The following is a 56,298-nucleotide window of genomic DNA, read 5'->3' as shown; positions in this document are numbered from 1 at the left end:
AGCACCTTGTCCTTGCTGGTGCCGTTCGGGAGCGTGGGCGCGGCGTACGCGGGGCCGGCGGCCGCGAGGGGGCCTACGGCGGCGGCCGTGGCCGCGGCTGCGGTGGTGGCGAGCACGGAGCGTCGGGAGACGGGCGAGGAGAGGGGCGCCGACAGGGACCGGGTCACGTGATCCTCCAGGGAGAGGGCGGGCCGAACGGGGATGGGACGTGAACTGCCTTATGGACCAGACCCGTTACCTTGGCGAGATATACGGGCCGGGTCCAGACCTTCGCAGGAATCCGTGGCGGAAAGGTGGCCGGTCAGCTTCCGGTGGCCGACTTCCAGGCGTCGATGTACGTGTCGAGGTTGGCGCCGATGTCCGCCCAGTCGGGCTCGAAGATCTCCACGCCCTCCATCAGCCCGGCCAGTTCGACGGCGTTGGCGTCGGTGGCCTTGACGTCCTTGCGCGCGGCGAACCCTCCGCCGACCGCGCTGACGTCGCGCTGGGCCTGCTCGGAGAGCATGAAGTCGAGCAGCTTCTTGCCGTTCTCGCTGTGCGGGGCCTTCGCGACGAGCCCGGCCGCGTACGGGAGAGCGAAGCTGGTGGGCTTCCCGTCGCCCTTGGCGGGGAACCAGATGGAGAGGTTGGGCATGTCCTTGGACTGCGCGAAGTTCATCTGGACGTCCCCGTTGGCGACGAGGAGTTCGCCCTTGTCGACCTTGGGGGCGAGCTTGCCGGTGGAGGCGGAGGGTCCGACGTTGTTGGTCTGGAGCTTCTTCAGGTACGCCATGGCCGGCTCCTGGCCGCCGAAGTCGTGCATCGCCTTGATGAGGACGGCGGTCCCGTCGCCCGCGACACCGGGCGTCGAATACTGGACCTTCTCCTTGTACGCGGGGTCGAGCAGCTCCTCCCAGGTGCGCGGCGGGGTCTTCAGCTCCTTCTTGTTGTGGATGAAGCCGAAGTAGTTGTTCACGACGGAGGTCCACTTGCCATCGGCCGCCCGGTCGGCGCCGTCGACCTGGTCGACGCCCTTCGGCTCGTACGCGGTCAACAGGCCCTTCTTGTCGGCCTGCTGGATGAAGGGCGGCAGGGTGACGAGGACGTCGGCCTGGGTGTTGGACTTCTCGCGGGTGGCGCGCTGCACCATCTCGCCGGAGCCGCCCTCGACGTAGTTCACCTCGATGCCGGTCTTCTTCTCGAAGTCCTTGAACACCTTGTCGTACCAGCCGTCGCCGTTCTCGCCCTTGAGGCCGTCGGCGCTGTAGACGGTGACGGACTTCTCGTCGGAGGCGGCGGAGGAGCCGCCACAGGCGGTGAGGGTGAGGGCGGTGAGGCCGGCCAGGGGGAGGGCGAGGGTGCGGGCGGGGATGCGGGCAGGGTTACGCATGGGATTTCTCCGGAAGGTCATGGTGGGGATCAGCGGTAGGAGGCGCGGGTCCGGATGCGGGAGACGGCGGCCAGGACGAGGAGCGTCGACGTCATCAGGACCACGGCGAGGGCGGCGCCGGTGAAGAGCGAGCCCCGGTCGGTGGCGGCGAAGATCTGCACCGGCAGCGGGGTCCAGTCCGGTGGGTAGAGCATCATCGTGGCGCTCAACTCCCCCATGGACAGGGCGAAGCAGAGCCCGACCGCTGACGTGAGCGAGGGCAGCAGGAGCGGCAGTTTCACCCGCCACAGAACGCGGGCGGGGCTCGCGCCGAGGCCGGCGGCGGCCTGTTCGTACATCGGGTCCAGGCGGCGTACGGCGGCGGCGACCGACTGGTAGGCGAACGCGGTGACCAGGACGGTGTGGGCGAGGATCACGATCCACCGCGTCCCGTTGAGCAGCACGGGCGGCTGACTGTAGGCGACCAGCACCGCGAGCCCGATGACCACCGAGGGCACGGCGACCGGCAGGATGAACAGGGCGTCCAGGAGCCGTTTTCCGCGCGTACGGAGAGAGGCGGCGGCCAGCGCCGCCCAGCCGCCGAGGGTGAGGGCCAGCACGCTCGCGGCGAGAGCGGTGGCGAGGCTTGTGGTGAGCGCCTGGAGGGAGTCGCCGCTGGTCGCGGCGGCGTAGCGCTCGACGGTGGGGCCGGAGGGGAAGGCCCCGGACCAGTTGGTGGCGAGGGACGCGGCGAGGATGACAAGCAGGGGCACCGCGAACAGCGGGACGAAGAGGAGGAGGAAGACGGCCCAGGTGGCCCACTTCCCGGCCCGGCTATGCACCAGCACGACGGCTCACCACCCGGTAGAGGCTGTAAAGGCCCACGGAGATCGCGATGTTGACGACGGCGACGACGCAGGCGGCCGGGTAGTCCGACTCCAGGATCACCTTGCTGTAGACGAGCATCGGCAGCGTGGTGACGTCCTTCGCCCCGGTGAAGAGGACGATCCCGAACTCGTTGAGGCACATCACCAGCACGAGGCTGCCGCCCGCCGCGAGCGCGGGGAGCGCCTCGGGCAGGATCACCTGCCGGATGATCCGGACGGGCCCGGCCCCGAGCGAGGAGGCCACTTCCAGCTGGCCGGTGTCGAGTTGGGAGAACGCGGCGAGCAGCGGACGCATCACGAACGGGGTGAAGTAGGTGATCTCGGCGAGCAGGACACCCCAGGGGGTGGTCAGGAAGTGGAAGGGCCCGTCGGCCGACCCGGTGACGTCGGTCCAGAGCCCGTTGGCCATCCCGACCGAGCCGTAGATGAACAGCAGCGCGAGCGTGATGAGGAAGGACGGGAAGGAGAGGAAGACGTCGACGAACCGGGCGACCGCCTTCCCGCCGGGGAACGGGACGAACGCGATGACCAGCGCGAGGACGAAGCCGAGGACCAGGCAGCCCACGGTCGACCCGACCGCCAGCCACACGGTGGTGGAGAGCGCGTCGCGGAAGACCTCGGAGGCGAAGACGTCGGCGTACGGGTCGAGCGAGACGCCGCCGCCGTCGTCCGGGGTGACGGACTGCTGGACGACGAGGGCCAGCGGGTAGAGGAACGCGAGCGCGAGGACGGCGACGGGCGGAAGCGCCCAGACCCAGGCGGGGACGGTACGGGACCGGGCGGGGCCGGGGGCGTGGGCGGGTGCTGCGGGGGCCGGTTCGCCGGGAGTGCGGGGTACGGAGGCGGTGGTGGCAGCGGTGGCGGAGGAGGTCATGGGCCGACCCCCGCCGTATCGCCCGCCCCCGCCGTGTCTCCGGCCCCCGCCGTGTCTCCGGCCCCCGCGGGGAGCAGCACCGCGTCCTCGGCCGCGAAGTGCAGGGTGACGGGGTCGCCGATGGCCGGGGGCTCGCGCAGTTCGCGGAGGTCGGCCATGACGCGGTGGCCGTCGACGTCGGCGTGGACGCGGTGGGTGGAGCCGCGCCACTGGACCTCCGTGACGCTGCCGGTGAGCGCGTTGGGCCCGTCGCCGAGGCCGACCAGGTGCGGCCGGACGCAGAGGGTGGCGGTGGCGCCGGGGGCGGCGGTCTCGGTGGGGACGGCGAGGGGGCGGTCACCGAGTTCGACGGCCCCTTCACCGGTCACGACGACCGGGAGGAGGTTGGCGTTGCCGACGAACGAGGCGGTGAACTCCGTACGGGGCCGGCGGTAGAGCTCCTCGGGGGTGCCGCAGTCCTGGAGCCGGGAGCGGTCCATGACGGCGATCCGGTCCGCGAGGGTGAGGGCCTCGACCTGGTCATGGGTGACGTACAGGATGGAGACGTCCGGCAACTCGCGGTGCAGCCGGGCCAGTTCGGCGAGCATGCCGGAGCGGAGCCGGGCGTCGAGGGCGGAGAGCGGCTCGTCCAGGAGCAGGACGCCGGGCCGGATGGCGAGGGCGCGGGCGATGGCGACGCGCTGCTGCTGTCCGCCGGAGAGTTCGCGGGGGTGCCGGTCGGCGTACGCGGCCATGCCGACGAGTTCGAGGGCCTCGGTGACCCGGCCGGGTATCTCGGCCTTGGGGGTGCGGTGGGCCTTGAGCCCGAAGGCCACGTTGTCCTTGACCTTGAGGTGCGGGAAGAGGGCGTAACTCTGGACGACCATGCCGATGCCGCGCCGGTGCGGGGGCAGGCCGGTGACGTCCCGGCCGCCGAGGAACACCCGCCCGGCGGCGGGCCGGACGAACCCGGCGACGGCGCGCAGGGCGGTGGTCTTGCCCGAGCCGGAGGGCCCGAGGAGGGCCATCACCTCGCCAGGTTCGACGGTGAGGTCGAGCCGGTCGAGGACGACGGTGCCGCCGTAGGCGACGGTGACGCCGTCGAAGCGGATGCCGCTGGGGGCGGCGGGGGCGGACCGGTCGGGGCGGGGCGCGGTGGACGTGGCGGGGGCCGGGGCGGGGGCCGGGGCGGGGGCGCTCATGCCTCGGCCCGGGCAGCGGCGGCGGGCAGCCCGGCTGCCTCGGCACGCGCGATGAGGTCGGGCAGTTCGGCGACGGACCCGAGGACGTGGGTCGCGCCGTGCCGGGCCAGCTGGTCCTTGTCGTGAGCGCCGGTGAGGACCCCGGCGACGATCCCGGCGCCCGAGCGTACGCCGCTGAGCATGTCGTACGAGGTGTCGCCGGCCACCACGATCCGGCGGACGTCGTCCACCGCGCCCGTGCGCAGGAAGGCGGCCAGCACCATGTCCGGGAAGGGCCGGCCCCGGCCGCCCGCGTCGGCGGGACAGAGGGTGAGCGGGACGAGGTCCTGCCAGCCGAGGGCGGTGAGGATGGCGTGCTGGGTGGTGCGGGCGAACCCGGTGGTCAGGACGACGGTGCGGCCTTCGGCGGCGAGGCGTTCGACGGCCTCGCGGGCACCGGGGAGCGGGGCGATGCGGCCGCCGTCGACGAGTTCCCCGTACGCCTCCTCGAAGGCGGTGTTGGCGTACTGCGCCCGGTCCTCGTCACCGAACAGGTGCCGGAATACGGAGATCTTGGACTCGCCCATGGTGGCGCGTACGTAAGCGAGTTGGCGGGCGTGCTCGACGGATTGGGGTTGTGCGCCGAGGCGTTGGGCGGCGGCGGAGAAGGCCTGTTCGACGAGGCCGCCGTCGGCGACGGTGGTGCCGGCCATGTCGAGGACGACGAGGTTGTAGGGGTCACGCGGGATGTCGGTGATGCCGGTCGGGGAAGTCATGTGGTTCACCAGCCCAGTTGGTCGGCGGTCGTTTCGGCGATGGCGGGCGAGCACGTCATGCCGCGCCCGCCGGGTCCGGTGACGAGCCAGACCCCGTCGCGCACCTGCTGGCGGTGGACGACGCGTGCGGTGTCGGTGCACTGGGCGTAGACGCCTGCCCAGCGGTGGCGGATACGCGGCAGTGGGCGACCGAGGAAGTCCTCGACGACCCGGGTGAGGTGCTCGTACGGCTCCTCGACGGTGTCGAAGGCGAAGGGGTGCTCGTACTCGTGGGTGTCGCCGATGGTCAGCCCGCCGTCGCGGCGCTGGACCATGAGGAGCTGCATGCGGTGCTCGGCGGCGACGGGGTCCTGGGCCTGTCCGGCGTTGAGGGCGTCCAGCGCCTCGCCCCGGTAGGCGGGGTAGTAGCGGAAGCTGTCGGCGTCGGCGACGGAGGTGGTGAGGGGCTCGCCGAGCGGGTCGGTCTGCATCATCTGGAGGCGGACGCGGCGTACGGGCAGCTCGGGCCCGGCGAGTTCGCGGACGAGCCCGCCGAGCCAGGCACCGGTAGCGAGGATGACGGCGGCGCCGGTGTGGACGTCGCCGTGATCGTCGCGCACCGATGCGGTCCCGACGACCTCGCGGACCTCGCGGCCGCCGAGGTAGGTGTACCGCCCGGAGGCCAGCAGCTCCTGCTTGAGGGCGAGTTGGGCGGCGCGGGGCTCGACGGCCGCGTCCCGCTCGCACCACAGGGCGGCGGTGAACGCGCCGCGCAGGGCCGGGTTGACCGCCCGGGCCTCGTCGGCGGTGAGCAGCTTGTAGCCGCGCGCCGCCGCGTCGGGCCGGACGGCGGCCGCCTCGGCGACGGCGACCTCGCGGGCGGTCCGCAGGGGGGTGAGCGAACCGCAGGCCCGGAAGCCGAGCCCGGGCACCCGCGCCCCGATCTCCTCCCACAGCTCACGGGCGCGCAGGGCGGTTTCCAGCTCCTCGCCACCGGCCCGGCCACTGATCCATATCTGTCCGAAATTGCGGAGCGATGCCCCGCGCGCCTCGCTCTCGCGCTCGATCTGTACGACCTCGTGGCCGCGGCTGACTGCGTGCCAGGCGTGCATGGTTCCCACCACGCCGGCTCCTACGACGATGACTCTCACGACGGCCACGCTCCTCGGGACGGGTGTCCCGCACGCGTCGGGTCGCCGACGGGACGGTGAACGGCCCCCCAAGCTTGGACCAGACCTGTTATCGGTTTGTGATCAGAACTCCGTGTCCGCCGCTCCCCCGCTTACCGTTTGCCCTGCCGCCCCTCTCCGCTCTCAGCCTTCTCCGCTCAGATGCGCGGAGAAGGAGAACCGGTCGCCCCGGAACAGCGTTCGCACCCGCTCCAGCGGCCGGCCGGCGGTGTCCCGGGAGAGGCGGTGGATCAGGAGCATCGGCAGGGCGGGCGGGGTGCCGATGAGCAGGGCCTCGCGAGGGGTCGCGAGCACGGTCTCGATGCGCTCGTCGGCGTCGCCGAAGGCGATCTGGAGGCGGTCGCGGAGGTAGGCGTAGAAGGAGGAGTCCGGGTCGAACTCCGTGTCCAGGTCCGGGACGCGGGCGACGCCGACGTACGTGCTCTCCAGGCCCACGCGTTCGTCGTCGGCGAGCAGCACCCGCTCCAGGTGCCAGACCGGCTCGCCCCGCTCGACCGCGATCTCGGCGGCGAGCGCCTCGGGGCAGGGAAAGCGGTCCAGGCCGATGAGGTGACGGCCGGGCCGCCGGCCCTGGCGGCGGACGCCTTCGGTGTAGCTGGCCAGCGAGAGCGGCTGCTCCAGCTTGGGCCCGGCGACGACGGTGCCGCGCCCCTGCCGGCGCAGCCGCCCCTCCAGGAGGAGTTCGCGCAGGGCCTGGCGGACGGTCTCGCGCGAGACCTCGTGCAGCTGGGCGAGCTCCCGCTCGGTGGGCAGGAGTCCGCCCTCGCCCAGCTCGTCCAGCAGGACCGCGATGCGGGCCTTGACGGCGTAATACTTCGGGATACGGCCGTGCTCGGGAATGCCGGAGCGGATGGGTGCGCCAGGTGCCTGGTCGTTCGGGTAGTCCACCGCCCGATGGTGGCAGACGCGGGTGAACGGCCGGTACGGGGCCGCGGCCCCGTACCGTCAGGCGTTCCGGCGGGCCGCCGCCCCGAGGCCCTCCGGCTCAGTCCCCGGCGCGGCGGGCCCGGTGGGCGTACCGCAGCAGGGCGGCCCCGGCCAGCAGGAGCGCGCCGGCGGCGGCCCCGGTCCAGGCCGTCGACGCCGGTCCGGTGCGGGCGAGTTCGGGGAGCGGGCGGCCCAGTCCGTCGCGGGCCGGCAGCCCGGGACTCTCCTCGCCGCGGTCACCCCCGCCCCCTTCCCCGGCTTCCGGGCGGGTCGGCGGGCGGGGGCTGGAGTCGCCGTCCGGGGCCGGGTCCTGGCCCGTCCCGGCGTCCTCACGGGGGCCGTCGGGATCGCCGGGCCGTTCGGTGCGGGTGCCGGTGTCGGGGGCGGTGCGCTCCGGATCGGGACGTTCCGGCCGGGGGCTTTCCGGCTGCGGGCGCTCGGGCCGTGGGTGTTCCGGCTCGCGGATGCCGCCCGTGGCGCCGTCGACGATCACGAAGGGGTACTCCTCCGACTCACCCACCCATTCGCCGTCCTCGCGCCCGCCGCCCTTCGCCTTGTCCTGGTGGCGGCGCTGCACGACGGCGGCGTGGGCGGTGACCGGGCCGGGGGCGGTGTCGGAGGTGAAGGCCATCCGGACGCGTACGGAGACGGTCTTTCCGGCGGGGACGGTGAACCCGGGGAACGGTTCGCCGAAGACGCCGATCTGCTCGTCGCGGTCGGTGCTCTCCCACACAACCCGGTGTTCGATCCCGGGGCGGCCGGGCTCGGAGAACTCCAGCTGGATCTGGTCCGACGTCAGCCTGCGGTCGCGGTCGGCGAGCACGAGGACCGGGTGCAGGGCCTGGCAGGACGTGTCGGTGGTGTTGGTGAGGTCCAGGAACCAGGTGCCGTAGCCGCCACCGGAGGCGTACCGGTCCGGGGCCTCCTGGATCCGGGCCTCGATAGGGAAGTCCTTGGCGTCCGGGTCACCGCACACGGGCTGCTCGTCGTCCGCCTTCGCGGCTGCGGCTAAGGAGGCGGAGACCACCGGGGCGGGCTGGGCGGTCGCCTGCGGTCCGCCCAGGATCGCGGCGGGCACCGCGATCCCGGCGGCCAGCCCGAGGGCGGCGAGCGTACGGCCGTCACGTGGCCGTGCACCGGAGGTAGGGGGCATGGGGGAACACCCTTCGCTGCTCGCGGACGACCGGGGGCTCCCAGGGAGGGCGGCGGGCCACCGGTGATGGCCTCCGACGGAATCACGCGCGCGCGGACTCAGAGAGTCGACATGCCGACTCGATTAATAGGATCACCCGACTGCACTCCGCCCCTTCGCCCCTCCGCCCCTCCGCCACAGGAAAGGTCTCTACCTCCGCCGCCCCTCCCCCGCCCGCCCGAACACCGGCGCGAGCACCAGTTGCGCCGCGCCCTCCGCGACCGGTCGGTCGCCGCCCCCGGCGACCGTGACGGTCACGCCCGCGCCAGCGCCGCCCCGGGCGGCCCGCTCCTCGATCACGGCCCGGACGCCCCGTACGTACGCGTCCTCGTCGGCGGCCACCGTCCGGCCGCCCAGGACCACCCGGTCGATGTCGAGCAGGCCGACCAGGTTCGCCGCGCCCGTGCCCAGGACCCGGGCCGCCTCGCCCCGGTCCCCGCGCGCCTCGGCCGCCAGGCACAGGGCCTCGATGCAGCCGCGCCCGCCGCACCCGCACGGGGGGCCGTCCAGCTGGAGGGTCTGGTGCCCGAACTCACCTGCCCCCGTCCGCGCCCCCCGGTGCACCTCGCCGCCGAGGACGAGGCCGGCGCCCAGCCCCGTACCGAGGTGGAGGTAGGCGAAGTCACCGCCGCCCGTATTGCCCAGGGCGAGAGCGAGGGCGGCGGCGTTGGTGTCCTTGTCCAGGGCGACGGGCAGCCCGGTCCGTTCGGCCAGGGCGGCGCGCAGCGGGTAGCCGTCCCACTGCGGGAAGCCGGTGACCCGGTGCAGGACGCCGTCCCGGTGGTCGAGCGGGCCGGGCACCGCGACGCCGAGACCCAGCACCGGCTTGTGCGGTTCGGCCGCGCTCAGGTCCCGTACGGCGTCGGCCGCGTCCGCGAGGACCTGCTCCGCCGGGGCGCCGAGGTCGAGCGGGGCGGTGGTGACCGCGACCGGCCGGCCCGCGAGGTCGACCAGGACGGCGGTGAGCCCGTCGCGGTCCAGGTGCAGGCCCACGGCGAACTGGGCGTCGGGGACCAGCCGCAGCACCGTGCGCGGCTTGCCGCCGGTGGAGGGGCGCAGGCCCGCGCCGACGGCGAGCCCGTCCTCCCGCAGCCGGGCGGTGATCTTGCTGACGGCCTGCGGGGTGAGACCGGTGCCCTCGGCGAGCTCCAGCCGGCTGATGCCCTCCGCCCCGGCCGCCCGCAGCAGGTCCAGCACCAGCGCGGCGTTGTGGTGGCGCAGGGCCGGCAGATTCACCCCGGCCTGGGCCCTCGTCCGGCTCCCGTTCACGGCTCACTCCTCTTCACCACCCCATTGTGCCGGACGCTTGCACTTTGGCAACAGCGTTGCTTAAGTGGAGCGCATGACCTCCAACGCCCCCGACGCCCCCGATGCCCCGGAATCGCCTCTCCGCGTCGCCCTCGTCGGCTACGGCCTGGCCGGCTCCGTCTTCCACGCCCCGCTGATCTCCGCGACCGAGGGCCTGGTCCTCGACACGGTCGTCACGTCGAACGAGGAGCGCCGGGCCGACGCCCGCGCCGCATATCCGGAGGTCCGGTTCGCCGCCTCGCCGGACGAGCTGTGGGAGCGCGCCGACGAGCTGGACCTGGTCGTGATCGCCTCCCCGAACAAGACGCACGTCTCCCTCGCGACGGCCGCCCTCAAGGCCGGTCTCCCCGTCGTCGTGGACAAGCCGATCGCCGGGACCGCCGCCGAGGCGCGCGAGCTGGCCGCTCTCGCCGAGGAGCGCGGACTGCTGCTCTCGGTCTTCCAGAACCGCCGCTGGGACAACGACTTCCGCACCCTGGCCGGGCTGATCGCCGACGGCGAGCTGGGCGAGGTGCAGCGCTTCGAGTCCCGGTTCGAGCGCTGGCGGCCCCAGCCGAAGGGCGGCTGGCGCGAGTCGGGCGACCCGGAGGAGATCGGCGGTCTGCTGTACGACCTGGGCAGCCATGTCGTCGATCAGGCGCTGGTGCTGTTCGGAGCAGCGGTGCAGGTGTACGCCGAGGCCGACGTACGGCGTCCCGGCGCGGCGGCGGACGACGACACGTTCATCGCGATCACACATGCGAACGGGGTCCGCTCGCACCTGTACGTCAGTGCCACCACGGCCCAGCTCGGCCCCCGCTTCCGGGTGCTCGGCTCGGCGGCGGGCTATGTGAAGTACGGCCTGGACCCGCAGGAGGCGGCCCTGCGCGAGGGGCTGCGCCCGGTGGCCGGTGAGCCGTGGGGCGAGGAGGCGGAGGAGCTGTGGGGCCACCTCGGTTCCGGCGAGTCCCCGCTGACCGGCGGCGGTGCCCCGGTCCGTACGCTGCCCGGCGACTACCCCGCGTACTACGCCGCCGTCGCAGCGGCGGTGCGCGGCACCGGCGACAACCCGGTCACCGCGCTCCAGGCGGCCGCGGCCCTCGACGTCCTGGAGGCCGCCCGCCGCTCGGCGCGCGAAGGCGTCTCGGTCCCCCTTCTCCCCCACCACGACGAACCGCACCACGACGCAGCAGAGGAGCGGCGCGCATGACCACCACGTCCCCCACCATCTCCGAGCTGATCGCCCAGGAGCGTCGGCTCACCCTCCCGCACTTCTCCTACGACGACGCGTTCGCGCTCGGCAGCCTGCTGGTCACGCTGGCCCGGGAGCGGCACGCACCGGTCGCGATCGACATCCGGCGCGGCGCGCAGCAGCTCTTCCACGCGGCGCTGCCGGGTTCGAGTGCGGACAACGACGCGTGGATCGACCGCAAGCGCAAGGTCGTCGAGCGGTACGGTGAGAGCTCGTACCTGGTCGGCACCCGGTTCCGGGCGAAGGGCACGACGTTCGAGGAGTCCTCGCGCCTGGACCCGGACACGTACGCCGCGCACGGTGGTTCGTTCCCGATCGCGGTGGAGGGCGCGGGCGTGATCGGCACGGTCACGGTGTCCGGGCTGCCGCAGGCGGAGGACCACGCGATGGTGGTCGAGGCGCTGGAGCAGTTCACGGCGACGCCGGGGGCCTGAGGGCTGTAGGCGAAGGGGGCGCCGTCACGTACGTACACAGGGCGACGGCGCCCCCCCTACCCTCGGCCCCCCGGCTACGCGTCCTTCAGCTCCTGCCGCTGCCGGCCGAGCCCCTCCACCTCCAGCTCCACCACATCGCCCGCCTTCAGGTACGGCTTCGGCTCGGGCTGCCCCATCGCGACCCCGGCGGGCGTACCGGTGTTGATCACATCGCCCGGGTAGAGCGTCATGAAGTGGCTGAGGTAGCGGACGACCTCGCCGACCGGGAAGATCTGCTCGGCCGTCGTGCCGTTCTGCTTCAGCTCGCCGTTGACCCAGAGCCGCAGCGGCAGGGCCTGCGGGTCGGGCACCTCGTCGGCGGTGACGAGCCAGGGCCCCAGCGGGTTGAACGTCTCGCAGTTCTTGCCCTTGTCCCAGGTGCCGCCGCGCTCGATCTGGAACTCGCGCTCGGAGACGTCGTGCGCGGTGGCGTACCCGGCGATGTGCGCGAGGCCTTCCTCGGCCGTCTCCAGGTAGCGGGCGGTGCGCCCGATGACGACGGCGAGCTCGACCTCCCAGTCGGTCTTGCGGCTGCCGCGCGGTACGAGCACCGTGTCGTCGGGCCCGACGACGGTGTCGGGAGCCTTGAAGAACAGGATCGGTTCCGCCGGGATCTCCGCACCCGTCTCGGCGGCGTGGTCGTGGTAGTTCAGCCCGATGCACACGATCTTGCCGATGCGCCCGAGCGGCGGGCCGATCCGCAGTCCCGTCGCGTCCAGGGCGGGCAGCACACCGGGGGCCTCGGCGGCCGCCCGTACCCGGGCGAGCGCGGAGGCGTCGGCGAGCAGCTCGCCGTCGATGTCGGGGACGATCCCCGACAGATCACGCAGAGTCCCGTCGCGGTCGAGAAGTGCGGGGCGCTCGGCGCCCGCCGTACCGACTCGAAGCAGCTTCAACGGTCCAACTCCTCTTGGTCGAGGTGGAGAGCCCTTCGGCGGGGTGCGGCCGCCGAGGGGCTTGGCTGATCGTCCAAGAGATCGGATCACTCCGCAAGACCTCGTTCACACACTGGACCGGCGCAACGGCCGGCCCGATTACGCCGCCGTGGCCATGGCGCCACCGGCGGTCGGCATGTCGCGGTACAGCCAGGCCCGCTCCAAGGCGGTCCAGGTGGTCGTGGTGACGACGTACAGGGCGGCGGCGAGCGGCACGACGGCCACGGTGATGAGCGTGAAGAACGACATCAGCGGCATGAGCTTCGTCATCGCACCCATGCCGGGCACGGCCTGTCCGTCCGGGCCGGCGGCGGGCGTCATCGGGCTGGCGGCCATCTGCCGCTTGGTGCGTCCGTAGTTGAACGTGGCGACGGCGGCGACGATCACGAAGAGTCCCAGGTAGACCAGCCCCTGGCCACCGAACGGTCCGCCGTGCGCGAGCGCGTCGTGCCAGCGCCCGCCGAGCGGTGCGCCGAGCAGATCGTGGCTGAGCAGCGCGTTGGGCTCGCCGCCGATCGAGCCGCTGGAGAACAGGTGGTAGAGCAGGAAGAACGCGGGCATCTGGAGCAGGCTCGGCAGACAGCCGGAGAGCGGCGACACCTTCTCGGCGGCGTGCAGCTCCATGATCGCCTTCTGCATCCGCTCGGGATTCCTGCCGTGCTTCTTCCGGAGCTCGGCGATCTGCGGCTGGAGCCGGCTGCGGGCCTTCTGCCCGCGTGCGGCGGCCCGCGAGAGGGGGTGGACGGCGAGCCGGACGAGCGCGGTGAACAGGATGATCGCGGCGGCGGTGGACGCGGTCTGGAAGAGCGGCTGGAGCAGGTCGGCGAGGGAGCCGACCAGGTTCGCGAAAGCGGACATGAAGGCGGACATGGGTGAGCCCTCCGGGGGTCTCGTCGTGCCGGGAGGTACCTGCCGCAGAAGGCGACGAGGTACGGGGTGGTTGCTCGGCGGCAGGACGACCGGCGCGGGGATGCCCGTCACGAGTGCACCGTGCGCACGCGGACATGGGCGCACGTACGGCACGGAACGAGAAGACGTGCGGGGGGCGGGAATTCCCTACACGGCGGCCGTCAGGAGGGCGTGCCCGGGCGCCCGGGGCCTGGTGCGTCCCCGGGCGTCGGGGTCGCGTTGCGGGAGGAACGCGGTGCGCCGCTCCCGGTCCCTGATGGCTGTACGGACCCGGGTGCGGGGCACCGGGGGCGCGCAGCGGGCGCTGATGACGGCGCAGGCGAGGAGGGCGGAACCGGCCGCTGCGGTGGCGGCGAGCGCGACGGCGGCGGAGAGGCTGCCGCCCTCGGCGAGGAGGATCTCGGTGACGATGAGGAGGAGGAGTCCGGCGGGCCGGAGCAGCCGGGCGAAGGCGCGGCGCAGGGCGTTGGCGTCCCGCACGATGCGCACCTCCCGTTCCTCGTACCGCTGGTGTGAAGTTCCTCGTACCGCTGGTGTGAAGTCCCGTCCATCGGAGCGAACGGCACTCTCTTCGTTATACACGATGATCGGAAGGCGCCTTCGGGTTCCCGTCATCGGGGACGCATGGCGGTGAGCTTCCCCCAGACGACGAGCCGGTAGCGGGAGCTGAACTCGGGGGTGCAGGTGGTCAGGGTGAGGTAGTGGCCGGGCGCGCTGTAACCGGCGGAGGTCGTGATGTTGCTGCGCGGCACGGGCGCGATGACCCCGCTGTCGGAGGGCGCGGTCCGTGCGAGGCTCTTGTCGACGGTGTACGTGTAGACGGCGTCCCGGGTCTCGACGGTGACCCGGTCACCACGCCGCAGCCGGTCGAGCCGGCGGAAGGGCTCGCCGTGGGTGTTGCGGTGCCCGGCGAGCGCGAAGTTCCCGGCCTGCCCGGCCTGCGCGGTGCGGGTGTAGTGCCCGACGTACCCCCGGTCGAGCACCCCGCCCTTGCTGGTGCCCTCGGCGACGGGGGCGGTGAGCCCGATCCGGGGGATGCGCAGGACGGCGTACGCCTGGTCCCAGCGGGGGGCGGCACGGGGCCGGGCGGCCGGGGCGGGCGCGGCGTCGGCCCCACGACCGGAGGCCGAAGGACGCGGACCCTCGTCGAGCACGCCCTCACCATCACCCGGGCCGGGCGCGGGGGCGGGCTCGTCCCACTCCCGCTGGAGGCTCTGGACGGTGCGCCCGGCGTCGGCGCGGGCCTCCTCGTCGTCCACCAGAGCTGATGGACGACGAGGAGGAGCAGGACGACGCCGAGGGTGACGACGACTTCGGCGGACACCCAGAGCCCACGGGCAAGAAGATACGAACCGCCGCCACGGCCACGCACGCCCGACCGCGCCCCACGCCTCCCCCCAGCGCCCCGCCTCCGCATCGACGTCACCCTCCCGAACGGTAAGGACACGGAACGCACGGTCGCGCACCGCAAGACCCCGGGCGCACGGTCGCGCACCGTATGGCTCGGGACGCACGGTCGCGCACCGCAAGACCCGGGGCGCGCCGACCGCACACCGTTGAAGACTCGGGGCGCACGGTAGGGGCAAACCTCACAACTCTCCAGGCTTCTCCCGCTTCTCCTCCCCCGCCCTCTTCTCCCCGCCGTCACCGTCCGGCAGTACCGTGTGGTCCATGCGCCCCGACACGCCTGCCGACCACACCACCGAAGCCGAGCGTCTGCTCCGCACCGCGGCGCAGTACCCCGAGGACCACGAACCGCTGATCCTCCAGGCCGCGGCCCACCTGGAGCTCGCGGGCGACCGCGCCCGCGCGAGCACGCTCTACGACGACCTGCTCGCGGCCCCCGAGGCCACCGTCGACAACCCGCACCTGATCAAGGCCCTGAAAGCGGCCAACCTCTGGGAGTACGGTCACGAGGCCGAGGCCCGGGCGATCATCGACGGCATCCGCGCGGCGGGCCCGCTGAACGCCGCGCCGTGGCAGGTGGCCGCGGAGACCCTGGAGGCGCACGACGAGCTGGAGTCGGCGCACGACTTCTTCTCGACCGCCCTGACCCTGCTGCTGGCCCCCGGCGAGGAGGTCCCGTACGCCACGCAGTCGCTGCTGACCGGCCGCCACCGGGTGCGTCGGCTGATGGGCCTGGAGCACGACGCCTGGGACGAGCTGGCGGGCGAGCTGAACACGGCCCCGGTCCCCCTGGACGAACTGCACGACCCGAAGCGCCTGTGGTCGCTGGGCTCCTCGGACCCGGTCGAGCTGAAGGCCGAGATCACCCGCCTCCGCGCGGAGCTGGGCACCTACCGCACGGCGCTCTCCCGCCCGTTCCCGGTGGCCGTCCTGCACTGGCCGGCGAACGAACTGCGCGAACTGCTCACGGCGTACCCGGCGTTGACCGAGGAGTACGTGGACCACGCCACGCACCTGTCCCGCCTGGAGGCGTCCCTGCGCGACCTCCACGCGACGGGCACCCCGAACCTGGGCATCGTGACGGGCACGGTCCCCTCGTACGAGGCGTTCGCCGCCTCGGAGGCCGCCTCCCCGTCCGACCCGGGCCTCCTCCCCCAGTACGCCACCACCCTCGCCGCCCGAGGCCGCGCCATCCCGTGGCCCCCGTCGCGCACGGCTGCCTGCTGGTGCGGGTCGGGGGAGGCTTATGGGGGGTGCCACGGGGGGTGAAGCCCATGCAGGACGGCCCTGCCAGGGCTGTCCTGCGCACTCCTCGATCCCCGACGGCACCGAGACAGTTCGTAGGACACTGGAAGTAATGAGCACGGCCAAGCCTTCATCGCCGAGCGTGTCCGCCCGCATGAGCCGCCAGGCCAGGCGCGACACCGCGCCCGAGGTCGCGGTGCGCAAGCTCCTCCACGCGGCGGGCTATCGCTTCCGGGTGAACGCCCGAGTGCCGGACATGCCACGACGCACAATCGACATCGCCTTCACCCGGGCCAAGGTCGCCGTGATGATCGACGGCTGCTTCTGGCACGGCTGCCCCGAGCACGCCACGCAACCGAAGGCGAACGCCCAGTGGTGGCGGGAGAAGCTGGACCGGAACATGGCCAGAGACCGGGAGACCACCGAGCATCTGGCTGCGGCAGGCTGGACTGTACTGCGATTCTGGGAGCACGAGGCGCCCCCAACAGCCGCAAGCAGGATCACAGCCACACTGGAATCGATCGCAGCCGAGCTCAGCTGACGCGATCGGCCTGCCCCACGCCTGGCCCCTGTGGGGGTCCGCTCGATGCCGCCCTCCCAGTTACAACGCGATCCCCCTGACCAGAGCTCCCCGCAAAGGTTCCGCTTTCACTTATCAAGGCTTCACTCACCCAATAGAGTGTGGACGTCGCACAGGGACACGACCTCGGTCGTTTCCCTGCTACGCCCACGGCCGCAGGCGCGGAGCGTAGCGGCAGGTTGCCTTCAGCGGAATAGAACGGGGAACGGTCGAATCTCATGACCGATGAAATTGACGCGATGTACGACACCTTCAAGGCACTGCTGGACTCGTTCCCCCCGGCAGAGGCGGTCAAGCGGCTGGAGCAGTTCGGCGTCAGCAGAGAGATCGTGGAACAGATTCGCGACCGCCACGAACGGCAAGCCCTCCGCATCAAGGAACTCGAAGAGCCACGAGCAGTCGTGCGGGACAACCGCGTCACCTGGTACACCGGACCGCAGCCCAAGGACAAGTGTTGGCCTGCAGTGGGCGAGATTCTCCGTAAAGACGGCTGGTCCATCCCTGCGATCAGCAGCCTCGACGATTCCTCGAGTCGTGTCCTCTCACTGTTGAACCATCCGAAGGAGAAGTCGTTCTCGACGCGAGGGCTTGTCGTCGGTCACGTACAGTCCGGCAAAACAACCAACTTCACCTCGGTCATGGCCAAGTCGGCTGACCGCGGATACAAGTTGTTCATCGTCCTGGCAGGCATCCACAACGGCCTCCGCCGCCAGACGCAGGCCCGCCTCGTGCAGCAGCTCGTCGAACCGAACCCCGCCCTCTGGTCGCAGCTGACCGGCCTCGATCGCGACTTCACTCCGACGGAGAACCCGGCATCATACTTCGGAAAAAATAACAAGACGCACGTGCTGTGCGTTGTGAAGAAGAACGCTACCGTCCTTCGCAAATTGGCCAAGTGGCTCGACAAGGCGTCGGACTATCTGGCCGACTGCCCGGCACTCATCATCGACGACGAGGCCGACCAGGCGACTGTCGAAACCAAGTCGATCAACCCCCTGATCCTCAACATCATGGGAAGCCTCCCCCGGTCCGCCTACGTCGGCTACACCGCGTCGCCATTCGCGAACCTGCTGATCGACCCGAGCGCCGAAAACCTGTATCCGAAGGACTTCGTCGTCAACCTGGCCAAGCCGGAGGGCCATTTCGGCACCGAGGTGCTGTTCGGACGTTACGCTCTCGACGGCGACGACCCGGAAGACGTCGATGACGGGTCCGACATGATCCGTTCCGTTCCCGAAACGGACATCTCGGCGGTCCGCCCGGCCACACGCGCCGAGGTCGACGGCTTCGAGCCGGTCATCACCGACACGCTGCGCCGCGCCGTCCAATACTTCTGGATGGTCACCGCCGCTCGGCGGGTGCGCCAGTCCGGAAACGCCCATAACACCATGCTGATTCACACCAGTGTGAACACAACGGTGCACAACAGCTTCCGTGGGCCGCTCGAGCGCCTTCGCGCCCGCACCGCACAGTCCCTGTCGGACAGGGATTTCCGGCAGGACCTGCGCGAACTGTGGAACGAGGAGACCGCGCGCGTACTCGCCGAGGACTTCGGCGAGACCAAGGTGACTTTCGACCAGCTTGCCTCAGAACTGGCGGGAGTGGTCGACCGCTGCCAGATCATCATGGACAACTCTAGCAGCGAAGATCGTCTGGACTACGAGAACGGCCCGGTCACAGCGATCGCCGTCGGCGGCAACACCCTCTCCCGGGGATTGACGTTGGAAGGCCTCTCCGTCAGCTACTTCGTCCGTGCCGTCTCCGCCTACGACACCCTCCTACAGATGGGACGCTGGTTCGGTTTCCGCAACGGCTACGCCGATCTGCCGCGCATCTGGATGACCGACGAGTTGGCGGAGTGGTTCAGGCATTTGGCCACGGTGGAAACCGAGATGCGTCGCGACATCGACGTCTACATGACGGAGGCGGAGAGTCCGCTCACCTTCGCGGTACGCCTGCGCACGCACCCCGCCCTTCGTGTGACTGCGGCTGCCAAGATGCGTGCTGCCGTCACCGCCGCATCGTCCTACGGCGGCAAACGAGTCCAGACCCACTTCTTCCACACCGATGCGGCTTGGCTGCAGAGGAACATTGATGCCTCACGTCAACTGGTCACCTCGTCGCTCGCGACCACGCGACAGGTGGATGAGCAACTGCACCTCGGCCGCTACGTATTTCGCGATGTACCCCACGACGTAGTCACCGAATTCCTCTCGAACTACCGCTTCCACGAGCGGTCCCCGGAGAACGACGGGAAGCTGATCACCGAGTACATCAAGAAGCGCGTCGCGGCCGGTTCTCTACGTCGATGGAATGTGGCGATCGTCGGCACCCCTGGGAAGCAGGATGGGAACTTCGCATTCGCCCCCCGGGTGACCGTCGGACGCGTCAACCGTGCCCGACTGCTTCTGTCCAACCCCACCCCCGATTTCGCCGACATCAAAACCCTGATGAGCCGGCGTGATGCTGCGGTGGACCTGGCGGGCGACACCGCGAAGCTGACGGAGAAGGAGATCATGGCCGAACGTCGCAAGCAGCTACCCGACACCGGCCTGCTCGTCCTGTATCCCATCGACAAAGTGTCGGTGCCCAGTCCGACGAAGAAGCTGCGTGCTTCGCTGAACGCCGAGGAGCATGTCATCGGCGTCGGCATGGTCTTCCCCACCCCGAGAAATGGTGACAGCGAGGTCGAGGGATACATCTCCGCCGATCTGTCCAATGTCTCGATCGAGGAGGAGGACTACAGCGCCTTCGATCAGGAGGAGGCGTGAGCGACGAGGCACTCCGGAGGATCGTCGAGGAGAACTGGAACGCTCTCGAGGCCGAACAGACGACGACGGAACGAAGCCTGCGCATCGCTCCCTTGCCGGTGGATACCGAGGAGGGAACATTGGTCGCAGCCGTCGACCACGAGGGGTACCGGCATCTTCTGGTGCCGATACCCGCGAACCGGAAGATTCGAAGCAGCCTCGACGGCCCGGTCCTGCGGCTCAGCAAGCGTGCTCTCGAAGATGCGGACACGTACCAGAACTATGCCGACCTCATCCTTCTGCAGGGCGACTTCGGTGACCTGTTCACTGAGCTGTGCGTGGATGTACTGGATGCGACGCGGGGTTTGCCCCAGTCGCCGGTCAAAGCCCTGTACGGCGTACTCGATCGCTGGAAAGCACTCTTCCGGACACAAGGCCCTGTGCTCACACCCGAGCAGGCCGCGGGTCTCTTCGGTGAGTTGGTGGTTCTGAAGCGGCTGCTCGAGAAGGACCCCAGCGCGCATCGCCTGTGGCGTGGGCCGAGCGGCTACCGTCATGACTTCTGGGGCGGCGTCACCGCCGTCGAGGTGAAGACGAGTATTTCCCCCGAAGGACGACGGCCTCGAATTCATGGCCTGGACCAGTTGGAAGCCCCTGGCGGGGGAACTCTTTGGCTCGTCTGGATCCGTCTTCAGAGGGTTGTCTCGGCAGAAGTCGGCATCGGATTCACCGAGTTGATCCGACACGCACTCGATCTGTGCGACGACGAGCGAGCACTCCTCGATCTGCTGGCAGAAGCTGGGTACCGCCCGGCCGATGCCGGCCGTTACCGAGATGTTCGCTACAGCGTCGGCGAAGAACGTTGGTACCGGGTCACCCCTGACTTCCCGGGCCTCACCGGGGAAGCACTCGCCTCGGCCGGCGTGACGGTATCGGCGCTCGATGTCACTTACTCGATCGACTTGTCAGGCGACCCTCCGGTCCCACTGAGCAGCGATCAAGTCGAATCCGCGCTCGGTCGCCTGACCCAGGAGCCGGCATGACAGCGCCCCGCTGGTTCTCCCAGCCGTATCCCCCGGAGGGCGCGAGCGCCGCCGAGGGGATCCGCAACCAGCTCGGGCGACCGGAACTCGACCTGCTCACCATCCTGGTACGCGAGTCGGCCCAGAACAGCTGGGACGCTCGGATTCCGGACCATCCCGACCCCGTCGACTACCGCATCGACATGAGCACCGTCAGCCCAGCCCACGCAGGCGCCTGGCGCGAACTGCTGCTCGCCGGAGCACCCTCCCAGCAGGAGAACTTTCCGCTGCGCGAGGCCCTCAGGCGCGGATCCATCCGCATCATGGCCGTGTCCGACCGTGGCACCCGGGGGCTCGGCGGCCCCACCCGCGCGGACTCCTTCGCAACCGAGCGGGACTTCGTGTCCTTCATCCGTAACATCGGCGAACCCCGTGACACAGCGCTGGGAGGCGGCACCTACGGCTTTGGCAAGGGAATCTTTTACGTTCTGTCCAACACTGGCACGATCCTGGTGCATTCACGTTGCCGCACGGCACAAGGCGGCTTCGAGACCAGGCTCATCGGTTGCACTCTCTGGAAAAGCTACGGTGCGAAAGAGGCGGACGGACATCGCCGTTACACAGGCAGGCATTGGTGGGGGGACAACTCCGGTGGCGTCGTCGAACCGCTGACCGGACAGGAAGCGGACCGTGCGGTTCGAAGTCTCGGGCTCCGTCCTTTCGGGGTGGAGGAGTCGGGAACCACGGTCGTCATCATCGATCCGGCGCTGGACGGCCTCACGCCCGTCGAAGCCGCCGACTATCTCGCTGACACCATCGCCTGGCACCTCTGGCCGAAGATGATCTCGACGAGCGGTCGGCCCGCAAGCATGCGGTTCTCCGTCTCCTGCGACGGTGACAACCGTCCGGTGCCTGATCCCCGGCAGACCCGGCCGCTCAACATGTTCGTAGCCGCATACGAAAGAATGATCGGCTCCGACGGCGATCGCCTCTCCTGCAAATCTCCCAAACGCTTCCTCGGGCGTCTCGGGTTGGAGAAGCGCATCATGCCTCCGTTGGAACCGAGCCATGCTTCCCGCATGGTCGGCGTCGAGGACATCGTTCACCACGTATGCCTGATGCGCCCCGCGGAATTGGTGGTCACCTACCGGCCGGGCCCGAAACCGCCGAGTGTGAACCAGGGTTACGCCGGAGTCTTCCGAGCGGATGACTCCATGGACGAGGTCTACGCCAAAGCCGAGCCTCCCACACACGACGCCTGGAACCCTCAATCCCTCGAGAGACCCGAGAGCACATTCGTTCATACGACTTTCCGCCGCATCGGCGAGGCATTGGAAAGTCTGCTCTCCCTCGGTGGCACCGCACGTTCCGGATCCAGCGATGTCGCCCTGGGTGCCGCAAGTTCCTTCTTCTCCGGATTGGTGGGGGGTACATGGGGCATCGGCGGGGCCACGGCCTACTCGAAGCCCGGTTCCACCGCCCCACGCCACGGGCGAAAGGAGCGTGGCGGTGAGCCGCCGGACACGGTGCGACCGGCTTCGGACGGGAACCCAACCGGTCCGGCGAGCCCTGGTGACAGGACTGATGCGGACAGCCGGCACGATACGGACCATAGTTTCTCCGCCGACGCACCTGGAGCACAGGGGATGTCGACGCCCAGAAGGCGCCCGCGGGTCCAGTATGTCGGTGACCCCTACTACGAGGATCGTGGGGCTGTTTCGCTTCTCGTCCAGAACTTCCGGCTTCCTGCACCCGGCCTTCAACAGGTCCGCGCGGACCTTGCCGTCACTCTGCCAGGCACGGCAGGACGTGAGACGGACCCGCCCATCGGTGCTGGCATGCCCGAACTTGTCGGCTGGGAGGACGGCGATGGGCACGTACACGAGTCCGCCGAGATCCGGATCGAGGGCGGAGAGTCCCTCTGGCGCGTGCTCGTGCTTCCAGCACCCGACACGATGACAGAGATCGCGGTCAAAGTGGAGGCGGTGAAGCCCTCATGACTCGGCGAGTTCTCCCGTACCGGACGCCCTCCGAGGATGTCGTCTCCGCTGAGGACTGGCACTTGGTCACTCCGAACGGCGACGTCGTCGTGCCTGACGCGCTGCCGGACTGGGACTACCGGATGGACCTCCATCTGCGCAGGCTCGTCAGGATTGACCTGGACCGGGCACGCAAGGAGTCGGGCCTCACCGCCGACGCCCCGTTGCTGTTGTCTGCCGTGTGGACAGCCACCGGATCCGGCCTCAGCGGTCCAGCACAGCATCTGCGACTGCCGCAAGAGGGCATCGTCCCGGTGACGATCGACTGCGAACTGCGCGGTGCGGACCTGGGTGGTCTCCTTGTTCTCGACACTGCTGTCGTCCTCGCCGAACGGCTCCCCGATGCCCGCCCTTCGTCCCCCAGGCGGGCAGGCTCCATCCTCTGGAGCGATCGACGAGCCCTGCGTCTCCAGGGGGACGCTCCGCAATTCCCGATGGCCGTCATCGACTTCGGCCTCACCTCCTTCCCGGACGATGCTGCCTGGCATCTGCAAATCAGCGGCAGCTTGGAAAGCGCGACCATGGGCGCCCTCCTCCTGCTCATCAACGAACGCAACACCGTCACGGCCACCGCCTTCGAGAACGCAGGGAAACCGCGGCAGATCGATCGCCTCGTGCTCTCGGCCGTGTATGCGGATGCCGCGCGGCTCATGGTGGAGCACTCACTGAGTCATGAAGATTTCTCCGAGGAATCGGACTATCCCGAAGACTCTCTCGGCGCAACGATGCTGAGCCTTTTCGCCAGGCTCTTCCCGGACCAGCCGATCACCGACATTCGCCTGCGCCAACGCCAGTCACCGTCCTTGTTCGCCTCGGATCTGCAGGCGGCAGTCAAGATCTTCGAGGTGTTGTGATCAGCTTTCTCTACCCTCGGCTGCTTTCCGACCGCGCCGCCCCCCTCTTCGCCGAGTACCGACAGCTGTCGATCTCCGACCTGACCGAGCGCGTGGCCTTCACGCATGAATCGTCGGTGTACGTGGCCACAGGCGGCGACCGTGTGACCGCAGAGCGGCTGCGAGAGCTACGCGAAGGCGTCCTGACACTGGCCACACGTGCCGGTTTCCCGGACGACTCGGACCGTGTACGCAACGCCGCGTTCGACCTGGCCCTCGCGGCGCTTCTGCACGCCGAGACAGGTATGGTGCCTGCCGAAGCCGCCGCCCGTGACGTCTGGGCGTTTCTGGCTCTGGTCGTCCTCCCGGACGTGGCTTTCTGGCGCTACCCACACCCCCCGAAGGACCGCATTCTCGGTACGGACCTCACCAGGCACGTCCTCGGCCGTCTCTGGTGGCGAGCCCAGCTCGTACGCTCCCCCGACGCGTCGGAACCGTACGGCGCCTTGAAAATCCTCGGTGAAGCCGCCTTCGATCAGATCTACGCCCGGCGCGCCGCGCTCGGTGGCAGTCCGCACCTCGTGCGATCGATCCTTCGGGTCTGGGACGGCCTGGACCTGCAGGGCCTGAACGAACGTGAGACCCTCCGCGATTTCCTCAAGAGACTGCTCAGGCTCGCCCCGTTCGTTCTCTTCGACGCCGTCGAGGAAGAGGCACTGGACGACGAACTACGCGCAGTCGCTCAGCAGTCGATCGACGCACAGCGAGGACAACGTCCCGGAACAGCGGAGCCCACGAGATCGGAAGAGCTTCTGGCAGCCTCGCGATCGGCCACAACACGGACAGCGCCGGCGCGTGATCACCCACTGCAGTTCGTAGAAGTCTGCGCCGGGTGCGGAGCCCAAGCGCTCGGGCTCGAAAGGGCGGGCTTCGAACCCGTGCTTCTCATCGACTACAAAGCGGACGCATGCTTCACCATCGAGAAGAACCGCCCCGACTGGGAAATTCTCTGCATGGATATCGCCGATTTTCGGGTGTATGAGCGCCAAGAAGTCATCGGAATCGATCTCCTGAGCGCGGGCCTCCCTCGCGTGAAGCCGACGGCAGCGGACCCGAACGGCGACTCCGACGAACGCGGGGTTCTCAGCAAGACGGTAGAACTGGCCCTCGTCATCAGGCCGAAGGTAGTTCTCCTCGAGAATGTGCCCGACCTCGTCGAGAGCCCCGGCTTCGAGCTGGACCGGACATGGCTCGCGGAAACCCTCACACAGGCCGGTTATCAGTGCCACTGGGCCGTTCTCAACGCCTCCGACTTCGGAGTCCCGCAGAGTCGCCGCAGCGGCTTCCTCGTCGCCCTGCAGAACCCTTACAGTGACCGGTTCTCATGGCCTCAGCCGTCCGGCGCCGTGCCGCCGACCGTCGGTGCGGTGCTCGGCGCAACCATGGCCGCAGACGGCTGGCCGGGGGCGAAACGGTGGTCCGCTCGCGCGGACCGCATCGCACCGGCCCTGGTAGGGGGCTCGGACCGACGAGGCGGAGCCGATCTGGGGCCGACCGGTAGCAAGAGGGCCTGGGAATCCCTCGGCGTGAACGGCAACAGCCTCGGCGACATGCCCCCCGGTCCAGATTTTCCTTCGGACGCCCTGCCCAGGCTCACGGTCGAGCAGACAGCCCTGATCCAGTCGATTCCTGCGGACTGGCAGTTCGCGGGCGGCAAGACGTCCAGGTACCGACAGATCGGGCATGCGATGCCGCCACCGCTGGCACACGCCGTCGGTGCGGCGGTAGCAGCCGCTCTGCGAAGCTAAGATCGCCCCATGCGTACGCCCCGCCCCCTCGTCCCCGAGCCCGTGACCGTTCTTGATCTTTTTTCGGGGTGCGGGGGCTTCACCCAGGGGTTTCATGAGTTCCGCCCGGAGGGCGCGCCGAGGAACGCCGGACCGTACTTCCGCAGCGTGGCGGCCGTCGAACACGACACTTCCGCCGCTGCCACCTACGCGGTCAACTTCGGAGCCGGCCGTCGAAACAAGAGCGTCCCGGGAGCACGGGTCCACCTCGGAAACATCGAGGATTGGACACCCGCAGCAGACGAACGAGAGGCGGATGTCGTCGTCGGGGGGCCGCCCTGTCAAGGGTTCTCCGCCCTCAACCGAAACAAGAAGGGCACGGAACGCAATCGGCTCTGGGAAGAGTACGTCCGCGTGGTCGAGGAGATCAAACCGAAGATCTTCGTCATTGAGAACGTCGACAGATTCCTCAAGTCCGACGAATTTCAGAACCTCCTCAAAGAGGTAGGTACAGGAGGCCGTCTGGCCGAGTATCGCTTGGTGGACCCGCCGGGCCACGTTCCGTCCGACTCCGTGGAACGCAAGATCAAGAGGTACCTCCTGAACGCCGCCGACTATGAAGCGGTGCAGGCTCGGCGGCGTGCCATCGTCATCGGCGTACGAAGAGACGTCGAAATCGGCCGCACGATGACTTATCCCGAACCGACCCGCACCCGACCGCCCCGCCGCGCAACGTCACAGGCATTGGACGGAGTCGAGAAGGCGCTGCCCTACTGGCGTGCGGTGGATGAGGTTTTCGACGAAACCCGCCGGTGGGAACCCCTGGGCACAGAACTTCCTGAATCCAAGGCCTATGTCGAAGATGTGAACACTCGCGTCCTGGGTGTCTTCACCACGCAACAACTGCATTTCGGTCGTAATCCGGAGCCACTGTCGCGCGCCCGATACAAGGCGATCCCGCCCGGGGGAAACAGGAAGAATCTCCGCGAGAAGTGGTTCACAGCGGATGAGGCGGGAAATATTCAGATCTTCGACGAAGCGGAACCCCAGGGCGTGAAGACTTCACTCTTCTACTTGTCGACCCCGAGCTGGGACAATCACAACTCGGGCTCCGGGGATGTAATGGGTCGACTACGCTTGGGCGAACCGTCGGTCACCATCCGAACAGAATTTTTCAAGCCGGAGAAGGGGCGCTACCTCCACCCGACGGATGCGCGCCCCATCACCCACTACGAGGCGGCTCGCATTCAGGGATTCCCGCGCGACTTCAAGTGGTGCGGCTCCAAGACCGATATTGCCCGCCAAATCGGCAACGCTGTGCCGATTCCGCTGGGCAAAGCCATAGCATCCGCGATCCATGCTTTTCTGCGTGACTGACTACGAACTCCCGGGCGAGCAAAGGGTGAAGCGTGCCGGCATCGGTGTCCTCAGCGGCTACCCCTTCATCCCCGCCACCTGCCGCGACCGCTCATGAAGTTCACGCGCCGCTCGGAGCTTGCCGTACGGCGCGATGCGCTTGCGCATGGTCGCGAAGTGCTCGTCGCCGCGTGCGGAGGACAGGCCCACGTAGTCGTCGAGGAAGGTGCCCCACGTGGTGCAGGCCTCCTCGATGTGGCCGAACTCGAACTGCCGTTGGGCCATGACCGCGTTGGCGTGAAGTCGCCCCTGCCTCTCCTGTTTGAGCTGCACGCGGAGTGAGGTCTTCAAAGCTGCGATGGAACCCGGCAGGTCACGTGTCTCGTAGAGCACGTGGGCCACGTGGAACTGGTAGGCGGCCTGGTCGTAGCCGCCGATCGACTCCCGCCTCGAATCGGCTTTGGAGAGCGACACTTCGGCCTCACGCAGCCGCTCGAAGGCCCGGCGGCGATCTCCGACCATCGCGGAGGCGTGAGCCTGCTGCCCGCGGAGGAAAGCCACCAGGCGCGGGCCGGCGTCGGGTGCCGCCTCGGCCGCCGAGTCGGCGAGCTCCAGGGCCTTTTGGCCGTACCGCAGGTTGGAGGCCTGGAGGCTCATGCCGCGCAGCGTGCGGCAGTACGTCACGTGGTCGGACGCTTCCTGGGCGAGGTGCAACGCCTTCACGTAATACTGCTGACCGAGGCCGTGGGCCCGCTCGTACATGGCCATCCAGCCGGTGAGATACGTCAGGTCGGACGCGGCGGAGAGCATGTCGCGTCGCACCGGTCCGGTCGCGGAAGCGCGCAGGTACGGCGCGACGGTGTTGACAAGGAACGCGGCGGCCATGGGACGAGCGTGTCCGGCGCCGAGCTCATCGAGAATGTCCGCGATGCGGTCCGTCATCGTACGGACGGTCGCCACCTCTGCCGCACCGATGCGCCCGGTCGGCCGAACCGAACGTTCCCGTTCCTCGGCGTAGGCCTCACCTGCGAAGAGAGGAACGGCGAGGGCAGCCGAGTACAGGCCCGCTGCGACAACTCCGCGCCTTGAGGGGTCCATATCAGCCCTTCCGAGGTCCAAGAGGGATTCTGTGGTGTCTGCGGAGTCCGCTGCCGAGCCCGGCTTCGGCGAGCGCAGGCCCGCTTCGGCGTAGGTCACCGGACGGCCGAGCTTTCGTTCGAGCACTTCGACGATCACCGGCCGGACCTGTGCTCGCGGCTGCGTGCCGCTGAGCCAGTGCGAAACAGCGGACTGGTCGTACTTCAACGTCATGCCCGCTTCACCAGCCGTGCGATTCACGGCGTTCGCGAGCTGCGTCCTGGACCATCCGGCCTGTTCAAGAAGGTTCTCAAGGCCTGAGTTGCGGTTGCTCCCAGGTGCCACGGGCACACCAACTCCCCGGAAATTCATGGCTTTCACGGTTACGCCTGCCTTCAACGGTACCGGGATGAGCACGGCACGCAGTTATCTCTACACAGAACGCGATCAAAAGCGGCCATGAGCGGAGATGCCTGGTGACCGACGTAATGAAGACAAGCAGCACCTCCGGCGCGGGCCGCCCGAGTGCGGTGGCGGCCGACGGGAAGGCGGATGCGGAGCAGGAGGTGCGGCGCGTGCTCGCCTTTCGGCTCGGTACGACCACGCGCGCGGAGCTCGACAGCGCGGTGGTCTCCCTCCGAGGACGGGTGGGCCCCCTCGTCGGCCATGCGTCGGCCGGAGCGGAGGGGATGAGTGGGGCCGACCGCGGCTTCCTCCTGGAGGTCACTCACCTCCTCGACAACCCTCCCGCCCCGGAGGCGCTGTCGCACGAGGTCTACTCCCACGTCCGAGCCCTGGCCCGGGTACTGCGAAAGCTCGCCGCCCTGAACAGGGGCGGGAGTGTGGGGCCTGCGGGCTCGGCCCGGCCTCCTTTGCCCGTACGGCCGGTTCCCGGTCGAGGCGTGGGGCGATGAGCGAGCGGGCCCGGCAGATCGCGTACGTCGTCTGCCTTGCCATCATCGGCTCGTCGATCGTGGTGGCGGTGTGGTCAGGCAGGTAGCAGTAGCGCTCCTCGCCTCGCAGCGCTGCTCATCGGCACGCATGTTCAGCCCACAGACCCCCGCCCGGCTGTCTCCATGGACGGTCGGCAGCCGGGCGGGTGCAGGAGCACGACGGTGCGGAGACCGAATCTCCGCGACATCAGCACCGGAAAGGGTTTTCCCATGAACGGGAACCTCTATGCCCTGTCGGCCCCCGCGGCCGACACCTTCGCCGACTTCTGCGGAGGCAACGCGGGCGGCCCCCACGAGACCTGCGTAAGCCTCGCCGCACTCCCCGGCGCGGAGGCCTCCTTCGTGATCCGCGACAGCAAGCCCGAGGGCGCCGGCAAGGAGCTGCGCTTCACCGGGCCCGAGCTCGACGACTTCGCCGCCGGGTGGGTCAGGACCCGAGGTCTGACGCTCTAGTCTGGCTCCCTTCCTGAGCACTAAGCACCACGTAAAGGGCCGGACCGGACATGCTCCGGGCCGGCCTGTCTCCCCTAACGAAGGGCGCAGATGACCTGGTCAGGACACTGGCACGGATACGGTCCGTGGACCGGCAGCAGAGACGCGTACGGCCAGGAGGCCCTACGCCGTCCGGGTGCGGAACCGAACTCCGAACAGACCCGCGCGTTCGTCGCCTCGACGCTGCCGCCCCTCATGACCGGGCACTGGCTCCTGCGACAGAACCAGACCGCGACGGAGCGGACCTGGACCCGCGTGGTGGGCGCCGTCACGTGGCTGAAGAGCACGTACGAGGCGAATCCCCCTGGCGAACGTGACGACGGTGGTCGCGCCTACGTCACCCTCGAACACAAGATCGCGTACGCGATGGACGCCCTGCCCCGAGGGGTAGACGTCTGCTGGGTGCACTACACGAAGTCCCAGAGCCTGATCTCGTTCTCGGTGGTGTGCTGTCTCAACCACCATCTCCCCGGCCTTCCGTGCCCCCTCCCGCCTGCCTGACCTCCCTCCCCCTCCGGTGACGTGAAGCGAGGACGACATACGTGTCACTCAGTCTTTTACTGCCCGACGCGGGCGTGACCGACCTACTGACGGCGTCGCGTGTGACCGGCGGGGGCAGGGGTATGCAGATTTCTCAAAGGGAGGATTCTAAAAGGGAGTTCGGAGAGGGCCCTGAGGGGAAGCCCCCGAACAGTCCGCGCGAAGCGGCTCGAAGCCTGCGGCCCGCTTCCTTCAGGAAACGTCGCTCCGTCGTTCGCCGCCAACACCGCCAGCGCCGCGACCACCGGCAGCGGTCTCGTGGTCACCGGTGGACGGCGCGTAACTCATCGACTCCCTTCCCCAAGCACAGCACGGGCCCTGCTCATGTGCGGTCCGTCACCGACCAGCGGAAGACCAGAAGACCAGTGGAAGCGAGTCTCCATGACCGACGATGAGCCGCCGACTCCGGCACCGACCCCGGAAGACGCATTGTGGGACGTCTCGATCCTCGTGCAGAACCCCGACGACGGAAGCCAGATCTCCACGGCCGAACAGCTCACCGACCGGCTGCTCCATCGGCTGGAGGACGTGCGCCAGGGCATCCGTGCCGGTACGACGGCCGCACTGGCTAGCATCCGCGATCTGCCGAGCGCGTCCGGGTGGTCGGCGCAAGAGGTCGAAGTCGAGTTCTCGCTGACGCTGCAGGCGGAGGCAGGGGTCGCCATCTCGGGGACGTAGTGCTTGACGACGTGGGCCGCGGTGACGGCCCTGCGCTGCGCGATGACCACTCCGCTGCCCCGGGCCGCACCGCGACCGTCCCGGGTGATGACGACTCTTCCCTGCACTCAGGCCTCCTGCTGTTCCCCGGCCGACCGGGCGAACCGCGCGGTGACGCCCAGCGCGGCCTCTCCACCGACCTTGACATCGTGCTGCGCCTTGAGGGCGGCGCGGGAGACGTCGGCGTGGTCCAGGTCGAGTCGGACCAGGAACTCGACATCGCGATCCTGCACCTGGCCGCGGACACGCCGGCCGTCTCGCCCGTCACCACGCTCGCCGACGGGGAGCGCTGGCGGGTATCCCTCCCCGTCACTTCCACCGATCCTCAGCTCACGGGGCGGGTCACCTCGGCCGGCCGTCCGTATCGCACCCGTAGCGGCGCCGGAAACATCTTCGCGATGCAGCTCCACGTCAACGAGACGATCAAGGACTACAACTCGTATTCGGGCAGCGCGGTCCTGCTCGACGGCGGGCACGGGCGGGTCGCGGGAATCCTCGTCGAGCAGCAGTTGATCCGCTATCGGGGCAGCGGGGCGGGCCGGCCCGCGGCCAACGTCCTCTACGCCGTCCCCATGGTGGCCGTACTGCTGCGTTTCGGCATCCTGGTCCCGACCGGGCGGGTACCGGAACCGGGTGGGGCCTCGACCGAGTACGACGTTCTGGACCAGGCGACCGACCTCTTCCGGCAGGCCGCCGAAGCCGTGGACATGCCCGCGCTGCCGCCCCGGGAGGCCATCGTCCAGGCCGCGGTGGCCCTCCAGGACGCCGAGGCCTTCATGCGCGGCCAGAACTGGGATCCGCGCATTCTCCTGGTGCCGCATCTGACCTCAGCGCAGTGGTACGAGGTGCTCAGGAGCTACCAGGGCGCCAAGTGGGCCGCACTGTCCCCCACCCTCGCCGCAGTGAAATCACTGGTGCGGGACGGCCAGGAGGACGGCAAAGCCCGTTGGCGCATGTGGATCGTCTCCGGGCGGGAGACCAACCCCTTCACCGGGTTGGTCATCTCCGGAACTCGCGGCTACAACCAGCGACTCGCGAACGCCCTGACCCGCTGCCAGCGCATTCCCGGCGTGACCAACAAGCGTACGGAACAGGGAGCAATCGCACGCGGCGTGAGTCCCACCGTGGGCGCGTATCTGACCCTCCAATGGGCACGTCTGCATTACGGGGAGGGGCCGGTGGACTTCGGCTCCCCGACGCTGCTCAAAATCGAGCCCCGGCACACATTCTTGTTCGGCCTCCGGCATGTGTTGGCCAAGTTCGACACGGGAGAGCGGTCCTACAGCGTCGGCGAGGGCGACTTCCTGGAGCGTACGTACTACACCGACGCCAGAGTGACCATCTTCGAATCGACCCCGGGCTACCGGCGCTTCGGTATCCGTCCCGCCGTTCCCGGTATGGCATTGGAGCCGGCACCGCGGCCCGACCAAAGCCGCTGACCGGGAGCACCGACAGCGCTGACACAGCTGACGCCGCCGACCCGGTCAGGCCACCGGTGCTGGTCGGAAACTGATCCCTCCGTCCACTCGTCCTCTTGGGCAGGGCGAGTGGACGGACAGGCATGGTGGAATGGTCAGACAGCGGTGCGGCCTCAGTCACGGGGCAGGGGGTTCCCGGCGCGCGGGGCAACCAGCGGGGGCGGGTGCTCGCCGGGTGCGCGGTGGTTGTGGGCGGGGTGCTGGCGTTCCATCTGGGCGTGCCCAACTGGCCCGTGAGAGTGGGGAGTCTGCTGGAGTCCTTCCTGCCCTGGGTCGGCGTCGTCGTTGTCGCGTTGCTGATCGTGGCCCTCGTGCGGCGGTCCGCCGTTGCCCTCGTCGCTCTGCTGCTGCCCGTGGGCATGTGGGTGGACACCTTCAGCGGGTTGCTCCTGCCCGGCGAGGAGAGCGGTGGCGGGCGGGAGCTTGTCGTCGTGCAGCACAACGTCAGCGACGAGAATCGTGATCCTGCTGGGACCGCCCGGGCGTTGATCGATGCCGGGGCCGACCTCGTCGCGCTGGAGGAGCTGGTGCATCCGCAGTTGGCGGTGTACGAGAAGGTCCTCGCCGCCCAATATCCGCATCACGTCGTACGGGGAACTGTCGGGCTCTGGTCCAAGTACCCGGTCAGTGGTGAGCGGTTGGTGGACATCAAACCCCCGAGTGTTGCGGAGGGGTGGAGTCGTGGCTTGCGTGTTGTGGTCCGTTCTCCGTACGGGGAAGTCGCCGCGTACGTCGCCCATCTGCCCTCCGTCCGGGTGGGCGTGGGCGGGCTCGCGTCCCAGCAGCGGGATGAGAGCGCCGCGTTGTTGGGGCGCGCCATCGCGGGCGAGAGCGTCGAGCCGGTCGTCCTGCTCGGGGATCTCAACGGGGTTGTGGAAGACCGGGGTTTGAGGCCCCTCACCTCACAGTTGGCCGTCGCCGAGAGCGGGTTCGCCTTCAGCTTCCCCGCCGCCTTCCCGGTGGCCCGGATCGACCAGGTCATGGCCCGCTCCGCCAACGTGGGGCGCATCCGCACCCTGCCCGCCACCGGCAGCGACCATCTGCCCGTCGTCGCCCGCGTCGCCCTGGGGTGAGTGTCCGGCCCGTAGCGCGTCCGCCTTCCTTACGGCCGCCACGCGTTGCCGCCAGGTCATGTCCTCGGGGAACTCGTACGTGTCCGTGTCGACCATCCAGCCCGCGTACGCCGTCGCCCTGCGGCAGTCCGCGCACTCCGGCTCGTCGCCCTGCGGGCGGAAGACATGTTCCTCCCCCGGGCCCGCGCACGCGATCAACTCCCTGACCGGGGGCGGCAGAGGCGCGGCCGGCAGCGGGGTCACCGGGATCACTGGGGTCACTGGGCATTTCCGGATCAGGCGGTGGCGCAGGAAGCCGACCGCCGAGCGCACGCCGTTCTCCGGCGGATCGGCCAGGAGCGCCTGGCGCAGGTCCCCTTCCGGCAGGCCGCCCTCCAGCCACTTCACGGCCTCCACCGCCAGCACGCGAGCCTCCCGGACGCCCAGCAGCAGATCGCGGCGCGAGTGGCGCAGGGACAGCAGCAGGCGTTCGGCCTTGGCCAGTTGGGTGGTGGGGTGCGGTGCCTGGCCGAGGCTTGGGGCCACCTCGGCCGGGGTACCCGCCGGCTCCGGGGCCGCCTCCACCGGGTCCGGATCCGGGTCCGCGTCCGGGGCCGCCGCCGCATCCGGGTCCAGGCCCGCGTCCGGAGCCGCCACCGGATCCGGGTCCGCTACCCGCTCCCGCCCCCACTCCGCTTCGGAGGGTGGGTGGGGAGTGGTCTTATCACCGTGGTCTTCCTCGGGTTGATAGCCACCGACCGACCGAGAAGTCGGTTCACCGACCGTCGGATACCGCACACCCGGCGAGCCCCCCGCGTCCTGCTCCAGCCTCGTCCAGACCACCCTCGCCTCCGCGCGCGTCAGCGGTGTGTTCGTGAACAGCTGGTCCGTCGCCCACAGCCCGTCCTCGCGCTGGCCCCGCCACTCATGGACGTAACCGTGCTCCACCAACTGCTTCTTGGCCTGCTGGTACGGGCGGCCCTTCATGTCCAGCTTCTGTGCCAGTTCGCCCAGCGGGCGGTTCGTGGCGGAGTCGGGGAGGCCCTGGACGTACAGGATGAGGATCTTCGCGTTGCTGCTCATCCGCCGGTCTCGTACGACCGTGTGCGGGGCTTTCGTCCAGCCCGAAGAGGGCGCGATAACATGACGCAGCATTTCTGGTGGCTCCTGACCACTGGGGGTGTAGGCCCTCGGGTGGTGTTCGCGCACCTCCGGGGGCCGCCCTTTGCGCGCGGGCGCGCACTGAGCGTGATGACCTCGTCACCGTATCCCACGCTTCTGACGCATCACCAGATCGAAGATCTGTTCGCCGAACCACCCCCACGTCGGCATCCGTAGCATTCCCCCATGATTGCTCTGGTCGTCACCATCGCCCTGGCCTTCGTCGGGTACGTCGCGGCCTACCTCAACGGGTTGCGGCTCGCGCAGCGCAGCGAGCGGCTCGCGCGGGTGAATCGGCAACTCAGCGACTTCTACGGGCCGTTGTTCGCCATCACCGAAGCCAACAGTCGCGCTTTCGAAGCCTTCGCCCAGCGCAACGTCCGCCCCGACGGGCGCTCCCCCTTCGACCACGAGGATCCGCCCACCGAGGAGGAGCTCGCCGAGTGGCGGCTGTGGGTGACGACCGTCTTCCTGCCGAACATCCGGACCATGCGCGACCTCGTGGTCACCCACGCCGACCTGCTGCGCGAATCCGAGATGCCGCCGATCCTGCTCAAGTTGTGTGCCCACGTGTCCGGTTACGAGATCACGGCCGCCCGGTGGGTGCAGGGGCAGTACGACCAGCACCTGTCCGTCGTGTCGTTCCCGAGTCAGGAACTCGCCGACTACGCGCGGGAGGGATTCGCCGCGTTGAAGGCGGCGCAGGGCCGGTTGCTGGGGCGGCCGCGGTCCGCCGACTGAGGCCCGCCCTTCACGTTCCGTACACGCTCTCATCACAATTCCGCTTCGCTTCCCGTATGCCTCTGATGTGCGCCCGTACGCACTGCGAGCATCGGCTGCTCCACCGCACCTAGTTCGGCCTTGGGGGCACCACATGCAAACGAGGAAGCAGTCACGGCGGCCGATGCGCGGGGCCCTCCGGAGGCGGGTGTCGGTGGGAGCGGGGGCGCTCACCCTGGTCCTCGCGGGGTGCGGGGGCGACGGCGGCGGTGCGGACGACCAGAACGGGAAGGGCGCCGTCGAACGGACGCTGGCGCTCATGGACGACCAGCAGAGCGTGGACGCGGGCGACAGCCTGGACGTGGACGTCCTCGACAACGACTCCATCACTCTGGAGAGCAACGACCGGGCGGGGCTGCTAGACGCCTACGACCCCGCCGAACTGACCCTGACCATCGACACCGAGCCCGGCCACGGTTCCGCATCGGTGTCCGGGGCGACGGTGACGTACACCGCCAGGGACGGGTACGCCGGCGAGGACGAGCTGTCGTACGAGGTGCATGTGAAGGGCACCGAGGTTCCCGCCTCGACCGCCGTCGTCCGCATCACCGTCACCGCCCCCGCTCCCTGAGCCGAGTCCCACCCCGGCCCCGCCCCCCTGCCGCTGAGTTGCAGGGGCGGTCGGCCCATCAGCGATCAAGGAGTGGAGGGGTAGGAGGCCGATCATGTGGAGAGGATGGAAGCGGATCGGTGTGGCCGTGGCGGCGGCAGTGCTGGTGAGCGCGATCGTGACGCTGTTGACCGACCGGTCCTGGGGGTGGGATTTCGCTCTGCAATGTCTGCTCTACGCGGTGCTCTACGCACTCCTGGGGCCCCTGGTAGCACGTTCCCGACGTGACGCCGAAGAGCGAGAAGCGCGACACATTCGAAAGATCCAGGAGGGGCAGGGTGATCGGCGTTGACGGTGATTCACTCCCACTCACTTGTCCGCGATCGGTGATGCCCGTCCATAGTTGCTGTCACGGGGTACCGAGAGCACGCCCAGGCACCGCGTCACGCCTGGGCCCGCCCGCGGCGAGGGGTCAGCGGTAGTCGTCCGGGTGGTCCTGCATCCAGGTGTTGATGCCGTCACGTGTGCCGACGATCTCGGAGAAGTGCTTCTCCAGATGCGCCTCGGACCGGTCGTCGCCCAGCTTGTCGAACAGGGCCTTCATGTCGGTCAGCGGCTGCTTGAAGCGCCCCGGACCCTTGGCGGCCGCCCGCATCGACTCGTCCAACTCGATGAGTTCCTGGGTGACCCGGCCGAGGAAGTAGGCGCAGTCGCCCGCGCCCGGCGTGCAGGTCTCGTTCAGCGTCGCCTGGAGCGCCGCGAAGGCGTCGCGGACCAGTGCGGGGCCTGGGGAGGGAATGGCTGTGTCCTCCGCCTCGCCCGCCTCGCCGGCCTCCTGCTCGGCCCGGTCCGCGTTCTCGACGGCGTCCGCGTTCTCGACGTTACGGGCGGCGTCCGCGGCCGCCGGATCCGCCGCCGCGTTCGGGACGTCCGCGCCGGGGCCGCCCCCGCTCGACGCCTGGGTGCAGGACACCAGTGCGGCGGCCACGACCACGGCAAGTGCGGCTGCGCGCAACCCCGTTCGCGCCGGTCGGTGACCTTCGGTACGGGCAGCGTTACGGAACAGCATGAGACCCCCCTCGTGCGAAGGGTCCAGACCTTACACCGGGTCACGGCCGGGGGTCAGGTGAGGAAGGTCCTCATCTCCCCGTACACCGCCGCCGAGTTGTCCAGATGGGCGTCGTGGCCCGCCCCCGGGATCACGGCGATCCGCGTCGCGGGGTGCCGGGCCCGCATCCGGTCCGCCTCCTCCGGCTTCATCGCGCCCCTCTCGCCGCGCAGCACCAGCACCGGGCAGCGCACCCGGTCCCAGGCGTCCCAGTAGTCGCGGTGCGCGTTCTCCTGGACCGTGGCCACCATGACGTCCCGGTCGACGCGGGGGTGCAGTCCGCCGGGGCCCGGCGCGAGTCCCGCCGCCCAGGCCCGGCCCGCCGGGCCACCCCCGAAGAACGCCTGGGCCGCCTCCGCGTCCGGGAACGGCACCGGCCAGGAGTCCAGCCAGCGGCCGATCCGATCCGGCAGCTCCGGGCTCGGGCCCGCCGGGCCCGCCTCGATCAGGACCAGCGCCCGGCACACCTCCGGATGGGCCGCCGCCGTCAGCAGCGCGGTGAGGCCGCCCATCGACTGGCCGACCAGCACCGTGTCCTCCCCGGCCAGGCCGAACCGGCGCGCCACGGCCCGTACGTCACGGACGTGCGCCGCCCGCGTCACGTCCCCGGGGCGGCGGGTGCTCGCCCCGCTGCCGCGCGCGTCGAAGGCGACCACCCGGTGCGTGGCCGCGAACCGGGCCGCCAGCGCCTCCCACTCGCCACAGTGCCCGGCCAGGCCGTGCAGCAGGAGCAGGGGCGGGCCTTCGCCGCCGTGGTCGGTGCAGAACAGGCGTACGGGGCCGGGACCGGTCCCGGCCGCGCCTCCGGCGTCCTCGTCCGGGACTGTCACCGTCACCGTGGTCGTCGTCCCCATGGCCGCTTCCATTCGGAACCCCTGCCTCCCCCGTACCGCCCGCCGGCCGCGTCGCCCCGAACGCTAGCCTCGGGCTCAGTACCGAACCACAGAAATACCGGCGGTTCACAAGACAGCTCACAGGAAGCGATGGTGGCGGCGATGGCGAAGGTTCCGGCTGCGGCGGTGGCGGCGAGCGGGCTCGTCGGGGGTTACGGCGTCGCACGGTGGACCGGGAAGCGGCCGCTCGGCGGCGTCGCGCTCGCCGCCACCGGGGCGCTGGCCGCGTACGAGTGGAACCGTGAGGCCGGGCCGCGTGCCGCCGCCGGCCTGACCGTCGCCTATGTCGCCGCCTTCGCCGGGTCGCACCCGCTCGCCAAGAAGGTCGGCGCCTGGCCCGCCGTGTTCACCGTCGCGGGCAGCGTGGCCGCCGCGTCCTGGGCCGTCACCCGGCGGGCAGCACAGAGCTGAGCACCGTCGCGCACAGCTGAGGCCGCCGGGTGCCCGGGGCCGGCTCCGAAGCCCGGGCAGGAAGAAATTCCGGGCCCGCCTGAACGCCCGCCTCCCCGCGCCCGTACTCCCCGGCAACTCCCCCGCGTAGGCCGGGTGCGTACCCGTACCGGACACGACAGGACCGTCCGGGTACGCATCCGGAGCGGCGGGCCCCAGGCCCGCCCCAGGCCCCCGCTCAGCCCCCCAGCGCGTGCGACACCGTGTAGATCGCCAGGCCCGCCAGCGCACCGACCACCGTGCCGTTGATCCGGATGAACTGCAGGTCGCGGCCGATGTGCGCCTCGATCTTCTTCGACGTCTGATCCGCGTCCCAGCCCGCGACCGTCTCGCTGATCAGCGACGTGATCTCCGCGCGGTACGTCGTCACCACGTAGACCGCCGCGTCCTCCAGCCAGCCGTCCAGCTTGCCTTGGAGCCGTTCGTCGCTCGCCAGCCTCGCTCCCAGCGACATCAGCGACGCGCGGGCCCGCAGCCGCAGTTCGCTGCGCTCGTCCTCCGCCGCCGAGAGGATCATCGTACGGACGGAGGACCAGGCCGAGGCGATGACGTCCTGGACCTCGCTGCGGCCCAGGATCTCCGACTTCAGCCGCTCCACCCGGGCCCGGGTGTCGGCGTCGCTCTGGAGGTCGGCCGCGAAGTCGGTCAGGAACGTGTCGATCGAGCCGCGCGCCGGGTGCTCCGGCATGTCCCGCATCTCCGTGACGAACCGCAGCAGTTCCTTGTAGACCCGCTCCCCCACCCGCTTGTCCACGAACCGCGGGGTCCAGCCGGGAGCCCCGCCCTGCACCGCGTTCATCACCGAGTCGCCGTGCTCCACCAGCCAGTCGTGCGCCCGTACGCAGACGAGGTCGACGACCTTGCGGTGGCCGCCGTCCGTGACGACCTTCTCCAGCATCTTGCCGAGGCCCGGGCCGACTTCCACCGCGTCCGCCCGCCGGGTGATCGCCTCGCCGACCACCGCCTGGACGTCGGAATCCCGAAGGACCGTCAGCGCACCGCGCAGGGCGGTCGCCAGCTCGGCGGTGACCCGGTCGGCGTGGGCGGGCTCCGCGAGCCACACACCGAGCCTCCGACCGACCCCGAGAGCGTGAATTCGGTCACGAATGACGTCTCCGGAGAGAAAGTTCTCGCCAACGAAGGAACCGAGGGACTGTCCTAGCTGATCCTTCTTGGTGGGGATGATGGCTGTGTGCGGAATGGGCAGGCCGAGCGGGCGCCGGAAGAGTGCCGTGACGGCGAACCAGTCCGCCAACGCGCCCACCATCCCCGCCTCGGCAGCCGCCGCGACGTAGCCCGGCCAGCCCTCCACGCCTGAGTTCTTCGCCCAGGTGGCCAGGACGTAGACGAGCGCGACGAGCAGAAGGAGGCCGGTGGCCGTGAGTTTCATGCGCCGTACGCCGCGCTGTTTCTCCTCGTCGGCGGCGGTGTACGCGAACGAGGCCAGCGGGCCCGCACCGGCACCCGCCCTCGACTCCCGTGCACCCGCCCCCGCCTGTTCCTGTTCCTGTTCCTGCTCCTGCTCCTGCGACCCTTGTGCCAGGGCCTGTGCCGACGCCTGCGACCCTTGTACCTGTGCCGGCGGCCGCGCCGCACGCCCCGACGCCGAGGCCTGCGGCACCGCCGGCTCCGACCCCTCCGGCTCCTGCGCCCCGTCCTTCTGCACCGCGTCCCCGTCCTGCCCCTGCTCGCCGGATCCGGTCCGTTCCATCCGCTCCACCCGTCCGCGTACGCCTCGCCCCCGCTACGTACGCATTGTCCCTACCTCCCCTACTCCTGGGCCGCACGTCGAGTTCCCGACGGCCTGTCGCATCATGGGACCAGCACGATCATCACAAGGAGAACCACCGCACATGCCAAGGCGCCAGGGGTATGCCCTGCTCATCGCCCTAGTGGCGGGCACCGCCGCACTCGCCGCCGCCGTCGCCTTCGCAACGACGCTGCTCTCCGGCCCCCGGTCGACACCGCTCCCGCCCACCGAGACCCAGGCGGCGGCCCGTAACCCGGTCGCCCCCGCCACCTCGGGGGGCTCGTGGGTCGCCACCTGGACCGCCGCGCCCGTCGGCGCGGAGCCGGGCACCGAGGACGGGCTCCCCGGGCGCACCATCCGTAACGTCGTGCACACCAGCATCGGCGGGGACGTCGCCCGCATCACGCTGTCGAACCTCTTCGGCACGACCCCCCTGGTCGTCGACCAGGCCACCGTCAACACCCGGCCGGTGACCTTCAAGGGCGGCGCGGCCGTCACCGTCGCCCCGGGCGGACGGGTCGTCAGCGACCCGGTCGTCGTGCCGGTGGCCCCCGACTCCGACCTCCAGGTCAGCTTCCGTACCCCGCAGGGCGGCGGGCCGGTCACCTACCACGGCTACACCCACCAGACCTCGTACCTGATCGACGAGCGCGGCACCTTCAGCACCAGCAACTGGCGCTATCTGACCGCCGTGGACGTCCGCAGCGAGCAGGCCCTCGGCGCGATCATCGCCCTCGGGGACTCCCTGACCGCGGGCAGCGGCTCCTCCACCGACGCCAACGCCCGCTGGACCGACGTCCTCGCCGACCGGCTGGGCGGCCGGTACGGGGTCGCCAACGCGGGTATCGCGGGCAACCGGGTCGTGGGCGTCGGCCGCGGCACCGGAGGCCAGTCGGGCACCGACCGGCTCGACCGTGACGTCCTGGCGGTCGCCGGAGCCCGGACGGTCGTCGTGGCGCTCGGCATCAACGACGTACAGCAGTACCCGCAGGAGCCCGACGCCCAGCGCATCGTGGACAGCCTGCGCGCCCTCACCGACCGGGCGCACGCCCGCGGACTCCGGGTCGTCGGCGCGACGCTGACCCCGTTCGAGGGCTTCGCCACCTGGACGCCCCAGCGCGACGCCGTACGCCACGCGGTCAACGAGCAGATCCGGTCGGGCACGGTCTTCGACGCGTACGTGGACTTCGACGCGGCGGTACGCGACCCCGCCGCACCGAACCGGCTCCTCGCCACCTACGACTCCGGCGACCACCTGCACCTCAATGACGACGGGTACCGCGCCCTCGGCGACCAGCTGGACCTGAAGTCCCTGGACCGGGCCCGCGCGCCCCGGTCCGACGCGCTGTGAGGGGCTGAGGAGCCGCGCCGGTCCCCGGGGCGTGCCCGGCCCCGGGGCGTGCCCGGCCCCGCGCCGGTCGGGGGCCGGTCACGGCTGCGGCTCCGGGGGGCCGGTCACGGCCGCGGCTCCCCGAGGGCCGGTCACGGCTGCGGCTCCCGGGGGCCGGTCACGTCTGCGTCTGACAGGGCCCCGCCCCCTCAGAGCTCCTTGCGGCCGCCACCCCCGCCGTCCGGGCCCTCCAGCCCGCGCCGGTGGCGCGCCTCCAGTTCGGCTTCCTTCGCCTCCTTCAGTCGGCGGCGCTCCGCCTTCGTCCGCTTGCGGTCCACGCCGACGCCGCCCATCAGGGCGAAGCCGGTGATCCGCACATGCGGGGAGTCGGCGGCGATCTCGCCGTCCTCGTTGGGGCCCTCGCCGAAGCCGCCCATGATGCCGATGCCCCGGACCTCGACGTTCAGCTCCGGCGGCGCGGTCACATGGATACCGCCCATGATCGTGATGCAGCGGATGACGATTTCGCGGTCCTCGAAGTTCGCCTCGCGCAGGTCGATCTCGCCGCCGCCCCACATCGCGAAGGCGGTGAACTTCCGGGCCACCGTCCAGCGGCCCTTCCGGTTGAAGCCGCCCCAGAGCGCGAACCCGCCCTTGGACGTCGCGGTGCCGCCGATCCGCGCGGGCCAGTTCGCGGCGGAGCCCCGCAGCGAGGCGGGCGCGGACGAACCGACCGGAGCGACCGCGGTGCCCGGTGCCGGGAGGTCCTGGACCAGCGGCTCCAACTCCCCGTGCGTACGGGCCTTGTAGGCCGTTTCGAGGCGCTGGTCGAACTCGTCCATATCCAGTCGGCCCTCGGCCACGGCCTCGCGCAGCAGTTCCGCGATCCGCTCCCGCTCGGCATCGGAGGCACGCATGTCCGGACTCTCACTCGTCATACCGCGCAGCCTATTGAACGGACCCGTTCCCGGCACAGCCCCGCAGGCCCACGACCTGCGCGTGCCGCCCGACGATGCCCCTCGGGAGAATGCTCCTCACGGCGCGGACTCGTACATCCTCGCGATCACGGCCTCGATGTCCGGCTCCCGCACCGACAGGTCGACCAACGGGTAGTCCGCGGCGATCCGCGCCACCAGCGGGGCCGCCGACGCGGCGGCGGGGAACGCCAGCCACTGACGCGGCCCCTCCACCTTGACCGCCCGCAGGGCCGACGCCTCTCCCGGACCCGCCGACTCCAGGACGATCGGGGGGAGTTCACGCTCCAGGTCCACCACGAGCATGCGTTCGCTCTCCCCCACCTCGTGGAGGCCCGCCGGCGAACCGTCGTACATCAGGCGGCCGTGGTCGATCACCATCACCCGGCTGCACAACTGCTCGATGTCGGTGAGGTCGTGCGTCGTCAGCAGGACCGTCGTCCCGCGTTCGGCGTTCAACTCCTTCAGGAACAGCCGCACCTTGGCCTTCGAGATCACGTCAAGACCGATCGTCGGCTCGTCCAGGTACAGCACCTCCGGATCGTGCAGCAGCGCCGCCGCGATGTCGCCGCGCATCCGCTGACCCAGGGAGAGTTGACGTACGGGTACGTCCAACAACTCTCCCAGGTCGAGGAGTTCGACGCATCGGTCCAGGTTCTCCCGGTAACGCCGGTCGGGGATGCGGTACATGCGGTGCATCAGCCGGTACGAGTCGCGCAGCGGCAGGTCCCACCAGAGGGTCGTCCGCTGACCGAAGACGACACCGATACGGTGCGCCAGGCGGGTGCGTTCGCGGGAGGGGTCGATGCCCGCGACGCGCAGCCGGCCGCCGCTCGGGGTGAGGATGCCCGTCAGCATCTTGATCGTCGTCGACTTGCCGGCGCCGTTCGGGCCGATGTAGCCGACCATCTCGCCGCGCGCGACCTGGAAACTGATCCCGTCCACGGCCCGCACCTCGTGGCGTTCGCGGCGCAGCAGGCCCGCCCGGCGGCGGACCTCGAAGACCTTCTCGACGCCGTCGAGGCTGATGAACCCGTCGTCCGCCATGTCCGTGCTCTCCCGCGTAGTCCCGTCCGACCCGGTCGGCTCCTGGCCCCTGTGATTCCTGTGGTTCCTGTGGTTTCCGTGGCCCCTGTGGCTCCCCTGGTTCCTCAACTGCCCGTGCTCCGGTAGGAACGCAGCCCCGCCCGCCACGCCAGGCCCGCCAGCCCGCAGCAGCCCGCCGCGACCAGCGGCGGCAGGAAGGCCACCCACTGCGGCAGGTCCACCGGGTACTCCCGCCCCAGCACGTACAGTGCCGGCAGCCAGCTGGCGAAGGCCAGCGGCACCACGAACGTCACGCCGCGCACCAGGTCCTTCGCGAAGACCGTGGGCGGGTACTGGAGCAACGTCGTGCCGCCGTACGTGAAGGAGTTCTGCACCTCCGAGGCGTCCTGCGCGACGAACTGGAACGCCGCTCCCGCGATGAAAATCGCCCCGAAGATCGCCGCCCCGCTGAGCACCGTCATCGGCAGCATCAGCATCTTCAGCGGCGTCCAGACGATGTCGAGGGTGACGAGCGCATAACCCAGCACCACCAGGCCCTGCGTGATCCGGCCCAGCCGGCGCAGCGCGAACCGGTCCGCCGCCACCTGCGCCAGCACCGGCACCGGGCGCACCAGCAGGGTGTCGAACGTCCCGTCCCGCACGCGGCCGCCGACCCGGTCCATCGACCCCAGCAGCAGGTCGCACACCCCGAACGCCGTCGCCGACAGGCCGTACAGCAGGGCGATCTCCGGCAGGGAGTAGCCGCCGAGCGCGTCGACGTGGGAGAACATCAGCAGGATCGCGACGAAGTCGAAGGCCGTCACCGCGAGGTCCCCGAACAGGGTCAGGGCGAACGAGGCCCGGTACGCCATCGTCGAGCGGACCCACATCGCCATGATCAGCCCGTACGCCCGGAGGCCTTCCAGGGGCCGGGGCCGGTTCTCGAAGGCGAAGCCGGCCGGCTCCCGCTCCTGGCCCTCCTCCTCGGTCCGTACCGCCACCGTGTCAGCCACCCTGCACCACCACTCTCCTGGTCGCCACGGTCTGCAGCAGGCGGCCCGCCCCGAGCAGCACGACCGCCCATCCGGCCTGGAACACGTACGCCTCCACCAGCCCCCACCCGGTGTGCTTGCCGAGGAACACATCGGCCGGCACCTGGAGGAGAGAGGACCACGGCAGGGCCCGCGCCACCTCGCCCAGCAGCCCGGGGAACAGGTTCAGCGGCAGCAGCATCCCGGAGAAGAACAGCCCCGCCAGCATCGCCATGCGCATCGCTCCCGCTCCGTCGAGCAGCCAGAACGCCGACATCGCGACCAGATAGCGCACCGCGAAGCTGACCACGATCCCCAGGAACACCGACAGCAGGAACGCCGGCCAGGTCCAGAACGATCCGGGGAGCGCCAGGTCGAAGGCAAGCGCCCCCAGGAACATCGGCGCCACCCCGCGCCCCAGCAGGTGGAACGCCGCCCGGCCCAGGTCCGCCGCCAGCCACCACAGCTGGAGGTCGGCGGGCCGGTACAGGTCGACGGCGATGTCGCCCGTACGGATCCGCTCGACCAGCTCGCTCTCGAAGCCTCCGCCCATCAGGGCGCCGGCCGCCAACAGGGCCTGGCCGAGCCAGACGTACGTCAGCGCCTCGGAGGTGTCGTAGCCGCCGAGCTGCGGACGTTCGGCCCACAGGGCGATGTAGGTGTACGCCACGATGAAGCCGAAGACGGTGTTGGTGAACACCCCCGCCGCCGTCGCCGTCCGGTAGGTGGCGTAGCGCCGGAATCCGCCCGCCGCGACCACTGCGTACAGCCGCACGCCGCCCCCTCTCCCCCGCCCCCACCGGCTCCCGGCACCAAAGCGCACGACCCTAGTCCACGTGCGAAGGCCGCGGCGACTCCTTTTCCACGACCGGAGGAGGGAACGAAGCAGTAATAAACGCAGATTTCCTGATGAACCGGGCACTATGGGAGAACTGACCACGTCTCAGGAGCCCCCACCGACATGAGCGACGAGCCACAGAGCTGGGCCCCCCGCGACTCCTCGGGCGCGCGAGCCTCCTCCACCGGAAACCACCCACCGACGGCGTCCGGGGAGCAGCCCGGGAAGAAGTCCGCAAAGAGGTCCGGAAAGAAGGCGCGGCCCCGGCGCACCGGCTGGCGGCGGGCCGTCCCCACCTGGCGGATGACCCTCGGCACCCTCCTCGGCCCCGCCGTCCTCCTCGGCATCGGGATCTTCGCCGCCTACCGGCTCGTCGACATCCCGGCCGCCAACGCCTCCGCCACCGCCCAGTCCAACGTCTACTTCTACCGCGACGGCAGCGTCATCGCCCGGGACGGCGACGTGAACCGGGAGAAGGTCAAGCTCACCCAGATCCCCTCGTCCGTCCGGCACGCGGTCCTGGCCGCCGAGGACCGGGACTTCTACTCCGACGACCGCGCCGTGGACGTGAAGGCGATGGTCCGGGCCGGCTGGAACACCGTCACCGGCAAGGGCAAACAGGGCGGCTCGACGATCACCCAGCAGTACGTGAAGAACTACTACCTCGGCCAGGAACGCACCCTCCTGCGCAAGGCCAAGGAAGCCATCATCGCGGTCAAGCTCAACCGCGAGGAGACCAAGGACCAGATCTTCGAGGGCTACCTCAACACCAGCTACTTCGGGCGCAACGCGTACGGCGTCCAGGCCGCCGCCCAGGCGTACTACGGCAAGAACGTCGAGGACCTCACCACCGCCGAAGGCGCGTACCTCGCCTCCCTCCTCAACGCCCCCAGCGCCTACGACGTCATCGCCCACCCCGACAACGAGCCCGCGGCCCAGCGCCGCTGGAACTACGTCCTGAACGGCATGGTCAAGGAAGGCTGGCTCGATGCGGCCGAACGGGCGACGACACGGTTCCCCACCCCCGGCGAGGCCAAACCGCCGACCGGACTCTCGGGGCAGCGCGGCTACATCGTGCAGGCCGTCGAGGACTACCTGAACCGGCGCGGCATCCTCGACGCGAAGACCCTCGCCACCGGCGGCTACCGGATCACCACCACCCTCGACAAACCCAAGCAGGACGCCTTCGTCAAGGCCGTCGACGAGAACGTCATGTCCCGGACCAGCGCCGAACGCGAGGCCGACCGCAACGTCCGGGTCGGCGGCGCCTCGATCGTCCCGGAGACCGGCGAGGTCGTCGCCCTGTACGGCGGCATCGACTACACCAAGCAGTACGTCAGCAACGCGACCCGCCGCGACTACCAGGTCGGCTCCATCTTCAAGCCGTTCGTCCTCACCTCCGCCGTCGTCAACGACTCCACCACCCAGGACGGCCGGCCCATCACCGCCAACACCGTCTACGACGGCACCAACAAGCGCACGGTCGTCGGCGTGCAGGGATCCACCGACTACGCCCCCGCCAACGAGGACGACGTCGACTACGGCGACATCACCGTCCGCGTCGCCACCGACAAGTCCGTCAACTCCGTCTACGCCCAGATGGCACAGGACGTCGGCCCCGGAAAGGTCCGGGACACCGCGGTCGCCCTCGGCATCCCCGCCGACACCCCCGACCTCACCGCCTCCCCCTCCATCGCGCTCGGCACCGCCAACGCCAGCGTCCTGGACATGGCCGAGGCGTACGCCACCCTCGCCGACCACGGCCGGCACGGCCGGTACGTCCTCGTCGACCAGGTCACCAAGGACGGCGCGGAGATCGAGCTGCCCGAGCGCACGACCGACCAGGCCGTCAGCCGTGAGGCCGCCGACACCACCACCGCCGTCCTGCGCAGCGTCGTCGAGGGCGGCACCGGTACGGCCGCCCAGGCGGTGGGCCGCCCCGCCGTGGGCAAGACCGGCACCGCGGAGGAGGACCGGGCCGCCTGGTTCGCCGGGTACACCCCGGACCTCGCGACCGTCGTCGCCGTGATGGGCCAGAACCCCGACACGGGCGCCCAGACGCCGCTGTACGGGGCCCTCGGCCTGCCCCGCCTCAACGGCGGCGGCGCACCCGCCGAGACCTGGGCCGCCTATACGGAAGCGGCGCTGCGCTCCTCCCCGGCCCAGGAGTTCGACCTGCGCCCGGCGCCCGGCTCCGACGAGGGGGACGAGCTCCTGGTCGACGAGGACTCCGACACCAGCACGGACCCGTCCTCCTCGCCGGACCCCGACACCGCCCCCTCCGGCAGCACCCCGCCCACCCCCGGCACGGACACCGGCGGGAACTCCACCGGCGACGCGACGGGCGGGACGGACGGCGGAACGAACGCCGGAGCGGACGGCGGCGGAACCGCCGGGACGGACAGCGGCTCGACACGGGACGGAACAGCCGGTGCCACCGGCGGCACGGGCGGCACCGGCGGCACGGGCGGCACCGGCGGCACGACGGCCGGAAACAGCGGCTAGGTGTGACCCCGGCCCAGGCCCCGGCCTCTAGGGCTCTCTCAGTGCCCGGAGGTCGCCTTCAGGCCGACCACGGCCACCAGCAGCAGACAGACGAAGAAGATCCGGGCGGCGGTCACCGGCTCGTTCAGCACGACCATGCCCAGGATCGCCGCACCGGCAGCGCCGATGCCGACCCACACGCCGTACGCCGTACCGATCGGCAACGTCTTCGCCGCATGCGACAGCAGCACCATGCTCGCCACGATCCCGAGGCCGGTGAACACGCTCGGCCACAGCCGGGTGAACCCCTCGGTGTACTTCATCCCGATCGACCAGCCCACTTCGAGCAGACCGGCGACGATCAACAGAACCCACGCCATGACAGAACCTCCGACGACGAACACACGGACAACTCACGGGTGCGTCGTCTTTGCCAACCCGGTACGGCGCGTCTCGTCGGGGTGGTTCCACCGTAGCAAAAAACGGGAAAAGGGCCTGGTGACACCGGTCACCAGGCCCTGAACAGCGCGGATCCCACAGATCCTGAACAGCGCGGGTCCTACCAGATCCTGAACAGCGCGGGTCCTACAGATACAGCCCGGTCGAATCCACCGAACCCTCGAACCGGTCGGCGGCCACCGCGTGCAGATCACGCTCCCGCATCAGGACGTACGCCACGCCCCGCACCTCGACCTCGGCACGGTCCTCGGGGTCGTACAGCACCCGGTCACCGGGCTCCACCGTCCGTACGTTCTGCCCGACCGCGACGACGACGGCCCAGGCGAGACGCCGTCCCACCGCGGCCGTCGCCGGGATCAGGATGCCGCCGCCGGAGCGCCGCTCGCCCTCGGCCGTGTCGTTCCGCACCAGCACCCGGTCGTGCAGCATCCGGATGGGCAGCTTGTCGTCGAGGCTGTCGCGGTCGTTGTCGTGGGTGTTCTCGCTCACGCCCGAAACCTACCTGCCGCACCCCGGACCGTACGCCTCCGGGTTCGGGATCACGCGCGGCGGCGGGTCGACACGGTGAGCAGCCCCACCACTCCGACCACCAGCAGGGCCGCGGGGATCACCCGCTCCAGCCGCGGCGAGCCGTCCTCCGCGACGAACTGGGCCTTCACCTCCGACACCGAACGGTTCACCGCGACGAAGGCGCGGCCGGCCGTCCGGTCCACGGACTGGGCCGCCTTCGCCTTGGCGTCTCCGATGATCGTCTTCGGGTGTACCCGCACCCCGATCTCGTCGAGCATCACAGCGAGCTGCTCGCGCCTGCTGATGATGTCCGCCTCGATCTGCGCAGGGGTCCTGGCATCCGACACTGCGCCGCCTCCGTGGTCGTCGTCCGATGAACCTTCGTCTGAAACCTTCGTCGACAGTCTGTCAGCTCGAACCCCCGCGCACCCGGCGGCACCCCTATTACCCTCGGACCCGTCCGACCCGCGCACCACCCGAGGAGAACCACATGAGCGAGCGACTGAAGCCCGGCGACCCCGCTCCCGCCTTCACCCTTCCCGACGCCGACGGCAACGAGGTATCGCTCGCGGACCACAAGGGCCGGAAGGTCATCGTGTACTTCTACCCGGCCGCTCTTACCCCCGGATGCACCAAGCAGGCCTGCGACTTCACGGACAACCTCGACCTCCTGGCGAACGCCGGGTACGACGTCATCGGCGTCTCCCCCGACAAGCCGGAGAAACTCGCGAAGTTCCGCGACACCGAGAACCTCAAGGTCACCCTGGTGGGCGACCCGGCCAAGGAAACTTTGGCGGCGTACGGCGCCTTCGGCGAGAAGAAGCTCTACGGCAAAGTGGTGACGGGCGTGATCCGTTCCACTGTCGTCGTCGACGAGGACGGCAAGGTCGAGCACGCGTTCTACAACGTGAAGGCGACCGGCCACGTGGCGAAGATCATCAGGGACCTGGGCGTCTGACGGCCCCCTGAGACGGCCCCGCCCCCGCACCCGATCCCGGCACCCTCCCCGGCCGTGAAACACGCTGCGGCGTGTCGAGATCGTGTGAGGGAGATCGCATCGACCCATGAAGTCGGTTTGCGGCCGTCAACTCTGCGCAGAAGCCTTTCCTGGAACACCCTTCGAGGAAAGGACCCGGCCATGGCGGCCTCCGACCCCCACCAGGCGGCCGACCCAGCAGCGGTCAAACGCCACCCAGCGCTCTTCCGGGCCATCCGGAAGCGCCAGAATCCGCGGCTGCGCCGGACGGACATCACGGTCACGGACGACGCTGCGGTGAAGCGTGCTGTGAAGGCGGCCTCCCTGGGCAACGCCATGGAGTGGTTCGACTTCGGGATCTACTCCTACCTGGCCGTGACGATCGGACACGTGTTCTTCCCGTCCGGGAACGACACCACCCAGTTGCTCTCGTCCTTCGCTACCTTCGCGGTGGCCTTCCTCGTACGGCCGCTCGGCGGGATGTTCTTCGGCCCGATGGGCGACAAGGTCGGCCGCAAGAAGGTCCTCGCGCTGACGATGATCCTGATGGCGGTCGGCACGTTCGCGATCGGCCTCATCCCCTCGCACGACACGATCGGCGTCTGGGCCGCCGTCCTGCTGATCTTCTTCCGGATGCTCCAGGGCTTCTCCACGGGCGGTGAGTACGGCGGCGCCTCGACGTTCATCGCCGAGTACGCCCCCGACAAGCGGCGCGGGTTCTTCGGCAGCTTCCTGGAGTTCGGCACCCTGGCCGGCTACGTCGGCGCGGCGGGCCTCGTCACGGCCCTGTACGCCCTCCTGACCGACGCGCAGATGGAGGCCTGGGGGTGGAGGATCCCGTTCCTCGTCGCGGGCCCGCTGGGCCTGGTAGGCCTCTACCTGCGACTGCGTCTGGACGAGACCCCGGCCTTCCAGAAGCTGGAGGGCGGCACGGCGCACGCGAGCGAGGCGGCGGACGGCGTGGAGTCCACGGCCAAGGGCGACCTGGCGAAGATCTTCCGGCAGTACTGGCCGACGCTGATTCTCTGCATCTGCCTGGTGGGCGCGTACAACATCACCGACTACATGCTGCTGTCGTACATGCCGACGTACCTCTCCGACGAGCTCGGCTACAGCGAGACGCACGGGCTGCTGATCCTGCTCGGCGTCATGGTGTTCCTGATGATGATCATCAGCCAGTTCGGCAAGCTGTCCGACCGCTTCGGCCGCAAACCGCTGCTGATGGCCGGGATGCTGGGCTTCCTCTTCCTCTCCCTGCCCGCGTTCCTGCTGATCCGGATCGACGGCATCTTCCCGATCACGGTCGGCATGCTGATGCTGGGTCTCTCGCTGGTGTGCATGCTCGGCACGATGTCGGCGGCGCTGCCGGCCCTGTTCCCGACGAACGTCCGCTACGGATCCCTGTCGGTCGGCTACAACCTCTCCGCCTCGATCTTCGGCGGTACGACCCCGCTGGTGATCACGGCCCTGATCAGCTGGACCGGCTCCAACCTGATGCCCGCGTACTACGCGATGGCGGCGGCCCTGGTCGGCGTGATCGCGGTCGCCTGCATGAAGGAGACCGCCCAGCAGCCCCTGATCGGCTCCCCGCCCTCGGTCGAAACGGACGAGGAGGCGGCGGAACTGGTCCAGGCCCAGGCCCCGGAACCGAAGTTCTGACCTTCTCCCGCCCCACCCCTTCCTCGGAGGAACGGCCCGTACCGCTCACGTCGAGCGGTACGGGCCGTTCGCCTGCCACGCCTTGACAGACACGTGGTGTCGTAACCGGCGCTCGAGGAGTCGGACGGGAACCTGATTGCGTAGGCGCGTACCGCACGGGACGCCCTCCCGGCTAGCATGGCTGTCGGATGCGGCCGTGTCGGAATTGGCATACGAGCGGCGCTTAGAACGCCGTGGGAGAGATCCCTTGTGGGTTCGAGTCCCACCGGCCGCACAGAAATCGATAGGGGCCGCCCCCTGGCTCGGGGGGCGGCCCCTATCGGTGTCCGAAGTGGCGCTTCACCCCACCAACTCCCGCACCACCGGCACCAACGCCCGGAACGCCTTGCCCCGGTGGCTGATCGCGTTCTTCTCCGCCGGGGTCAGCTCCGCGCAGGTGCGGGTCTCGCCCTCCGGCTGGAGGATCGGGTCGTAGCCGAAGCCGTATCCGCCCGACGGGGTGTGGCGCAGGGTGCCGTTCAGGCGGCCCTCGACCACGCGTTCCGTGCCGTCGGGGAGGGCCAGGGCGGCGGCGCAGGCGAAGTACGCGCCGCGGTGGGCGTCCGCGATGTCGCCGAGTTGGGCCAGGAGCAGGTTGAGGTTGGCCGTGTCGTCGCCGTGGGTGCCGGACCAGCGGGCCGAGAAGATGCCGGGGGCGCCGCCGAGGACGTCCACGCAGAGGCCCGAGTCGTCGGCGATCGCCGGGTGGCCGGTGGCCCGGGCCAGGGCGTGGGCCTTGAGGAGCGCGTTCTCGGCGAAGGTGACGCCGGTTTCCTTGACGTCGGGGATGTCGGGGTACGCGTCCGCGCCGACGAGGTCGAGGTCGAGTCCCGCGTCGGCGAGGATGGCGTGCAGTTCGGTGATTTTCCCGGCGTTGCGGGTGGCGAGGATCAGGCGCGTCATGCGCCCATTGTCTCCTCCTACGAGGTGCAGACCTTGCCGATCTCCGTCGCCGCGTCCGTCACCGCGCTGATGTCGGGGGTGGCGTCGCCGGCCTCGATGGACCTGCGGACCTCCGTGACGCCCGCCTGGAGGTCGTCGACCGCCTTGGAGAGGTCGGCGTTGTCCGTGGTGTCGTCGAGCTTCTTCAGCTCGCGGTCGATCTCGTCCAGGGACTCGGAGGCCTGGGTGATGTCCTCGGAGGCGTTGGAGACGGCCTGCTGGAGGTTGTTGACGCTGGTGGCGATGGCGTCGGCGGTGCGGACGCAGTCGAGCGCCTTGTCGAGGCCTGCGCAGCCCACGGCCGTGGTCAGCGTCAGCAGGGTGGCGGCGGTGGCGAGTGCGATACGTCGGTGGCGGCGCGAAGCCATGGTGCGGTCCCTCCCCGGGGATCGGTACGCGGACGGACGCACGGTTCGACCCGTGCGCCCGTATCCGTAACGACGCTCTGTGGTGCGTATTTGGTTGCTTCTTTACCCGGGGCGGGCGAGTCGCTACGCGTTCTGCGTGGTGGCGAGTGCGTCACGCTGGAGGGCGGCGAGGTCGACGCAGCCCGCGGTGGCGAGGTCCAGGAGCGAGCCCAGTTCCTTGCGGTCGAAGGGGGCGCCCTCGGCGGTGCCCTGGACCTCGACGAAGCGGCCGTCGCCGGTGCAGACGACGTTCATGTCGGTCTCGGCGCGGACGTCCTCCTCGTAACAGAGGTCCAGAAGCGGGGTGCCGTCGACGATGCCGACGCTGATGGCGGCGACGGTGTCGGTGAGCGGCTTGCGGCCGGCCTTGACGATCTTCTTGCCCTGGGCCCAGGCGACGGCGTCGGCGAGGGCGACGTACGCGCCGGTGATGGCGGCGGTACGGGTGCCTCCGTCGGCCTGGAGGACGTCGCAGTCCAGGACGATGGTGTTCTCGCCGAGGGCCTTGTAGTCGATGACCGCGCGGAGCGAACGGCCGATCAGGCGGCTGATCTCGTGGGTGCGTCCGCCGATCTTGCCGCGTACGGCTTCGCGGTCGCCGCGGGTGTTGGTGGAGCGGGGCAGCATGGAGTATTCGGCGGTGACCCAGCCTTCGCCGCTCCCCTTGCGCCAGCGCGGGACGCCTTCGGTGACGGAGGCGGTGCAGAAGACTTTGGTGTCGCCGAAGGAGATGAGGACTGAGCCTTCGGCGTGCTTGCTCCAGCCGCGTTCGATGGTGACGGGGCGGAGCTGTTCGGGGGTGCGGCCGTCGATGCGAGACATGGGGCCGACTTTATCCGGTGGCGGGGGAGGCTCCGTTCGGGTGCGGTGGCCCCGGTGACGAACGCGTTCCGGGGAGGGAAGGAGGGCGGTGACGGAGGTGCCCCGGGGGGCAGGAGGGTGGTGGCGGATGCGCCCTGTGCGGTGGATGCCGTGGGCCCGGTGAGGCCCGGGGGCGTGGTGGCCGACGTCGTCCGGGTGCGCGGCAGGCCCCGTCCCCACTCGGTGGGGTGCGGGGCCTGCGGGGTGCGGGCGCCTCCCGGAGGGCGTCCGCGGTGTCCGGCGTGGGGTCAGCCGGTCACATCATGTCTTCGATGTCGGCGGCGATGGGGTCCGCGTCGGTGCCGATGACGACCTGGATCGCGGTGCCCATCTTGACGACGCCGTGGGCGCCGGCGGCCTTGAGGGCGGCCTCGTCGACCTTCTCGGGGTCGTGGACCTCGGTGCGGAGGCGGGTGATGCAGCCTTCGATCTCGTCGATGTTGTCGATGCCGCCGAGCCCGGCGACGATCTTCTCAGCCTTGGTGGCCATGTCCTTCTCCCTGGTTTCACGCGCAGACGGCCGCCCGCTGCGGGTCCGTTTCGTCACGGTAACGCACGGTTGGCCCAACTTCGCGGGCGGGTAACCGGACGATCCCGAAAGATGACGATCACCGGTCCCCTGCCTTCAGGGGCGGGGCTCGGGCCGTGACGCAACTGGTCTACACCAGTTTGCAACGACCGCCAAACGCGAAGTGTTCCGGGAGGATGCCCATGAGTGCGAGCGCCGCTGCGGCACCGCAGCAGAAATGGTGGAACGGACCGGTCCAGGGCCTCCAGAAGGTCGGGCGCAGCCTGCAGCTCCCGGTGGCCGTCCTCCCCGCCGCCGGCCTCCTCGTCAGCCTCGGCAACCTGTTCAGCTCCTACCTGGACGGCGCGTTCTGGGACAAGACCTCCAAGGTCCTGCTCAACGGCGGCGGCGCGATCCTCGACGGCGAACTCGGCCTGCCCCTGCTCTTCTGCATCGGCGTCGCCATTGGCTTCGCGAAGAAGGCGGACGGCTCCACCGCGCTGGCGGCGGTCGTCGGCTTCCTCGTCTACCGGGGGGTGCTGACCGCCTTCCCCATCGACGGCACCGTGACCGACGAGCTGCCGGACGGCGAGCCGCAGAACCCGGGCGTGCTCGGCGGCATCCTGATCGGCCTGCTGACCGCCGTCGTCTGGCAGCGCTACCACCGGACCAAGCTGGTCGACTGGCTCGGCTTCTTCAACGGGCGGCGCCTGGTGCCGATCCTGATGGCGTTCCTCTGCGTGATCCTCGGCGTGCTCTTCGGGCTGCTGTGGCAGCCAGTGGGCGACGGGCTGACCTGGTTCTCCAAGCAGCTGATCGACCTCGGCTCCTGGGGTGCGGCGATCTTCGGCTTCGCGAACCGGCTGCTGATCCCGATCGGCATGCACCAGTTCCTGAACACCTTCTTCTGGTTCCAGGCGGGCGAGTACACCGGGGCCGACGGCCAGACCGTCCAGGGCGACATCTCCCGGTTCTTCGCCCAGGACCCGTCGGCCGGCCAGTTCACCTCGGGCTTCTTCCCGATCATGATGTTCGGCCTGCCCGCCGCGGCCCTGGCCATCACCCACTGCGCGCGGCCCGAGCGCCGCAAGGAGGTGGGCGGGCTGATGGTGTCGGTGGCGCTGACCTCGTTCGTCACGGGTGTGACCGAGCCGCTGGAGTTCTCGTTCATGTTCGTCGCGCCGCTGCTGTACGGCGTGCACGCGGTGCTCACCGGGGCCTCCATGGGCATCACCTGGCTGCTGGGGGTGCATGCGGGGTTCAGCTTCTCGGCCGGACTGATCGACTACGTCGTCAACTGGCATCTGGATACGAAACCCTGGCTGATCATCCCGATCGGCGCGTGCTTCGCCGTGATCTATTACGTGATCTTCCGCTTCGCGATCACCAAGTTCGACCTCAAGACGCCGGGGCGCGAACCCGAGGAGATCGAGAAGGAAATGGAGAAGGATCTGACGAAGTAGCAGCGCACCGGGGCTTCGACCCCGGTCCCGCAAGGCCCTCGGACCGCCCGGTCCGGGGCCTTCGGCATGTCACCGAACGTATCGCGTCTGCTACTGCGAATGAGATGGGAATTGAAGGTTCCTTATCTAACCCTCACCGTGCTAAAACTGGTCTACACCACTGAGTGGTCCAGACCACGGCGCTCTGCCGCAGGGTCTGTCGAGTCGCCGCCTCCCCGCATCAACGACCTGGGCGGCACCGTGTCCCATGGAGGAAGTTGATGACCACGGCTGAGACCGCACCTGCGGCCGAGAAGAAGAAGGGCGCCGGCGCGATGGCCGTCATGCAGCGCATCGGCCGCAGCCTCATGCTGCCGGTCGCCGTGCTGCCGGCCGCCGCACTCCTGGTCCGCCTCGGCAACGGCGACATGCTGGGCCGCGACTCGTTCCCGACCTTCATCACTAAGCTCGCCGGCTACATGGCCGCGGGCGGCGGCGCGATCCTCGACAACATGCCGCTGCTGTTCGCCGTCGGCATCGCCATCGGCTTCGCGAAGAAGTCGGACGGCTCGACCGCCCTGGCCGCCGTCACCGGTTACCTGGTCTTCCAGAAGGTGCTGGCCACCTTCACGGACAGCAACCTGCCGCAGGTCGCCAGCGTCGTCGACGGCAAGATCGTGATGAACGACGCCCCCGTCAACGCCGGTGTCCTCGGCGGTGTCGTGATGGGCATCGTCGTGGCCCTCCTCTACCAGAAGTTCTACCGGACGAAGCTGCCCGACTGGGCCGGCTTCTTCTCCGGCCGCCGTCTGGTCCCGATCCTGTCCGCCTTCGCGGGTCTGCTCATCGGTATCGTCTTCGGCCTGATCTGGCCGGTCCTCGGCGCCGGTCTGCACAACTTCGGCGAGTGGCTCGTCGGCTCCGGCGCGGTCGGCGCGGGCATCTTCGGTGTCGCCAACCGTGCGCTGATCCCGGTCGGCATGCACCACCTGCTGAACTCCTTCCCGTGGTTCCAGGCGGGCGAGTACAACGGCGCCCACGGTGACATCGCCCGCTTCCTCGCCGGTGACCCGAACGCCGGACAGTTCATGACCGGCTTCTTCCCGATCATGATGTTCGCCCTTCCGGCGGCCTGCCTCGCGATCGTCCACTGCGCCCGCCCCGAGCGCCGCAAGGTCGTCGGCGGCATGATGTTCTCCCTCGCGCTGACCTCCTTCGTCACCGGTGTGACCGAGCCGATCGAGTTCACGTTCATGTTCATCGCGCCGGTGCTGTACGCGATCCACGCGGTGCTGACCGGTGTGTCCATGGCCCTGACCTGGGCGCTCGGCATGAAGGACGGGTTCGGCTTCTCGGCCGGTCTGGTGGACTTCCTGCTGAACCTCGGCATCGCGTCGAAGCCCTGGATGCTGGTCCTGGTCGGCCTCTGCTTCGCGGTGATCTACTACGTGGTCTTCCGGTTCGCGATCATCAAGTTCAACCTCCCGACCCCGGGCCGGGAGTCGGACGAGGAGCTCGCCGAGCTGCAGAAGGCCGAGGCGAAGTAGCCTCCCCCGCAACCGTCGTACGCCGAAGCCCCCGCCGCCCGAGATCTTCTTCGGGT

At 69.9% G+C, this 56,298-nt stretch carries 53 protein-coding genes, 1 tRNA gene, 1 pseudogene and 1 riboswitch (1 of these 56 only partly in view); of the genes and pseudogenes, 26 read left to right on the top strand and 29 right to left on the bottom strand.

What is annotated here, in order from left to right; genetic code table 11:
* The 10 genes from ACFWM7_RS03135 to ACFWM7_RS03090 all read right to left on the bottom strand — a co-directional run.
* Positions 1-167, bottom strand: partial view of an alkaline phosphatase family protein gene (locus tag ACFWM7_RS03135; RefSeq protein ID WP_383254401.1) — the 5' portion only. It extends 1,399 nt beyond the left edge of the window; the window shows 167 of its 1,566 coding nt (coding positions 1-167); it begins with the start codon at positions 165-167; the stop codon falls past the left edge of the window.
* Positions 168-301: 134 nt separating this feature from the next.
* The gene (locus ACFWM7_RS03130; RefSeq protein WP_383254399.1) at positions 302-1,369 is read right to left on the bottom strand and encodes a 2-aminoethylphosphonate ABC transporter substrate-binding protein; all 1,068 of its coding nucleotides are present in this window, start codon (positions 1,367-1,369) and stop codon (positions 302-304) included.
* Positions 1,370-1,398: 29 nt separating this feature from the next.
* Positions 1,399-2,196 (bottom strand): ABC transporter permease, encoded by a 798-nt coding sequence (locus ACFWM7_RS03125; RefSeq protein WP_383254398.1) that lies wholly within the window; start codon positions 2,194-2,196, stop codon positions 1,399-1,401.
* Positions 2,183-3,109, bottom strand: a complete 927-nt coding sequence (locus ACFWM7_RS03120) for a 2-aminoethylphosphonate ABC transporter permease subunit (protein WP_383254396.1) — start codon at positions 3,107-3,109, stop codon at positions 2,183-2,185. The genes ACFWM7_RS03125 and ACFWM7_RS03120 overlap by 14 nt, the downstream gene beginning before the upstream one ends.
* Positions 3,106-4,290 carry an ABC transporter ATP-binding protein gene (locus ACFWM7_RS03115; protein ID WP_383254395.1) on the bottom strand — a complete coding sequence of 395 codons (1,185 nt, stop codon included), beginning with the start codon at positions 4,288-4,290 and terminating at the stop codon, positions 3,106-3,108. Before ACFWM7_RS03115 ends, ACFWM7_RS03120 begins: the two co-directional genes overlap by 4 nt.
* Positions 4,287-5,045 carry a phosphonatase-like hydrolase gene (locus ACFWM7_RS03110; RefSeq protein WP_383254393.1) on the bottom strand — a complete coding sequence of 253 codons (759 nt, stop codon included), beginning with the start codon at positions 5,043-5,045 and terminating at the stop codon, positions 4,287-4,289. The genes ACFWM7_RS03115 and ACFWM7_RS03110 overlap by 4 nt, the downstream gene beginning before the upstream one ends.
* Before the next feature lie 5 nt (positions 5,046-5,050).
* On the bottom strand, positions 5,051-6,175 hold the full coding sequence (locus ACFWM7_RS03105) for a TIGR03364 family FAD-dependent oxidoreductase (protein WP_383254390.1): 1,125 nt from the start codon (positions 6,173-6,175) through the stop codon (positions 5,051-5,053).
* Between the two features lie 162 nt (positions 6,176-6,337).
* Positions 6,338-7,102 carry a GntR family transcriptional regulator gene (locus tag ACFWM7_RS03100; RefSeq protein WP_383254388.1) on the bottom strand — a complete coding sequence of 255 codons (765 nt, stop codon included), beginning with the start codon at positions 7,100-7,102 and terminating at the stop codon, positions 6,338-6,340.
* A gap of 97 nt (positions 7,103-7,199) precedes the next feature.
* A complete protein-coding gene (locus ACFWM7_RS03095; RefSeq protein WP_383254386.1) occupies positions 7,200-8,294 on the bottom strand; it encodes a peptidase in 1,095 nt (364 codons plus the stop codon).
* A 189-nt stretch (positions 8,295-8,483) separates the two neighbouring features.
* Positions 8,484-9,602, bottom strand: coding sequence for an ROK family protein (locus ACFWM7_RS03090; RefSeq protein ID WP_383254384.1), 1,119 nt, complete (start codon positions 9,600-9,602; stop codon positions 8,484-8,486).
* Positions 9,603-9,675: 73 nt separating this feature from the next.
* Here ACFWM7_RS03090 and ACFWM7_RS03085 point away from each other — a divergent pair, with 73 nt between their 5' ends.
* Both ACFWM7_RS03085 and ACFWM7_RS03080 read left to right on the top strand, forming a co-directional pair.
* Positions 9,676-10,830: a Gfo/Idh/MocA family oxidoreductase gene (locus ACFWM7_RS03085; protein WP_383254382.1), complete on the top strand. Its 1,155-nt coding sequence runs from the start codon at positions 9,676-9,678 to the stop codon at positions 10,828-10,830.
* Positions 10,827-11,306 carry a heme-degrading domain-containing protein gene (locus tag ACFWM7_RS03080; RefSeq protein WP_383254380.1) on the top strand — a complete coding sequence of 160 codons (480 nt, stop codon included), beginning with the start codon at positions 10,827-10,829 and terminating at the stop codon, positions 11,304-11,306. The genes ACFWM7_RS03085 and ACFWM7_RS03080 overlap by 4 nt, the downstream gene beginning before the upstream one ends.
* Positions 11,307-11,380: 74 nt before the next feature.
* Here ACFWM7_RS03080 and ACFWM7_RS03075 read toward each other — a convergent pair whose 3' ends face one another.
* From ACFWM7_RS03075 to ACFWM7_RS03060, 4 genes and pseudogenes are all read right to left on the bottom strand, one after another.
* The gene (locus ACFWM7_RS03075) at positions 11,381-12,241 is read right to left on the bottom strand and encodes a fumarylacetoacetate hydrolase family protein (RefSeq protein WP_383254378.1); all 861 of its coding nucleotides are present in this window, start codon (positions 12,239-12,241) and stop codon (positions 11,381-11,383) included.
* A 138-nt stretch (positions 12,242-12,379) separates the two neighbouring features.
* Positions 12,380-13,150, bottom strand: a complete 771-nt coding sequence (locus ACFWM7_RS03070; RefSeq protein WP_383254376.1) for a YidC/Oxa1 family membrane protein insertase — start codon at positions 13,148-13,150, stop codon at positions 12,380-12,382.
* Positions 13,151-13,336: 186 nt separating this feature from the next.
* On the bottom strand, positions 13,337-13,669 hold the full coding sequence (locus ACFWM7_RS03065; protein WP_383254407.1) for a DUF6412 domain-containing protein: 333 nt from the start codon (positions 13,667-13,669) through the stop codon (positions 13,337-13,339).
* Positions 13,670-13,800: 131 nt separating this feature from the next.
* Positions 13,801-14,606 (bottom strand): annotated as a pseudogene (locus tag ACFWM7_RS03060) (class E sortase).
* 254 nt (positions 14,607-14,860) lie between these two features.
* Here ACFWM7_RS03060 and ACFWM7_RS03055 point away from each other — a divergent pair.
* The 8 genes from ACFWM7_RS03055 (at position 14,861) to ACFWM7_RS03020 (ending at position 26,229) form a co-directional block, all read left to right on the top strand.
* On the top strand, positions 14,861-15,865 hold the full coding sequence (locus ACFWM7_RS03055) for an SEC-C domain-containing protein (RefSeq protein ID WP_383254374.1): 1,005 nt from the start codon (positions 14,861-14,863) through the stop codon (positions 15,863-15,865).
* An 88-nt stretch (positions 15,866-15,953) separates the two neighbouring features.
* Entirely contained in the window at positions 15,954-16,382 is a 429-nt protein-coding gene (locus tag ACFWM7_RS03050) for a very short patch repair endonuclease (protein WP_383254370.1), read from the top strand.
* Positions 16,383-16,639: 257 nt separating this feature from the next.
* Positions 16,640-19,192 carry a Z1 domain-containing protein gene (locus tag ACFWM7_RS03045; protein WP_383254367.1) on the top strand — a complete coding sequence of 851 codons (2,553 nt, stop codon included), beginning with the start codon at positions 16,640-16,642 and terminating at the stop codon, positions 19,190-19,192.
* Entirely contained in the window at positions 19,189-20,214 is a 1,026-nt protein-coding gene (locus tag ACFWM7_RS03040; protein ID WP_383254365.1) for a PD-(D/E)XK motif protein, read from the top strand. Before ACFWM7_RS03045 ends, ACFWM7_RS03040 begins: the two co-directional genes overlap by 4 nt.
* The gene (locus ACFWM7_RS03035) at positions 20,211-22,193 is read left to right on the top strand and encodes a hypothetical protein (RefSeq protein ID WP_383254364.1); all 1,983 of its coding nucleotides are present in this window, start codon (positions 20,211-20,213) and stop codon (positions 22,191-22,193) included. Before ACFWM7_RS03040 ends, ACFWM7_RS03035 begins: the two co-directional genes overlap by 4 nt.
* A 62-nt stretch (positions 22,194-22,255) precedes the next feature.
* A complete protein-coding gene (locus tag ACFWM7_RS03030; protein WP_383254362.1) occupies positions 22,256-23,086 on the top strand; it encodes a hypothetical protein in 831 nt (276 codons plus the stop codon).
* On the top strand, positions 23,083-24,873 hold the full coding sequence (locus ACFWM7_RS03025) for a DUF6339 family protein (RefSeq protein ID WP_383254360.1): 1,791 nt from the start codon (positions 23,083-23,085) through the stop codon (positions 24,871-24,873). The genes ACFWM7_RS03030 and ACFWM7_RS03025 overlap by 4 nt, the downstream gene beginning before the upstream one ends.
* Before the next feature lie 9 nt (positions 24,874-24,882).
* On the top strand, positions 24,883-26,229 hold the full coding sequence (locus ACFWM7_RS03020; RefSeq protein ID WP_383254358.1) for a DNA cytosine methyltransferase: 1,347 nt from the start codon (positions 24,883-24,885) through the stop codon (positions 26,227-26,229).
* 57 nt (positions 26,230-26,286) lie between these two features.
* Here the strand turns inward: ACFWM7_RS03020 and ACFWM7_RS03015 are convergent, their stop codons facing one another.
* Positions 26,287-27,657 carry a hypothetical protein gene (locus ACFWM7_RS03015; RefSeq protein WP_383254405.1) on the bottom strand — a complete coding sequence of 457 codons (1,371 nt, stop codon included), beginning with the start codon at positions 27,655-27,657 and terminating at the stop codon, positions 26,287-26,289.
* Between the two features lie 116 nt (positions 27,658-27,773).
* Here ACFWM7_RS03015 and ACFWM7_RS03010 point away from each other — a divergent pair, with 116 nt between their 5' ends.
* The 8 genes from ACFWM7_RS03010 to ACFWM7_RS02975 all read left to right on the top strand — a co-directional run bounded on the left by ACFWM7_RS03010 (position 27,774) and on the right by ACFWM7_RS02975 (position 35,029).
* Positions 27,774-28,199 (top strand): hypothetical protein, encoded by a 426-nt coding sequence (locus tag ACFWM7_RS03010; protein WP_383254356.1) that lies wholly within the window; start codon positions 27,774-27,776, stop codon positions 28,197-28,199.
* A gap of 249 nt (positions 28,200-28,448) precedes the next feature.
* Positions 28,449-28,691, top strand: a complete 243-nt coding sequence (locus tag ACFWM7_RS03005) for a DUF397 domain-containing protein (protein WP_383254354.1) — start codon at positions 28,449-28,451, stop codon at positions 28,689-28,691.
* A 90-nt stretch (positions 28,692-28,781) separates the two neighbouring features.
* Positions 28,782-29,231 carry a hypothetical protein gene (locus ACFWM7_RS03000; protein ID WP_383254352.1) on the top strand — a complete coding sequence of 150 codons (450 nt, stop codon included), beginning with the start codon at positions 28,782-28,784 and terminating at the stop codon, positions 29,229-29,231.
* Positions 29,232-29,651: 420 nt separating this feature from the next.
* Positions 29,652-29,948 carry a CU044_2847 family protein gene (locus ACFWM7_RS02995; RefSeq protein ID WP_383254349.1) on the top strand — a complete coding sequence of 99 codons (297 nt, stop codon included), beginning with the start codon at positions 29,652-29,654 and terminating at the stop codon, positions 29,946-29,948.
* The gene (locus ACFWM7_RS02990; protein WP_383254347.1) at positions 29,948-31,426 is read left to right on the top strand and encodes a hypothetical protein; all 1,479 of its coding nucleotides are present in this window, start codon (positions 29,948-29,950) and stop codon (positions 31,424-31,426) included. Before ACFWM7_RS02995 ends, ACFWM7_RS02990 begins: the two co-directional genes overlap by 1 nt.
* Before the next feature lie 122 nt (positions 31,427-31,548).
* A complete protein-coding gene (locus ACFWM7_RS02985; RefSeq protein ID WP_383254345.1) occupies positions 31,549-32,538 on the top strand; it encodes an endonuclease/exonuclease/phosphatase family protein in 990 nt (329 codons plus the stop codon).
* 1,326 nt (positions 32,539-33,864) lie between these two features.
* Entirely contained in the window at positions 33,865-34,419 is a 555-nt protein-coding gene (locus ACFWM7_RS02980; RefSeq protein WP_383254343.1) for a hypothetical protein, read from the top strand.
* A 187-nt stretch (positions 34,420-34,606) separates the two neighbouring features.
* Positions 34,607-35,029, top strand: a complete 423-nt coding sequence (locus tag ACFWM7_RS02975; RefSeq protein ID WP_383254342.1) for an Ig-like domain-containing protein — start codon at positions 34,607-34,609, stop codon at positions 35,027-35,029.
* A gap of 451 nt (positions 35,030-35,480) precedes the next feature.
* On the opposite strand, the gene ACFWM7_RS02970 is transcribed toward ACFWM7_RS02975, so the two are convergent.
* Together ACFWM7_RS02970 and ACFWM7_RS02965 are read right to left on the bottom strand one after the other, a co-directional pair.
* On the bottom strand, positions 35,481-36,077 hold the full coding sequence (locus ACFWM7_RS02970) for a hypothetical protein (protein ID WP_383254340.1): 597 nt from the start codon (positions 36,075-36,077) through the stop codon (positions 35,481-35,483).
* 53 nt (positions 36,078-36,130) lie between these two features.
* The gene (locus ACFWM7_RS02965; protein WP_383254338.1) at positions 36,131-36,970 is read right to left on the bottom strand and encodes an alpha/beta fold hydrolase; all 840 of its coding nucleotides are present in this window, start codon (positions 36,968-36,970) and stop codon (positions 36,131-36,133) included.
* Positions 36,971-37,099: 129 nt separating this feature from the next.
* Here ACFWM7_RS02965 and ACFWM7_RS02960 point away from each other — a divergent pair, with 129 nt between their 5' ends.
* Positions 37,100-37,420: a hypothetical protein gene (locus tag ACFWM7_RS02960; RefSeq protein ID WP_383254336.1), complete on the top strand. Its 321-nt coding sequence runs from the start codon at positions 37,100-37,102 to the stop codon at positions 37,418-37,420.
* 217 nt (positions 37,421-37,637) lie between these two features.
* On the opposite strand, the gene ACFWM7_RS02955 is transcribed toward ACFWM7_RS02960, so the two are convergent.
* On the bottom strand, positions 37,638-39,170 hold the full coding sequence (locus ACFWM7_RS02955; RefSeq protein WP_383254334.1) for a DUF445 domain-containing protein: 1,533 nt from the start codon (positions 39,168-39,170) through the stop codon (positions 37,638-37,640).
* Positions 39,171-39,312: 142 nt separating this feature from the next.
* Here ACFWM7_RS02955 and ACFWM7_RS02950 point away from each other — a divergent pair, with 142 nt between their 5' ends.
* Positions 39,313-40,560: an SGNH/GDSL hydrolase family protein gene (locus ACFWM7_RS02950; RefSeq protein WP_383254332.1), complete on the top strand. Its 1,248-nt coding sequence runs from the start codon at positions 39,313-39,315 to the stop codon at positions 40,558-40,560.
* A 188-nt stretch (positions 40,561-40,748) separates the two neighbouring features.
* On the opposite strand, the gene ACFWM7_RS02945 is transcribed toward ACFWM7_RS02950, so the two are convergent.
* From ACFWM7_RS02945 to ACFWM7_RS02930, 4 genes are all read right to left on the bottom strand, one after another.
* Positions 40,749-41,456, bottom strand: a complete 708-nt coding sequence (locus tag ACFWM7_RS02945) for a DUF1707 domain-containing protein (protein WP_383254404.1) — start codon at positions 41,454-41,456, stop codon at positions 40,749-40,751.
* Positions 41,457-41,573: 117 nt separating this feature from the next.
* Positions 41,574-42,560, bottom strand: coding sequence for an ATP-binding cassette domain-containing protein (locus ACFWM7_RS02940; RefSeq protein ID WP_383254330.1), 987 nt, complete (start codon positions 42,558-42,560; stop codon positions 41,574-41,576).
* Between the two features lie 104 nt (positions 42,561-42,664).
* Positions 42,665-43,552 carry an ABC transporter permease gene (locus ACFWM7_RS02935; RefSeq protein WP_383254328.1) on the bottom strand — a complete coding sequence of 296 codons (888 nt, stop codon included), beginning with the start codon at positions 43,550-43,552 and terminating at the stop codon, positions 42,665-42,667.
* Positions 43,545-44,345, bottom strand: a complete 801-nt coding sequence (locus ACFWM7_RS02930; protein ID WP_383254326.1) for an ABC transporter permease — start codon at positions 44,343-44,345, stop codon at positions 43,545-43,547. The genes ACFWM7_RS02935 and ACFWM7_RS02930 overlap by 8 nt, the downstream gene beginning before the upstream one ends.
* A 186-nt stretch (positions 44,346-44,531) precedes the next feature.
* Between ACFWM7_RS02930 and ACFWM7_RS02925 the strand changes: the two genes are divergently transcribed.
* Complete coding sequence (locus ACFWM7_RS02925; RefSeq protein ID WP_383254324.1) at positions 44,532-46,913, top strand: transglycosylase domain-containing protein; 2,382 nt, start codon at positions 44,532-44,534, stop codon at positions 46,911-46,913.
* 38 nt (positions 46,914-46,951) lie between these two features.
* On the opposite strand, the gene ACFWM7_RS02920 is transcribed toward ACFWM7_RS02925, so the two are convergent.
* From ACFWM7_RS02920 to ACFWM7_RS02910, 3 genes are all read right to left on the bottom strand, one after another.
* Entirely contained in the window at positions 46,952-47,272 is a 321-nt protein-coding gene (locus ACFWM7_RS02920) for a multidrug efflux SMR transporter (protein WP_018512395.1), read from the bottom strand.
* Positions 47,273-47,310: 38 nt separating this feature from the next.
* Positions 47,311-47,381, bottom strand: a riboswitch (guanidine-III (ykkC-III) riboswitch).
* 96 nt (positions 47,382-47,477) lie between these two features.
* Positions 47,478-47,840: a GroES family chaperonin gene (locus ACFWM7_RS02915; RefSeq protein WP_383254322.1), complete on the bottom strand. Its 363-nt coding sequence runs from the start codon at positions 47,838-47,840 to the stop codon at positions 47,478-47,480.
* A gap of 50 nt (positions 47,841-47,890) precedes the next feature.
* Complete coding sequence (locus tag ACFWM7_RS02910; protein WP_383254320.1) at positions 47,891-48,208, bottom strand: DUF3618 domain-containing protein; 318 nt, start codon at positions 48,206-48,208, stop codon at positions 47,891-47,893.
* Positions 48,209-48,351: 143 nt separating this feature from the next.
* Between ACFWM7_RS02910 and bcp the strand changes: the two genes are divergently transcribed.
* The 3 genes from bcp (at position 48,352) to ACFWM7_RS02895 (ending at position 50,770) form a co-directional block, all read left to right on the top strand.
* Positions 48,352-48,819, top strand: a complete 468-nt coding sequence (gene bcp / locus ACFWM7_RS02905) for a thioredoxin-dependent thiol peroxidase (RefSeq protein WP_383254318.1) — start codon at positions 48,352-48,354, stop codon at positions 48,817-48,819.
* A 180-nt stretch (positions 48,820-48,999) separates the two neighbouring features.
* Positions 49,000-50,496, top strand: a complete 1,497-nt coding sequence (gene proP / locus ACFWM7_RS02900) for a glycine betaine/L-proline transporter ProP (RefSeq protein ID WP_383254316.1) — start codon at positions 49,000-49,002, stop codon at positions 50,494-50,496.
* Between the two features lie 190 nt (positions 50,497-50,686).
* Positions 50,687-50,770: transfer RNA gene (locus tag ACFWM7_RS02895), tRNA-Leu, on the top strand.
* 65 nt (positions 50,771-50,835) lie between these two features.
* Here ACFWM7_RS02895 and rdgB read toward each other — a convergent pair.
* The 4 genes from rdgB to ACFWM7_RS02875 form a co-directional block, all read right to left on the bottom strand.
* Entirely contained in the window at positions 50,836-51,438 is a 603-nt protein-coding gene (gene rdgB / locus ACFWM7_RS02890) for an RdgB/HAM1 family non-canonical purine NTP pyrophosphatase (protein ID WP_383254313.1), read from the bottom strand.
* Between the two features lie 17 nt (positions 51,439-51,455).
* A complete protein-coding gene (locus ACFWM7_RS02885) occupies positions 51,456-51,845 on the bottom strand; it encodes a hypothetical protein (protein WP_383254311.1) in 390 nt (129 codons plus the stop codon).
* A 123-nt stretch (positions 51,846-51,968) separates the two neighbouring features.
* Entirely contained in the window at positions 51,969-52,706 is a 738-nt protein-coding gene (gene rph / locus ACFWM7_RS02880) for a ribonuclease PH (protein WP_015608813.1), read from the bottom strand.
* Between the two features lie 295 nt (positions 52,707-53,001).
* Positions 53,002-53,292 carry a glucose PTS transporter subunit EIIB gene (locus ACFWM7_RS02875; RefSeq protein WP_383254308.1) on the bottom strand — a complete coding sequence of 97 codons (291 nt, stop codon included), beginning with the start codon at positions 53,290-53,292 and terminating at the stop codon, positions 53,002-53,004.
* Between the two features lie 164 nt (positions 53,293-53,456).
* Between ACFWM7_RS02875 and ACFWM7_RS02870 the strand changes: the two genes are divergently transcribed.
* Entirely contained in the window at positions 53,457-54,716 is a 1,260-nt protein-coding gene (locus ACFWM7_RS02870; RefSeq protein ID WP_383254306.1) for a PTS transporter subunit EIIC, read from the top strand.
* A gap of 260 nt (positions 54,717-54,976) precedes the next feature.
* Complete coding sequence (locus ACFWM7_RS02865; protein WP_383254304.1) at positions 54,977-56,242, top strand: PTS transporter subunit EIIC; 1,266 nt, start codon at positions 54,977-54,979, stop codon at positions 56,240-56,242.
* Positions 56,243-56,298 lie beyond the last annotated feature (56 nt).

This window comes from Streptomyces sp. NPDC058375, assembly GCF_042723425.1.
GTDB lineage: Bacteria > Actinomycetota > Actinomycetes > Streptomycetales > Streptomycetaceae > Streptomyces > Streptomyces durocortorensis.
The sequence above is the reverse complement of the archived record's forward strand: the minus strand, read 5'-3'. Positions and strand labels throughout refer to the sequence as shown.

Excerpts from the sequence above, each read along its gene's own strand:
- ACFWM7_RS03130 (WP_383254399.1), bottom strand. The coding sequence starts at position 1,369 with ATGCGTAACCCTGCCCGCATCCCCGCCCGCACCCTCGCCCTCCCCCTG.
- ACFWM7_RS03120 (WP_383254396.1), bottom strand. The coding sequence starts at position 3,109 with ATGACCTCCTCCGCCACCGCTGCCACCACCGCCTCCGTACCCCGCACT.
- ACFWM7_RS03115 (WP_383254395.1), bottom strand. The coding sequence starts at position 4,290 with ATGAGCGCCCCCGCCCCGGCCCCCGCCCCGGCCCCCGCCACGTCCACC.
- ACFWM7_RS03110 (WP_383254393.1), bottom strand. The coding sequence starts at position 5,045 with ATGACTTCCCCGACCGGCATCACCGACATCCCGCGTGACCCCTACAAC.
- ACFWM7_RS03095 (WP_383254386.1), bottom strand. The coding sequence starts at position 8,294 with ATGCCCCCTACCTCCGGTGCACGGCCACGTGACGGCCGTACGCTCGCC.
- ACFWM7_RS03085 (WP_383254382.1), top strand. The coding sequence starts at position 9,676 with ATGACCTCCAACGCCCCCGACGCCCCCGATGCCCCGGAATCGCCTCTC.
- ACFWM7_RS03080 (WP_383254380.1), top strand. The coding sequence starts at position 10,827 with ATGACCACCACGTCCCCCACCATCTCCGAGCTGATCGCCCAGGAGCGT.
- ACFWM7_RS03070 (WP_383254376.1), bottom strand. The coding sequence starts at position 13,150 with ATGTCCGCCTTCATGTCCGCTTTCGCGAACCTGGTCGGCTCCCTCGCC.
- ACFWM7_RS03055 (WP_383254374.1), top strand. The coding sequence starts at position 14,861 with ATGCGCCCCGACACGCCTGCCGACCACACCACCGAAGCCGAGCGTCTG.
- ACFWM7_RS03050 (WP_383254370.1), top strand. The coding sequence starts at position 15,954 with ATGAGCACGGCCAAGCCTTCATCGCCGAGCGTGTCCGCCCGCATGAGC.
- ACFWM7_RS03045 (WP_383254367.1), top strand. The coding sequence starts at position 16,640 with ATGACCGATGAAATTGACGCGATGTACGACACCTTCAAGGCACTGCTG.
- ACFWM7_RS03035 (WP_383254364.1), top strand. The coding sequence starts at position 20,211 with ATGACAGCGCCCCGCTGGTTCTCCCAGCCGTATCCCCCGGAGGGCGCG.
- ACFWM7_RS03020 (WP_383254358.1), top strand. The coding sequence starts at position 24,883 with ATGCGTACGCCCCGCCCCCTCGTCCCCGAGCCCGTGACCGTTCTTGAT.
- ACFWM7_RS03015 (WP_383254405.1), bottom strand. The coding sequence starts at position 27,657 with ATGAATTTCCGGGGAGTTGGTGTGCCCGTGGCACCTGGGAGCAACCGC.
- ACFWM7_RS03010 (WP_383254356.1), top strand. The coding sequence starts at position 27,774 with ATGAAGACAAGCAGCACCTCCGGCGCGGGCCGCCCGAGTGCGGTGGCG.
- ACFWM7_RS03005 (WP_383254354.1), top strand. The coding sequence starts at position 28,449 with ATGAACGGGAACCTCTATGCCCTGTCGGCCCCCGCGGCCGACACCTTC.
- ACFWM7_RS03000 (WP_383254352.1), top strand. The coding sequence starts at position 28,782 with ATGACCTGGTCAGGACACTGGCACGGATACGGTCCGTGGACCGGCAGC.
- ACFWM7_RS02995 (WP_383254349.1), top strand. The coding sequence starts at position 29,652 with ATGACCGACGATGAGCCGCCGACTCCGGCACCGACCCCGGAAGACGCA.
- ACFWM7_RS02985 (WP_383254345.1), top strand. The coding sequence starts at position 31,549 with ATGGTGGAATGGTCAGACAGCGGTGCGGCCTCAGTCACGGGGCAGGGG.
- ACFWM7_RS02980 (WP_383254343.1), top strand. The coding sequence starts at position 33,865 with ATGATTGCTCTGGTCGTCACCATCGCCCTGGCCTTCGTCGGGTACGTC.
- ACFWM7_RS02970 (WP_383254340.1), bottom strand. The coding sequence starts at position 36,077 with ATGCTGTTCCGTAACGCTGCCCGTACCGAAGGTCACCGACCGGCGCGA.
- ACFWM7_RS02965 (WP_383254338.1), bottom strand. The coding sequence starts at position 36,970 with ATGGGGACGACGACCACGGTGACGGTGACAGTCCCGGACGAGGACGCC.
- ACFWM7_RS02960 (WP_383254336.1), top strand. The coding sequence starts at position 37,100 with ATGGTGGCGGCGATGGCGAAGGTTCCGGCTGCGGCGGTGGCGGCGAGC.
- ACFWM7_RS02955 (WP_383254334.1), bottom strand. The coding sequence starts at position 39,170 with ATGGAACGGACCGGATCCGGCGAGCAGGGGCAGGACGGGGACGCGGTG.
- ACFWM7_RS02950 (WP_383254332.1), top strand. The coding sequence starts at position 39,313 with ATGCCAAGGCGCCAGGGGTATGCCCTGCTCATCGCCCTAGTGGCGGGC.
- ACFWM7_RS02945 (WP_383254404.1), bottom strand. The coding sequence starts at position 41,456 with ATGCGTGCCTCCGATGCCGAGCGGGAGCGGATCGCGGAACTGCTGCGC.
- ACFWM7_RS02940 (WP_383254330.1), bottom strand. The coding sequence starts at position 42,560 with ATGGCGGACGACGGGTTCATCAGCCTCGACGGCGTCGAGAAGGTCTTC.
- ACFWM7_RS02925 (WP_383254324.1), top strand. The coding sequence starts at position 44,532 with ATGAGCGACGAGCCACAGAGCTGGGCCCCCCGCGACTCCTCGGGCGCG.
- ACFWM7_RS02920 (WP_018512395.1), bottom strand. The coding sequence starts at position 47,272 with ATGGCGTGGGTTCTGTTGATCGTCGCCGGTCTGCTCGAAGTGGGCTGG.
- bcp (WP_383254318.1), top strand. The coding sequence starts at position 48,352 with ATGAGCGAGCGACTGAAGCCCGGCGACCCCGCTCCCGCCTTCACCCTT.
- proP (WP_383254316.1), top strand. The coding sequence starts at position 49,000 with ATGGCGGCCTCCGACCCCCACCAGGCGGCCGACCCAGCAGCGGTCAAA.
- rdgB (WP_383254313.1), bottom strand. The coding sequence starts at position 51,438 with ATGACGCGCCTGATCCTCGCCACCCGCAACGCCGGGAAAATCACCGAA.
- ACFWM7_RS02885 (WP_383254311.1), bottom strand. The coding sequence starts at position 51,845 with ATGGCTTCGCGCCGCCACCGACGTATCGCACTCGCCACCGCCGCCACC.
- rph (WP_015608813.1), bottom strand. The coding sequence starts at position 52,706 with ATGTCTCGCATCGACGGCCGCACCCCCGAACAGCTCCGCCCCGTCACC.
- ACFWM7_RS02870 (WP_383254306.1), top strand. The coding sequence starts at position 53,457 with ATGAGTGCGAGCGCCGCTGCGGCACCGCAGCAGAAATGGTGGAACGGA.
- ACFWM7_RS02865 (WP_383254304.1), top strand. The coding sequence starts at position 54,977 with ATGACCACGGCTGAGACCGCACCTGCGGCCGAGAAGAAGAAGGGCGCC.